Annotated in this window: 46 protein-coding genes, 3 pseudogenes and 2 riboswitches (2 of these 51 cut by a window edge); of the genes and pseudogenes, 21 read left to right on the top strand and 28 right to left on the bottom strand. The window is 40.5% G+C overall.

The window, feature by feature from the left end; translation table 11 throughout:
* Nucleotides 1-240, bottom strand: partial view of an arginine synthesis PII-interacting regulator PirA gene (gene pirA / locus ACYRY3_RS31160; RefSeq protein WP_460205537.1) — the 5' portion only. Its footprint begins 159 nt before the window's first position; 240 of the gene's 399 nt are visible here — the first part of the coding sequence; it begins with the start codon at nucleotides 238-240; its stop codon lies beyond the left edge, outside the window.
* Between the two features lie 51 nt (nucleotides 241-291).
* Nucleotides 292-382: riboswitch (Glutamine riboswitch) on the bottom strand.
* On the opposite strand from pirA, the gene ACYRY3_RS31155 reads away from it, so the two are divergent.
* The gene (locus tag ACYRY3_RS31155; protein WP_460205536.1) at nucleotides 374-547 is read left to right on the top strand and encodes a hypothetical protein; all 174 of its coding nucleotides are present in this window, start codon (nucleotides 374-376) and stop codon (nucleotides 545-547) included. It overlaps the preceding riboswitch by 9 nt.
* A 56-nt stretch (nucleotides 548-603) precedes the next feature.
* On the opposite strand, the gene ACYRY3_RS31150 is transcribed toward ACYRY3_RS31155, so the two are convergent.
* Nucleotides 604-1,878, bottom strand: a complete 1,275-nt coding sequence (locus ACYRY3_RS31150) for a molybdopterin molybdotransferase MoeA (protein WP_460205535.1) — start codon at nucleotides 1,876-1,878, stop codon at nucleotides 604-606.
* 125 nt (nucleotides 1,879-2,003) lie between these two features.
* On the opposite strand from ACYRY3_RS31150, the gene ACYRY3_RS31145 reads away from it, so the two are divergent.
* A complete protein-coding gene (locus ACYRY3_RS31145; RefSeq protein WP_460205534.1) occupies nucleotides 2,004-4,271 on the top strand; it encodes a PAS domain-containing sensor histidine kinase in 2,268 nt (755 codons plus the stop codon).
* Between the two features lie 4 nt (nucleotides 4,272-4,275).
* Here ACYRY3_RS31145 and ACYRY3_RS31140 read toward each other — a convergent pair.
* Nucleotides 4,276-5,202 (bottom strand): annotated as a pseudogene (locus ACYRY3_RS31140) (ABC transporter substrate-binding protein); the annotation flags it as partial.
* An 81-nt stretch (nucleotides 5,203-5,283) separates the two neighbouring features.
* Entirely contained in the window at nucleotides 5,284-6,138 is an 855-nt protein-coding gene (ntrB, locus tag ACYRY3_RS31135; protein ID WP_460205616.1) for a nitrate ABC transporter permease, read from the bottom strand.
* Between the two features lie 93 nt (nucleotides 6,139-6,231).
* Nucleotides 6,232-6,453: riboswitch (cyclic di-AMP (ydaO/yuaA leader) on the bottom strand.
* 268 nt (nucleotides 6,454-6,721) lie between these two features.
* Between ntrB and ACYRY3_RS31130 the strand changes: the two genes are divergently transcribed.
* From ACYRY3_RS31130 to ACYRY3_RS31120, 3 genes are all read left to right on the top strand, one after another.
* A complete protein-coding gene (locus ACYRY3_RS31130; RefSeq protein ID WP_460205533.1) occupies nucleotides 6,722-7,933 on the top strand; it encodes a sensor histidine kinase in 1,212 nt (403 codons plus the stop codon).
* A 78-nt stretch (nucleotides 7,934-8,011) separates the two neighbouring features.
* Nucleotides 8,012-8,353: a BON domain-containing protein gene (locus ACYRY3_RS31125; protein ID WP_460205532.1), complete on the top strand. Its 342-nt coding sequence runs from the start codon at nucleotides 8,012-8,014 to the stop codon at nucleotides 8,351-8,353.
* Nucleotides 8,354-8,507: 154 nt separating this feature from the next.
* Nucleotides 8,508-9,644, top strand: a complete 1,137-nt coding sequence (locus ACYRY3_RS31120) for an HlyD family secretion protein (protein WP_460205531.1) — start codon at nucleotides 8,508-8,510, stop codon at nucleotides 9,642-9,644.
* 58 nt (nucleotides 9,645-9,702) lie between these two features.
* Here the strand turns inward: ACYRY3_RS31120 and rnc are convergent, their stop codons facing one another.
* Nucleotides 9,703-10,374, bottom strand: coding sequence for a ribonuclease III (gene rnc, locus ACYRY3_RS31115; protein ID WP_460205530.1), 672 nt, complete (start codon nucleotides 10,372-10,374; stop codon nucleotides 9,703-9,705).
* A gap of 356 nt (nucleotides 10,375-10,730) precedes the next feature.
* Entirely contained in the window at nucleotides 10,731-11,627 is an 897-nt protein-coding gene (locus ACYRY3_RS31110) for an NYN domain-containing protein (protein ID WP_460205529.1), read from the bottom strand.
* Between the two features lie 787 nt (nucleotides 11,628-12,414).
* On the opposite strand from ACYRY3_RS31110, the gene ACYRY3_RS31105 reads away from it, so the two are divergent.
* From ACYRY3_RS31105 to ACYRY3_RS31095, 3 genes are read left to right on the top strand one after another with little or no spacing between them, the layout of a single operon-like run.
* The gene (locus ACYRY3_RS31105; protein WP_460205528.1) at nucleotides 12,415-13,215 is read left to right on the top strand and encodes a hypothetical protein; all 801 of its coding nucleotides are present in this window, start codon (nucleotides 12,415-12,417) and stop codon (nucleotides 13,213-13,215) included.
* The gene (locus ACYRY3_RS31100; RefSeq protein WP_460205527.1) at nucleotides 13,212-14,138 is read left to right on the top strand and encodes a DUF1822 family protein; all 927 of its coding nucleotides are present in this window, start codon (nucleotides 13,212-13,214) and stop codon (nucleotides 14,136-14,138) included. Before ACYRY3_RS31105 ends, ACYRY3_RS31100 begins: the two co-directional genes overlap by 4 nt.
* Before the next feature lie 24 nt (nucleotides 14,139-14,162).
* Nucleotides 14,163-16,343: a substrate-binding domain-containing protein gene (locus tag ACYRY3_RS31095; protein WP_460205526.1), complete on the top strand. Its 2,181-nt coding sequence runs from the start codon at nucleotides 14,163-14,165 to the stop codon at nucleotides 16,341-16,343.
* 233 nt (nucleotides 16,344-16,576) lie between these two features.
* On the opposite strand, the gene ACYRY3_RS31090 is transcribed toward ACYRY3_RS31095, so the two are convergent.
* The 4 genes from ACYRY3_RS31090 to modA (ACYRY3_RS31075) form a co-directional block, all read right to left on the bottom strand.
* A complete protein-coding gene (locus ACYRY3_RS31090; RefSeq protein WP_460205525.1) occupies nucleotides 16,577-17,353 on the bottom strand; it encodes a hypothetical protein in 777 nt (258 codons plus the stop codon).
* Nucleotides 17,354-18,396: 1,043 nt separating this feature from the next.
* Nucleotides 18,397-20,133 carry a sensor histidine kinase gene (locus tag ACYRY3_RS31085; RefSeq protein ID WP_460205524.1) on the bottom strand — a complete coding sequence of 579 codons (1,737 nt, stop codon included), beginning with the start codon at nucleotides 20,131-20,133 and terminating at the stop codon, nucleotides 18,397-18,399.
* Between the two features lie 75 nt (nucleotides 20,134-20,208).
* On the bottom strand, nucleotides 20,209-21,006 hold the full coding sequence (modA, locus tag ACYRY3_RS31080; RefSeq protein ID WP_460205523.1) for a molybdate ABC transporter substrate-binding protein: 798 nt from the start codon (nucleotides 21,004-21,006) through the stop codon (nucleotides 20,209-20,211).
* Between the two features lie 43 nt (nucleotides 21,007-21,049).
* Nucleotides 21,050-21,856 (bottom strand): molybdate ABC transporter substrate-binding protein, encoded by an 807-nt coding sequence (gene modA, locus ACYRY3_RS31075; RefSeq protein WP_460205522.1) that lies wholly within the window; start codon nucleotides 21,854-21,856, stop codon nucleotides 21,050-21,052.
* Nucleotides 21,857-22,329: 473 nt separating this feature from the next.
* On the opposite strand from modA (ACYRY3_RS31075), the gene ACYRY3_RS31070 reads away from it, so the two are divergent.
* The 5 genes and pseudogenes from ACYRY3_RS31070 to ACYRY3_RS31050 form a co-directional block, all read left to right on the top strand.
* Nucleotides 22,330-24,024 carry an extracellular solute-binding protein gene (locus ACYRY3_RS31070; protein WP_460205521.1) on the top strand — a complete coding sequence of 565 codons (1,695 nt, stop codon included), beginning with the start codon at nucleotides 22,330-22,332 and terminating at the stop codon, nucleotides 24,022-24,024.
* Nucleotides 24,025-24,447: 423 nt separating this feature from the next.
* Nucleotides 24,448-25,176 carry a hypothetical protein gene (locus ACYRY3_RS31065; RefSeq protein ID WP_460205520.1) on the top strand — a complete coding sequence of 243 codons (729 nt, stop codon included), beginning with the start codon at nucleotides 24,448-24,450 and terminating at the stop codon, nucleotides 25,174-25,176.
* A gap of 18 nt (nucleotides 25,177-25,194) precedes the next feature.
* Nucleotides 25,195-26,310, top strand: a complete 1,116-nt coding sequence (locus ACYRY3_RS31060) for a substrate-binding domain-containing protein (RefSeq protein ID WP_460205519.1) — start codon at nucleotides 25,195-25,197, stop codon at nucleotides 26,308-26,310.
* Between the two features lie 93 nt (nucleotides 26,311-26,403).
* Nucleotides 26,404-26,778 (top strand): annotated as a pseudogene (locus ACYRY3_RS31055) (ATP-binding protein); the annotation flags it as partial.
* 1 nt (nucleotide 26,779) lies between these two features.
* Nucleotides 26,780-27,445: pseudogene (locus tag ACYRY3_RS31050) on the top strand (phosphopantetheine-binding protein); the annotation flags it as partial.
* 79 nt (nucleotides 27,446-27,524) lie between these two features.
* On the opposite strand, the gene ACYRY3_RS31045 reads toward ACYRY3_RS31050, so the two are convergent.
* The 12 genes from ACYRY3_RS31045 to ACYRY3_RS30990 form a co-directional block, all read right to left on the bottom strand.
* The gene (locus ACYRY3_RS31045) at nucleotides 27,525-28,799 is read right to left on the bottom strand and encodes a hypothetical protein (protein WP_460205518.1); all 1,275 of its coding nucleotides are present in this window, start codon (nucleotides 28,797-28,799) and stop codon (nucleotides 27,525-27,527) included.
* A gap of 421 nt (nucleotides 28,800-29,220) precedes the next feature.
* Entirely contained in the window at nucleotides 29,221-30,075 is an 855-nt protein-coding gene (locus ACYRY3_RS31040) for an SDR family NAD(P)-dependent oxidoreductase (RefSeq protein WP_460205517.1), read from the bottom strand.
* Between the two features lie 140 nt (nucleotides 30,076-30,215).
* Nucleotides 30,216-31,130: a Cof-type HAD-IIB family hydrolase gene (locus tag ACYRY3_RS31035; protein WP_460205516.1), complete on the bottom strand. Its 915-nt coding sequence runs from the start codon at nucleotides 31,128-31,130 to the stop codon at nucleotides 30,216-30,218.
* 218 nt (nucleotides 31,131-31,348) lie between these two features.
* Nucleotides 31,349-33,085 (bottom strand): 5'-nucleotidase C-terminal domain-containing protein, encoded by a 1,737-nt coding sequence (locus tag ACYRY3_RS31030; RefSeq protein ID WP_460205515.1) that lies wholly within the window; start codon nucleotides 33,083-33,085, stop codon nucleotides 31,349-31,351.
* Between the two features lie 261 nt (nucleotides 33,086-33,346).
* On the bottom strand, nucleotides 33,347-34,312 hold the full coding sequence (gene fabD, locus ACYRY3_RS31025) for an ACP S-malonyltransferase (protein WP_460205514.1): 966 nt from the start codon (nucleotides 34,310-34,312) through the stop codon (nucleotides 33,347-33,349).
* A 179-nt stretch (nucleotides 34,313-34,491) separates the two neighbouring features.
* Nucleotides 34,492-34,743: an acyl carrier protein gene (locus tag ACYRY3_RS31020; protein ID WP_460205513.1), complete on the bottom strand. Its 252-nt coding sequence runs from the start codon at nucleotides 34,741-34,743 to the stop codon at nucleotides 34,492-34,494.
* A gap of 171 nt (nucleotides 34,744-34,914) precedes the next feature.
* A complete protein-coding gene (locus ACYRY3_RS31015) occupies nucleotides 34,915-35,697 on the bottom strand; it encodes an alpha/beta hydrolase (RefSeq protein WP_460205512.1) in 783 nt (260 codons plus the stop codon).
* Nucleotides 35,698-35,727: 30 nt separating this feature from the next.
* Nucleotides 35,728-36,147, bottom strand: a complete 420-nt coding sequence (locus ACYRY3_RS31010; RefSeq protein WP_460205511.1) for a holo-ACP synthase — start codon at nucleotides 36,145-36,147, stop codon at nucleotides 35,728-35,730.
* 32 nt (nucleotides 36,148-36,179) lie between these two features.
* Complete coding sequence (locus tag ACYRY3_RS31005; RefSeq protein WP_460205510.1) at nucleotides 36,180-37,175, bottom strand: beta-ketoacyl-ACP synthase III; 996 nt, start codon at nucleotides 37,173-37,175, stop codon at nucleotides 36,180-36,182.
* A 45-nt stretch (nucleotides 37,176-37,220) separates the two neighbouring features.
* The gene (locus ACYRY3_RS31000) at nucleotides 37,221-37,661 is read right to left on the bottom strand and encodes a hypothetical protein (protein WP_460205509.1); all 441 of its coding nucleotides are present in this window, start codon (nucleotides 37,659-37,661) and stop codon (nucleotides 37,221-37,223) included.
* A gap of 932 nt (nucleotides 37,662-38,593) precedes the next feature.
* Nucleotides 38,594-39,067, bottom strand: a complete 474-nt coding sequence (locus ACYRY3_RS30995; protein ID WP_460205508.1) for a DUF4118 domain-containing protein — start codon at nucleotides 39,065-39,067, stop codon at nucleotides 38,594-38,596.
* The gene (locus ACYRY3_RS30990; protein ID WP_460205507.1) at nucleotides 39,064-39,333 is read right to left on the bottom strand and encodes a helix-turn-helix domain-containing protein; all 270 of its coding nucleotides are present in this window, start codon (nucleotides 39,331-39,333) and stop codon (nucleotides 39,064-39,066) included. The genes ACYRY3_RS30995 and ACYRY3_RS30990 overlap by 4 nt, the downstream gene beginning before the upstream one ends.
* Nucleotides 39,334-39,793: 460 nt before the next feature.
* Between ACYRY3_RS30990 and ACYRY3_RS30985 the strand changes: the two genes are divergently transcribed.
* Nucleotides 39,794-40,135 carry a hypothetical protein gene (locus ACYRY3_RS30985; protein WP_460205506.1) on the top strand — a complete coding sequence of 114 codons (342 nt, stop codon included), beginning with the start codon at nucleotides 39,794-39,796 and terminating at the stop codon, nucleotides 40,133-40,135.
* A gap of 85 nt (nucleotides 40,136-40,220) precedes the next feature.
* On the opposite strand, the gene msrA is transcribed toward ACYRY3_RS30985, so the two are convergent.
* Nucleotides 40,221-40,679 carry a peptide-methionine (S)-S-oxide reductase MsrA gene (gene msrA, locus ACYRY3_RS30980; protein ID WP_460205505.1) on the bottom strand — a complete coding sequence of 153 codons (459 nt, stop codon included), beginning with the start codon at nucleotides 40,677-40,679 and terminating at the stop codon, nucleotides 40,221-40,223.
* 68 nt (nucleotides 40,680-40,747) lie between these two features.
* A complete protein-coding gene (locus ACYRY3_RS30975; protein ID WP_460205504.1) occupies nucleotides 40,748-41,248 on the bottom strand; it encodes a tetratricopeptide repeat protein in 501 nt (166 codons plus the stop codon).
* A gap of 527 nt (nucleotides 41,249-41,775) precedes the next feature.
* Between ACYRY3_RS30975 and ACYRY3_RS30970 the strand changes: the two genes are divergently transcribed.
* The 5 genes from ACYRY3_RS30970 (at nucleotide 41,776) to ACYRY3_RS30950 (ending at nucleotide 50,297) form a co-directional block, all read left to right on the top strand.
* The gene (locus ACYRY3_RS30970; RefSeq protein ID WP_460205503.1) at nucleotides 41,776-42,045 is read left to right on the top strand and encodes a hypothetical protein; all 270 of its coding nucleotides are present in this window, start codon (nucleotides 41,776-41,778) and stop codon (nucleotides 42,043-42,045) included.
* A 571-nt stretch (nucleotides 42,046-42,616) separates the two neighbouring features.
* Entirely contained in the window at nucleotides 42,617-43,630 is a 1,014-nt protein-coding gene (locus ACYRY3_RS30965; protein WP_460205502.1) for a diiron oxygenase, read from the top strand.
* 71 nt (nucleotides 43,631-43,701) lie between these two features.
* Nucleotides 43,702-44,457, top strand: coding sequence for a glutamine amidotransferase (locus ACYRY3_RS30960; protein ID WP_460205501.1), 756 nt, complete (start codon nucleotides 43,702-43,704; stop codon nucleotides 44,455-44,457).
* Between the two features lie 348 nt (nucleotides 44,458-44,805).
* Nucleotides 44,806-49,143, top strand: a complete 4,338-nt coding sequence (locus ACYRY3_RS30955; protein WP_460205500.1) for an amino acid adenylation domain-containing protein — start codon at nucleotides 44,806-44,808, stop codon at nucleotides 49,141-49,143.
* Complete coding sequence (locus ACYRY3_RS30950; protein ID WP_460205615.1) at nucleotides 49,110-50,297, top strand: RNA-guided endonuclease InsQ/TnpB family protein; 1,188 nt, start codon at nucleotides 49,110-49,112, stop codon at nucleotides 50,295-50,297. The genes ACYRY3_RS30955 and ACYRY3_RS30950 overlap by 34 nt, the downstream gene beginning before the upstream one ends.
* A gap of 166 nt (nucleotides 50,298-50,463) precedes the next feature.
* Here ACYRY3_RS30950 and ACYRY3_RS30945 read toward each other — a convergent pair whose 3' ends face one another.
* The 4 genes from ACYRY3_RS30945 to rfbD all read right to left on the bottom strand — a co-directional run bounded on the left by ACYRY3_RS30945 (nucleotide 50,464) and on the right by rfbD (nucleotide 54,504).
* Nucleotides 50,464-51,573, bottom strand: coding sequence for a glycosyltransferase family 4 protein (locus ACYRY3_RS30945; RefSeq protein ID WP_460205499.1), 1,110 nt, complete (start codon nucleotides 51,571-51,573; stop codon nucleotides 50,464-50,466).
* A complete protein-coding gene (locus ACYRY3_RS30940) occupies nucleotides 51,570-52,433 on the bottom strand; it encodes a glycosyltransferase (RefSeq protein ID WP_460205498.1) in 864 nt (287 codons plus the stop codon). The genes ACYRY3_RS30945 and ACYRY3_RS30940 overlap by 4 nt, the downstream gene beginning before the upstream one ends.
* A complete protein-coding gene (locus ACYRY3_RS30935; RefSeq protein ID WP_460205497.1) occupies nucleotides 52,430-53,506 on the bottom strand; it encodes a glucose-1-phosphate thymidylyltransferase in 1,077 nt (358 codons plus the stop codon). The genes ACYRY3_RS30940 and ACYRY3_RS30935 overlap by 4 nt, the downstream gene beginning before the upstream one ends.
* A 110-nt stretch (nucleotides 53,507-53,616) precedes the next feature.
* Nucleotides 53,617-54,504, bottom strand: coding sequence for a dTDP-4-dehydrorhamnose reductase (gene rfbD, locus ACYRY3_RS30930; RefSeq protein WP_460205496.1), 888 nt, complete (start codon nucleotides 54,502-54,504; stop codon nucleotides 53,617-53,619).
* Nucleotides 54,505-54,770: 266 nt separating this feature from the next.
* Here rfbD and ACYRY3_RS30925 point away from each other — a divergent pair, with 266 nt between their 5' ends.
* Together ACYRY3_RS30925 and ACYRY3_RS30920 are read left to right on the top strand one after the other, a co-directional pair.
* On the top strand, nucleotides 54,771-55,955 hold the full coding sequence (locus tag ACYRY3_RS30925; protein ID WP_460205495.1) for a CAP domain-containing protein: 1,185 nt from the start codon (nucleotides 54,771-54,773) through the stop codon (nucleotides 55,953-55,955).
* Between the two features lie 279 nt (nucleotides 55,956-56,234).
* On the top strand, nucleotides 56,235-57,671 hold the 5' portion of the coding sequence (locus tag ACYRY3_RS30920) for a PPC domain-containing protein (RefSeq protein WP_460205494.1). The gene runs 297 nt beyond the window's last position; 1,437 of the gene's 1,734 nt are visible here — the first part of the coding sequence; the start codon lies at nucleotides 56,235-56,237; its stop codon lies off the right edge, out of view.

Here is a 57,671-nt window from a genome sequence, read left to right as displayed (position 1 = left end):
CACACTGGAACCTTTACCTTGCTGCTTGGATAGCATCATCAGTTCTACGTCTAATGGATCGCCGACACAATAAGCCACACCGCGATACTTCAACTCAGCCACTGGTTGGGTCTGAGGAATGTGTCTGGGGTAGCTACGCTTCCAAGTCTGACCCCGATACTTTCCACCAGTTTCACCTACGGTCAGTTCGGGGTTTAGGGGACTGTGTTCATAATGAGCACCACGATATGTGAGTTTCATCTGTCTCGCCTCTGAATGAAAATTAATTGTCTGAGTAGTTGAGTAAAATGAGGCGCGTTCCTTGGGGATTTCTCCCTACTTCCGTCTCTATAAGACCATTCCCTGAAAAATCAATTTCCAGAACCTTATAAAGATGAACGATTATTCTGTATTCATTGTAACAGTTTTACTCAAAAATGGAGAAATTATGACAAAAAAACATATAAATATTTTATATCCTTTAGAAGGCACGCAATCTATCTCTATCCCTCCTTCTAAAGGAATAAGAACACAATCTAAAGATATAAAAATGGGAAAATATTCATAGTATTTAATAATATGTGGAAAATTTTGTGGGGTGGGCAGTCCCCACCCATTTGTGAACTACAACTGTAAAACCCGCACTTGTTCACCTGTCGCAATCAAGGTCTGACCCACTGGCAGAACAGCTAGACCATTGGTTTGAGCTAAATTAATCAGATTTCCAGAATTTTGGACACCACTGGCTGGATGAAAGTGGTAAATTCCATCACTCAAACGCATTTGACCCCAAATGTAAGTTTCACGTTTGCCATCAGAACGTAAATCTTGAGATGCTAGCGCCTTCACGAACATTGGTTCCCAGCCTTCAGTTCTCCCGGAAAGTTTTTTGATTGCTGGTTGCACAAACCGCCAAAACGTGACTAAGACAGCACCGGGGTTTCCTGGCAAACCAAAGTATATGGGGGAGTGGGAAGTTGTGGAGACACGCCATGGCGCATTTGAGGAGTGGGGACTGGAAGGAAATGTGGCAACAGTCAGAGGTTTACCAGGTTTCATCGCCACAGAACGAATGTGAATTTTGCCTCCTAAAGATTCTAGAATTTGCTCCACATAGTCATAGTCTCCTACTGAGACACCTCCGGAAGAGATAATGATATCAGCTTGGACAAGTGCATCGGCGATCGCACCAGTTAGGGCAACTGAATCGTCTCTGACGATGCCTAACAAGATCGGTTCAGCACCACTTTGTTTGACTAAGGCTGCTATGGCATACTGATTGGAATCGACAATTTGACCCGATTGCAATGGTGTCTCAGGTGTAACAAGTTCATCACCAGTAGATAAAATAGCGATGCGAGGACGGCGAAAAACGTTTAATTTTGTACATTGGGCAGCAGCCAACACGGCAATTTCGGCAGCAGTTAAGATAATCCCCTCAGGTAATAACTGCGAGCCGGCTTTATAATAACTTGCTCGCTGTCTGACAAATTCTTTCGGTTTGGGGGCAGCAAGAATAAAAACGCGGTTTCCTTCTCGGCGCGTTTTTTCCTGCATCACAACTGTATCTGCCCCCTCAGGCATCACTGCACCCGTCAAAATCCGTGCTGCTTTTCCCGATTGAATGATAGACTGAGGCTGAACACCTGCAGGGATTTCTGCGATAATCTCTAATATAACTGGCTTTTTCTCGTCACAGTCCCGTACATCTTCGTATCTCACTGCGTAGCCATCCATTGCTGAATTATCCCAATGAGGAAAATCCAGTTGACTGGTGACGGGAGATGCCAAAATACGGCTATTAGCTGCTAACAAATCTACAACTTCCGTATCTCTGCGAGTATCTAGGGATTGTACTAACTGTAAAATAGTAACTTCTGCATCACTAACTGAAAGCACGCCATCACCTCCGACTCTTTACCGTTAGATTTTAATAGGGGACGAAGCATCACTTATTCTTGGGGCACTATTAAGGTTAATCCGACTGGAGGCAGAAAAGTTTTTCGTAGATATGGGGATTCAAGATGGAAGAAGCGTCTGAAAAGATTCTTGCAGGTGGGTTTGCTTTGGTATTGCTGCAATTGAGCACCGGAGGTACACCTTTCTCTATTGTTATCGTTAACTACTCGTTGATTGTGGGTCTTCTGTTTGGAGTTTATTTTTTGTTGAAAAGGCAAATTCGGGAACGCCAAACTACACTACGCGATCGCAAACTAGCAGAAGCAGAACTGCGAAAACACGCGCAAATCCTCGACTTAGCCAATGATACAATTATCATTAGCGATCTCAATCGTCAAATAAACTATTGGAATCAAGGGGCAGAACGGTTGTATGGGTGGACAAAACAAGAAGCCCTAGGACAATACACCCACACATTTTTAAACACAGCCTTCCCCAAACCGCTTGAGGAAATTCGAGAAGAGTTCTGGCAAACAGGGTATTGGGAGGGCGAACTGACCCAGACAAAACGTGATGGCAAGCAAATTACAGTTGCAAGTCGCTGGACATTGCAACGAGACGAAAACCATCAGCCTGTTGCCATTCTTGAAATCAATAACGATATCACCGAGAGCAAGCAGGCAGAGTTAGCATTAAGAGAGAGCGAGCGACGATTCCGTGCCATCTTTGACAACACTTTTCAATTTGTGGGGTTGCTCTCACCAGAGGGTATCCTGTTAGAAGTTAATCAAACAGCGCTGAACTTTGCTGGGCTTAAGCTAGAAGATGTCATTAACCGTCCGTTCTGGGAGACTTATTGGTGGACAATTTCACCCGAATCTCAGAAGGGCTTGCAAGAGGCAATTGCCCAAGCGCGAACAGGTAAATTTATACGTTATGAAGTCGATGTCTGGGGTACGGACAATAAAGTCATGACCGGTGACTTTTCCTTACGACCTATCTTTAATGAGGCAGGAGAGGTGGTGCTAATTATTCCCGAAGGTAGGGATATTAGCGATCGCAAGCGGGCAGAAGAAGCGCTAAAACAAGCAAAAGATGAACTAGAAGTAAGAGTTGAAGAGCGTACTCAAGAATTAAAGCATACTCTAGAGCAGCTGCAACTCGAAATTCTGGAGCGTCAACGTTCAGCAGAAGCATTGTATCAAAGCGAACAGCGGTATCGCTCTTTGCTCACCGCCAGTGCCCAAGTTATCTGGATTGCCAGTTCTGAAGGCGAGGCGATGGGTACAACAGCAGGGTGGCAAGAGATTACGGGTCAAACTTCCGAAGAGCTTAAGGGTCAGGGTTGGTTGAATGCCATTCACGCTGAAGACCGAGGGCATATGGCAAGAGAGTGGATGAACGCTGTCGCCACTAGAGGTCTTTATGAAGCAGAGTTTCGATTGCGAACAAAAGATGGTGGGTATCGTGACTTTGTCACACGGGGAGTTCCGGTTTTCAACCCTGATGGCAGTGTTCGGGAGTGGGTTGGAGCTTGTACCGATATTACCGAACGCAAACAAGCAGAACAAGCCTTAAAAAATCTTAACGAAGAGTTAGAAATTCGGGTTCAAGAACGAACAAAAGAACTGACTGCGGAAATTGCTGAACGTAGAGAAGGCGAGAAAAAATTGGAACGACTCATGGAGGCTCTTAAACGCTCTAACCAAGAGCTAGAGAGATTTGCTTTTGTAGCTGCCCATGATTTACAGGAACCCTTACGCGCTATTAGTGGCTATACTCAATTGCTAGCACAGGAATATCAAGACCATCTGGGTCCATCTGCTCAAGAATATATGAGTTATATTGTGGAGGGGTCAACGCGGATGCAGCAGTTGGTTCGCGATTTACTGATTTACCATCGTGTTAGTTCAGTTGTCAGACCCCTTGAGTCAATCAGCTGCAATGCTATACTTCAGCAGGTACTTAGTACTTTACAACCGTACATCACTGAAACTCAAGCTAGGGTAACCTATGACCATCTACCAACAGTGACTGCTAACAAAACTCAACTTATACAATTATTTCAAAATCTTATTGAAAATGCAATTAAGTTTCGCCGTCCAGAACCACCGCAAGTTCACGTAACAGCGGAATTGATTGCAAACAACGAATGGTTATTCTGTGTCAGTGATAATGGCATTGGTATTAAACAAATGTATTTGGAGCGAATTTTTGAAATTTTCAAACGGCTCCACACCCAAAAAAGGTTTCCCGGTACGGGAATTGGTCTGGCTATTTGTCAAAAAATAGTAGAACATCACGGAGGACGTATTTGGGCTGAGTCTGAGGTAGGAGTTGGAACTAAGTTTTACTTTACGATTCCCTCATCCGATCGACCTATAACTGCTTGAGACATTGGCAAGCTTCAATCATCGCCTTCACTAAAGAACGATAGGTTTTGGGATAATTGACGATAAATGATTCCATAACACCCAAAAGTCTGTCTGGATGTCCCAGCCAAACTTCCTTGCCTTGAGCAAAGGTAAAGCCCACACCCTCATTGCCAGTAATAGCACGGGTATTCCAAGGTTCTGCCACCATATAGGCTTGCATTGCCCCAATCCGCACGTTAGTCACCATCTGTGGTGGGGGAACAACGATCACCCGAAACTCTTTGAAGGGATCGACTCCCGCGGCTGCCGATATATAGCGAATAAAATATTCGTAGATGGCTGAACTTAGAACCACTGCCCAGACTTTGCCTTCCGTTGGCTGTTTTTCAAAAAAGGCTCTAAATTGCCGACCAAATTCTTCCAAGGCTCTATCGCCATATTGTGCTTTGTACTCGTGCCAGGGACGTATCCCAAAATCCCACATGGCTTTGTTCATTGTCATGGCATTGCCATGACGGTGAATTGTCATAGCCGCACATAATGGTGCGTGACGTGCGCCTTCAGCACCAATTCTGGCGTTGGTTACAGCACCAGATACTACAGGTGAGGCATCAAGGCGACCAAAGATAATGCCATCACGGGAGGTTGCCCAGCTTGCTTCTCGATTGAGTTTGACGTTGAGACCGTATTTGTGGAAGAAACCTTTTTTCCAAGCAATAGCAAATGGCGCACAGTCATTTACGGGGACGTAACCAACTGTCAAATTTGGTTTTTCTAATGTTTTAGAATCAACAACAGGTTTAACAGCAGCTGCTTCTTCTGTCAGCCCTTTGGCACTGCGATCGCCAGAAATGGCACAGGACGACAACGCCATGCCCGCTGCTGTTGCTCCCATTCCTACCAAAAATTCTCGTCGATTCAAAATCTTATCGTTATCGGCGTTGTTCATGGAAAATTGTTAACAGTTAGGAGTGAGGAGTGAATGGTCGGTGGTTATCTGTTCTACTTATGACTAACCACCAACCCTTCGTTAAGTTGTAGTCTTGGTTGGACGACGGGTGACTAACTCTTGAAGTTTGCCCACTGCAAAATCAAGCAGCAGCCCGGTCAAACCGATGACAAATACGGCTAAAAATACTGAACTCAGGTTGAGACGGCTCCACTCATCCCATACAAAAAAGCCGATGCCAATACCACCGGTGAGCATTTCTACAGCAACGATCACCAGCCAAGCAATTCCCAAACTAATTCGCAAGCCAGTGAATACATATGGTAGGCTCGCGGGCCAGATAATCTTTGTAATTCGCCGCCAACGGGGCATTTCCAGCACTCGCGACACTTCTATATAATCTTTGGGAACACTCGATACACCTAAGGCAGTGTTAATGATGGTGGGCCACAATGAGGTGATAAAAATCACAAATATCGCTGAGGGGTCTGCCAGATTGAAGATAGCCAAGGCGATTGGCAACCATGCTAGGGGCGATACAGGTTTAAAAATCTGAATGACTGGATTGAGAGCTAGCATTGCTGTTTTAGACATCCCAATCAAAAAGCCTAAGGGAATTGCTACGACAGCACCCAACAGAAAGCCCAGCATTACCCGTCGTAAACTGGCTATCAACAACCATCCAATTCCTAAGTTACCCGGTCCTCTCTGATAAAACGGGTTTAAAATGTAGTCTAAATTTGCAACTAGCGCCTCAGGTGGGGTGGGCATCAATTCATGATTGGCAAGAGCGATCGCCCACCATAGCACGATAATTCCTAAGAACCCAATAACTGGTAGTATGAAACTATCCTTAGTAATAACAGGCTTTGCCCGCTTCCAGGCTGCTTGACTAGCAACCGCAACAATTGCAGCTATGTTCAGTTGAAACACTATACGTCACCTCACCAGACTTAAGCACAGGTACAAAAAGTCGGAGCAGTACCAGCCAAGGATACTGATGAGATTCAATAAAATATTATTGTCTCTTCAGTCTCCTCTCAGTGCCTACGAAGTTAGCTGACGGGCTAGGGTTGAGAGATCCCCTTCTTTTAAACCATAAAGTGTTAACTGTTCGGGATGAAGCTTTTGCCCCCTTCTTCACCTTCTACAAGCTAACCCTATATCTTTCAAAAGATACGCCCCACGATTTGGTTCCTCCGTTCCAACTAGCGTTGACTCGCAATTAGCCGGATTAGGCTGACTTACTCTTATTTAAATGATTTCTCACAAATGTAACATTGGTTTCCAGTAGCGTCAAGGTACCAAAAGATAGACAATATTTTATCTATCTTATTTACGTTAAGATCTTGCCTTGAGTAATAACTACTATTCTACTTTCTATCCAAAGACATAAATTTGTAATAAAAGTTATTTACAAAGATATATTTGTCAAGGTATTGTCATATGAAAAAATGACTGTAAATAATATTAAATCATAAAATGGAAGTCAGCGTGTAATTCTCCATCCCCCAAGAAAATGAAAGATTTTAGTCAACTATTACAGGAAAAAACTCAGGAAATTCTAGAACGGTGGGTGGAAGAAGTTCGTGCAGATAAAAAAATTTCCATCACTAAGAATCTTTCACGATCGGCTATTGAGGATCATCTAGAGTATGTCCTATCGGCACTAGCAAATGTGCTGTCTCAAAACACACAAGATGAGGAAATGAAACCGATAGTTCAAGAAAGTTTGCATCATGGGATTCTTAGGGCTGAGCAAGGTTTTGATGCAGCAGAAATTGCAAGAGAATATCGGATTCTGCGAGATGTTATATTTAAAACAATTGAACAAGAATTATTGCAAGCATCAGTACAAGAAGTGATGCGGGCTGTAAGGTTGATTGATATGGTATTGGATGAAGCGATCGCTTACTGTTTTCAAAGCTATACAAAACAGCGCTTAACAGAATTACAGCAGTTACAAAATCAGTTAAGCTTCAACAATCAAGAACTGACGCGCCTAGTCCGGTCAAATCAAGATAATTTGTCGTATTTGGCACACGAACTGAAAAGCCCTTTAACTTCAATTATTGGATACTCAGATTTGTTTTTGCGCCTGCAACGAAAACATTCTGATGAAAAAGATGAAAAAGATACTTTTACTCATCTAGAACACATTGAGCGAGTCCTACGCAGTGGCAGACAATTACTCCACATTATCAATGATGCCTTGGAAATTTCTCGCTATGATGCGGGACAAATGAAACTACACCCTGAATCAATCAATGTCTGTGAATTAATCGATCGCGTAGCTGAAATGTTAGAGCCTTTGGCTGCTAACAAAAATTTACAAATGATGATTGATTGCGATGGCGCACCGGAGGAAGTTGTCATAGACCCCTTACGGTTACAACAAATCTTAATAAATCTTGTTAGCAATGCAATTCGCTACACGGAGTTGGGAACAATCAAGATTAAGTGTGAAACATTGAACGATAATCAGTGGGCGATCGCGGTGTCGGATACTGGAATAGGTATTGAGCCAGAAGACCAAGCTCGAATTTTTCAGCCTTACTTTCGCATTGGTCTTGGTGGTGAGCCATCTTACTTACCCGATAGCACGGGTTTGGGTTTAGCAATAGTTGTACGGTTGGTCAAACTCCTACAAGGAGAAGTGAATGTTGTCTCTCAGATGGGAATTGGTTCTACATTTACGGTGACTCTACCATTGGAAGTTGAAATTCAATAAATACTTAACACCAACAACCGATAACTGTAAAAAACCCGCTATGGTATAACCAAGTGTGACAGTTGTTGGGTTATTCATATGGGTTGGTTACAAAGATTGTTCGGACTGGAAAAGCCAACGGATGCACATACAAACCCTGTACCAGTAGAATCTGCACCCGATGGCGGAGAAATCCCTCCTGAGAGAGTGGGACTCAATGGCGAGTATGACGACAGTGGACTGGCAAAACGAGTCGCACTTGCTTTTGACCAAAACCCTGAATTAAGCGATGTAGAAAGTCTTTGGGTTGCTCAAACAGGTAGCACCGTTGTATTAAAAGGAACCGTTTCCAATCAAGACATCCTTGACACAATGGTTTCTGTTGCAAGTGGAGTTTCGGGTGCAACCGATGTCGCCACCGAGCAAGTCAGTGTTGGGTAAATTCACGTCAACCTTTGGAACAAGTACAGTGCTGGGCGCGTCCTGAAGGCGGGTAGCAATCGCTCAAAATCAAATTTTTGGGCGATTGATACTTATTGCTATTTATACAAATGTTCTAAAAACAACGTAATCGTTGCCCAGACGAAGGTCGCTAATGGAAAGCCTAAATTCTTCACAACAGACCCAGCAAGTTGCAGAACTAAACGAACAAACAGCTTTAGTTTCACAGCAAGATGCGATCGCCACCACTTCCACAGATACAAAAATTCATAACAAAAAAGCTGTTTCCCGTTCTCCGGGTCACTTGCTCCCTAAAGTAGCAGTCGGAGTGTTGTTAGGGACAGGAGCGATCGCGGCTGGAGTTTATGGTTATCGTTCGTGGCAATACGCTCAAGCATATCAGGAAACTGACAATGCTTTTGTGACTGCAAATATTCAACCTGTGACTTCCCGCATATCGGGTACAGTCACAGAAGTTATGGTAAATGATAACCAAATGGTATCTCCAGGAAGCGTACTGGTAAAGCTCGATCCCCGTGACTACGAAGTCTCTCTATCTCAAGCAAAAGCATCCCTAGAATTAGCCAAGCAACAAGCAGAATTGGCAAGGGAAAATACGAAAGTTGCCAATATCAGTCTTTCCATACCTGACGCAGTTACCGCAAAACCTACGGCAAAGAATGCTAAGGCAACACAAGGTGCTAATTCGACCAAAAAGGGCGGTCGAGCAAAACAACCCGAGCTTAAACAGAAAGTACCGCCGATAGCAATTGCCAACCCACAAAACGAGATAAATCAGCAAGAGTACAAAACAGCACTAGCTGCGATCGCGCAAAAAGAAGCAGAGGTGAAAAAAGCACAGCTTGAGCTATCCTACACCAACATTACTGCCATGATTCGTGGAAAATTAGGTAACAAAAATGTCCAAGTAGGACAGCGAGTGCAACCCGGTCAAACCCTCATCACAGTCGTCCAGCCCAATCCTTGGATTGTAGCTAACTTTAGAGAAACACAGTTAGAAAAAATACAGCCCGGTCAAAAGGTGGACATTAAAATCGCTGCCTTCCCCAGTCGAAAATTCCGAGGCACAGTAGATAGTATGTCCCCCACTTCTTTTGGTAAATTTACTCCCCTGCAACAAGAGAATACGACGGGAAATTCCAATAAAAATTCAGATGAGCAACGCATTCCCGTGAAGATTATCTTCGAGCCTGAAAGTATTCGGGGTTATGAATCCCGATTGTCTCCAGGAATGTCAGCAAATGTAACGGTCAATGTCAAGAAGCCTTAACAACTGGAAATCGCACCTACCCAAATAAAGCCTGCCAGCGCAGGCTATAAATTAAGGTTCATTTTTTTACTCGAGCCAGGGCATCCTCAGCAGCAGCCTTTTCCGCTTCCTTTTTGCTGCGCCCCCTACCTTCTCCGTACACGCGATCGTTCACCAGTACTTGAGCAATGAATTCAGGGGCGTGAGAAGAACCACCTACTTGAGTTGTGACATACTTGGGCGGTGTTTGAGTAACGTTACGCTGTACCCATTCTTGAAACTTGTTTTTTGAATCCACACTAGAGCGAGATTCAACAATTTTTCCAGGCACGGAATCAAAGAGTGGTTCTATAATGGCACGAACCGCTTCTACGTCCGAATCATTATCTAGATAGTAAGCGGCGATAACAGCTTCAAAGGTGCTGCTTAGCAAATTGGGATTTTGGAAACCTCCCTCTAGAATTGCACCTTTGCCCAACCGCATCCTTAAGTCTATGCCAACCTCTTCAGCAAACTTTGCCAATTGCTTTTCATCGACAAGTGCAGAACGACGCCGAGTTAATTCATCTTCCTCTTTATCTGGATAACGGCGAAAGAGATATTCACCACTTAAAAAAGTCAACAAAGCATCACCGAGAAATTCCAGGCGTTCATTGTGTTCCCCTGCATCTGGGTTTTCATGAACATAGGAACGGTGAGTGAGGGCACGTCGCAAGAGTTTTTCATTTCGGAATGTCAAAAGTTTGTGCATTGGTTCTGTGTTTGATTGTTGGAAACGATTTGCTTATTATTACTCCTTCCTCGCTATAAGATTACCGATTTAAATGAACCGCAAAGACGCTAAGGGCACGAAGAAAAAGAAAAAAGAGCGGTAATTTTACACTGAGAAGGGAGTAGGGTGGGCAGTGCCCACCGTCCCGCTGTTATGCAGCATAGCCCCACCCACAAAAATTGGTAATTTTAGAGGGGAAAGCGAGTAGAAAATTGAGTCTTTGCATCAAAAATTATAGTTAATAATATCAAAGGTAAAACCCAGTTCTTTCATCAACTGGGCTTCCATAATTTACTAATTTCTTAGAAAAATAGATAATTTTCAACAAATTTATTCTACTCTAGAAAAAGTAGATATTGCTCGTCCATCCTAATTGTTCCATCCTGCTCAACTGCTTGAATAAAATTACTAAATCTAGAAAACTTTCCTCCATCTGCTTTGCGAATACACGAGACTCCTTGATAACTTGGAAATAGCTGGCGCATTACCTGGTCTACTCTACTTAACTTTGTTTGCTTACCTTGACCTGCTACAGTTGTGATAGCTTGAATTAAATAGCTTATAGCTTCATCGTAAGTAATTACCTGACTTTTCACGGTATCTGGAAAACCCCTCTCCAACCTCTCCCCTACAAGGAGAGAGGCTTTGATTTCTCTCCCTTCCCTACAAAGGAAGGGGGCTGGGGGGTTAGGTGCGCTTTTTAGCTTTTCCACATGACGTGAAAAGTCAGAAGTAATTCCAGATTCAAGAGAATTCTTTTGAGGCTGATTGTTCTCCTCAGATAACTGAAGTAACTTATCTGTATAGCGAAATTCGTGAGCAACCTCTTTGAGTCTCTGTTTTACATTACCTCGTTGAGCTAGGACTATGCACTCTACACCTAATTTTTTCAACGAGGAAATTGGAGCAGCAAAGTCTCCATCACCAGATATAAGGATAACTATATCTGGTGACGGGTTCCTACTCATATCTGCCACTACGTCAGCTATGAGTTGATTATCTGCACTATTTTTTAAAGGGCAAGGTACATCAACAAATTGAATGCCAGAAATTTGTGGCTTATTGCGATCGGCGACTTGCTCTTTACCTAACGAATTGTAGTAGACTTTTGTGGCAATTATATGCCCTTTGGATTTAGCATAGACTCTGACATCTTTCTCTAGCTCTTGAGTGAAAGATACGTTCTGAGAATCCCAATATATCGAAATGCGTTTCTTATTGCTTTTCAGCATAATTGTTTTTCGTTTTAAAAAGTTGACAAATATGCAGCAAAAAGCATCAAGTCAGAGAACTTTCACTTATGAGTGTTCTCCATAAAAAACACCTATAAACTCATTTGATTCGGGTCTCAGATACATCTCCCCTACTATCCTGCCTAGTGCCAGATTATCCTGCTGGCTGAACATTCAGCCCAATACCTAACGTTGTTTTATCCTGTGGATATTTCAGCCGTCGATTTGTTACAAGTTAGACTAAATGCACAGCCAACGGGATAACCAGACATTAGGCAGGATAGTGGGGGGGATACAGCTGAGACCAAACAAAACCAACATCTTGCGTTTTAGTGGTGATGCTTATTTAGCTGTATTTTTTACCCTATGGCAAGTTATATTTTTTGTCAATAGGGTCATTAAACTTATTTTTCATATCAACGGATTTCGTTTCATAAAAAGTTTGATGAGGGTAGATAAAACTATAGAAACCCTGTAAAGGAGGAATATCGCTGCTAAACCATGTTTAGTGCATTTGTACCAAGAATACATATAGCTGCAATACATAATGTAAAGACGTTACGTGTAAGGTCTTGACCAGAGTTGAATCCTGTGTTCAATTTCAACGTTCGCCACCACATCTCTTGAAAATAAGGCTGTTGGTAGGCAGTGCCCACCCTACGTCTACGTTGTTAAGTAATATTCCGGGAGTCAAGGAGTATCAAAATATATATATGACCGCAATACAGAACGCAAAGACGTTACACGTAACGTCTCCAACAGAGTTGAATTAATACGTTTGATTTGAATGATAACCACCAGATCTCTTGAAAATCAGTTAAACTCAAGCTGTTCAAGTGCTTGTATTGCGGAATTATACGCACAACAAGCACGGCAGTTGAGGGGAAAAATTGCTGTGGATGAACAACTGCAAAATCTCATTAATGAGGTTCGCCGTCATGCAGACTTAACTGTGGAACGGCAAAAAGCTCTGAATCGGCTACTGGTACAACTACAGCAACTACCTGGTATCTATAAGTCTACCCACCAAGACTATCCTCAAGCATTAAATGATACTTGGCAATGGGTCTGCCGCAGTATTTGTGATTTTCAACCGCGTCACCCTTCGCTGCAACAAAGCCTGGTAATTTGGGTCAATGGTTATCTGAAGTGGCGAATTGTAGATTTGTATGGGAAGGACAATCAAAATGTTACAAGTTTAGATAGACCAATACGGAATAGCGATGGAGACGAAATCACGCTGCTCGATCTCCTACCAGATTCCAAGTTGACAAACCTTTCTTTAGATTTATTAGATATTAAAATTCTTCAACTACAAGAAGGAGAACGCCAACGTCTGGGTCAACGAGTAAAGCAAGCAATTATACAAGATACTCAGGGAAATCTAAGTGCGTGTCATCCGCGAAAACATCCAAATTGCCATTGTCAGCTATTGGCACAGCGCTTACTTTTGCAAGAACCTCCCGAAAAGATTGCTGACATTGCCAGAGAGCTTGACATCAATAACCAAACCCTTTATTCACATTGGAAGCACAAGTGCCTTCCTCTACTAGAAGATCTTGGACGAAATTGCGGATACGAACCATGACTAGCACACAACCCCAACCTATTAGTGTTCCTCTCGGTAAAGATGCTCATCGTTGGGCAGAAATATTTGCAGCCGAACAAGCTACACCCCAAAAAGGTAAACAAGTATACCTCAATACCTTAGCTGTATGCGCTGTTCACAGTTATCTCAAATGGCTGATGGTTGAAACAAACTTAACCTGCGGTGACAGTTGGCAACCAGGGTTACGAGCACTTTTTGATGTGGCTGATTTGGTTGTACCAAATATTGGTAAATTGGAGTGCCGTCCGGTGCTGCCTGGTGAAGTTTCCTTTGAACTCCCTTTAGAGGCAAATCAAGACAGAATTGGTTATGTGGCAGTTCAGTTTAATAGACAGTTAGACTCGGTACATATATTGGGATTTGCTCGCGCTGTCACATCATATGTACCCCTCCAAAAATTCCCACTGACACAACTGCAACCGCTAGATCATCTCATCGAAACTATTCACTACAAACAAGTTAACAAACGAGACCCTAAGTCGGAACAGCTTTTGGTCAACCTCCGTCAATGGCTTGAGGGAATCTTTAGCCAAGACTGGCAACCAACAGGATTGGTGCTAGCAGGTAATTTTAGAAATATTGCTAACGTAACAGACTCTGTTAGTCGGGCAAAGGAGATTCATTTAGCTGGTCAGCCATTAATACTTGTTATCCAAGTCATGCCGGCATTAACAGAATCAGTTAACATTCGCTTGCGGCTTTATGCAGGTAACAATGGAATTTCCTTACCAGAAAATTTGCTTCTTATTCTATTTGATGAAGCAGGCACTGCTTGCATGGAAGCACAAGCTGGAAAAACTGACAGTTGGATGGAACTAGAATTTAGTTGCCAACCAAATGAAGTATTTAGTGTCAAAGTGGTATTAGAAGGGACGAGTTTAACTGAAAAGTTTGTTGTCTGAGGATAAAACCACAGGATACACTGTATGGGGATTGTTAAGCTAAAAATTAGGCGAACATCGGAAGAAGGATTTCTCGTTATTCTTACGGCGACAAATCGGGAGTATGAAACTGAGGGTTTTCTTTTGCCACTCCCACCAGAATTAGAAACATCTTTCATGCAATGGCAATTAGCGTACCGTCAAATTGAAGATGTACGTTCTTACATCGCTCCCGCACCAGGTTTGCGTTTAACACCAAAAAGTGTCACGGTTCATTCTAACTTGGAACACGCCAAAGCACTGAAAACCAACCTGAATGAGTGGTTGAATTCTGGAGATAGCAAATGGCAGCCGATTCGGGATGGCTTGATTGCGATCGCCCAACAATTGCATTCTTCCGGTGAAGAAATCCGGGTTATTCTTGATGCTAAAGATATTAACTTGCGCCGTTTGCCTTGGCAAGAGTGGGATTTATTTGAACAGCACTATCCCCAAGCAGAAATTGCCCTAAGTACACCCAAAACAACAGATCGCAAACACATCATTAGCCATCCTAACAGTCCTAAAGTCAGAATCTTGGTGGCTGTAGGAAGAAGTGACGGTATTAATACCAAGGATGATATAGAAGTGGTTCGTCGCTTGGAGGAACTTGGTGCAGAAGTGGTGTGTTTGATGCAGCCAAATCTGAGAAATTTGTGTGAAGCCCTTTGGGACGAACAGGGCTATCACATCTTCATTTTTACCGGGCATAGTGGAAGTCAAAAAGATGGGCAAATTGGTTGGATAGAAGTTAATGACAGTGAAAGTTTAAGTATTGATGAATTTAAGGAAGCATTAAAAGAAGCGATCGCAAAAGGATTGCAACTGGCAATTTTCAACTCCTGCGATGGTTTGGGTTTAGCCAACCAACTTGCTGAGTTACACTTGCCACAAAGCGTTGTGATGCGGGAACCCGTACCCGATCCCGTAGCTGTAGAGTTTTTAAAAAACTTTTTCCAAGAGTTTACTCGCAACAAATCTTTATTTGCTTCGGTATTAAAAGCTCGCAAACGTTTGGAACACTTCAAATCGCGTTACCCTGGCGCAGTTTGGTTACCCACAATTTGCATTGCTTCTAATGTGGAACCGCTGACTTGGCAAGGGCTAAGCGGGAATTTGCCTACACCCAAAATTTCACAGCAACAGCTAACTTCTGGCAAATCTTATCAGGCAAATCCAAAATTCAAAAGTCACAAGGCAACTTTATTCGCCGGTACCTTGGGATTGTGTCTTGGTTGTACCTTCGCCATACCTGCTACCATCTTCATCAACCAGCGATCCGAATCAGCACAGCAGCGCGAACAAACCACCATCAAATCCATCACCCCTGCAACTGGAACTTGGCTATATGGCGGAAGTACAACTTGGGCACCGATTCGTGGTTTGGTAGATAAGAAAATTGAACAGGAATTGCCAGAATTCAACTTGACTTATACTCAACATCCTACTTCACCACCCGGCTCGGGAACTGGTATCAAGATGTTATTAGATGGTCAAATTTCCTTTTCTCAGTCTTCCAGACCGATTCTGGATAAAGAATATGAACTGGCAGCCGCTAGGGGTGTAAAACTCAAACAGGTTCCTGTGGCAATTGACGCCATTGCGATCGCAGTTCACCCCAGTTTAAAAATAGAAGGTTTAACTGTAGAACAGCTAAAAGGGATTTATACAAGTAAGATAACTAACTGGAGCCAGATAGGCGGACCAAATTTAAAAATAACACCCTACTCTCGCCCCATAAATAGTGGTACAACTGAATTTTTTAAAGAAAACTTGCTAGAAAACCAAGTCTTTGGAAACAATATTGTCTTTATTCCAACTACCACTCAAGCCCTAAAGAAAATTGGTGATTTTCCAGAAGAAGGAGGTATTTATTATGCTTCAGCTTCTGAAATTATCAAACAATGTACTGTAAAAACTTTACCAATAAGCCGTCATAGAGGAAGCGCTTTTATTTCTCCAGAACAAGCCAGTTCTCAATTAGGAGATAAGTGCCAGAGAAAACAAAATAAACTTAACATCGAAGTCTTACAAAACAGCGAATATCCTCTTACCCGACGTCTATTTGTCATTATTAAACAAAACGGTCAAGTAGATGAACAAGCAGGAGAAACATACGCAAATTTATTATTAACTCATGAAGGTCAAAAGCTAATCGAGCAAGCTGAATTTATTCCCATGCGCTGATTCCGAAATACAATCCCTATAACAAAATAATCGTAGGTTGGGTTGAGGAACGAAACCCAACTTAAAATAACAATTGTATATTGAAATATTTGCCAAATGACAGTTGCCCGAAACCCAAAAAATAACTGATTGAACGATGTCTAATGACTTATAGCGGTTCTCGGTTGGGTGCAATGCACGTTGGAGGGCGAACAACCGTATCCCTGTCGGCAAGCTACGCTAACGTTCCTTGGTCAACTTTCACCCCTCATGTTTCGGAAAATGTCCATCAAGCTAGGTATCTCGCTGGAGTCCGGCAATACCTTCAGTTCTGAAACTTTGATGTTGACCTTCGATCCATGTGTTCGTTGCCGAATGATACCAAAAACGTATACTCTTTTGCCCAAAGCGTTTCTTGCTGTTTCAAAAAGACTGTCTGGGAAGTAGCATTTAACAATCTTATTATCTAGGAAATCGCGAATCCCTAAAGATTGCTTGTTGGCTAGACTGATGGAAACTAACTGTCCCTCAATGGAACCATAGGCAGCGTGAAAGTCCTGAATAATCTCATCGACATGAGAGGAGATGCTAGTTGTGATTTGAATTCGCTTGCGAGCAGTCCTAAATTCGATTTCAGCAAAATTATCGGGATCTAGCATTTCACTAAACGCCCTAGCGCTCAATAAAGCTTTGTTAGTAAATAACACGGGACGTTCGGGTCTTTCTTGAAGAATTTCTAAACCCCTCACAAACGTAGAAATAACCTGAGAAGGTCGATTGCGCTCAACGTCATCATTTATCAAGTTAGCTTCTGCCGTCAAATGAATGCTTCCGCTCGTGATGGATGAAATAGACCATTCAATACCCGGATTGCCCGTCCTAGAGATCTTCCTGTCTAGCTCGGATAATATTGTTTGAAAATTTTCTATAGCTTTTTGAAATTTTTCTAATGGAAAATATGGACCATCAATGTCAATGGTCAACTTGTTACTAAATTCGTCGCTAAAGTACGTCAAGTCCTGATGCCGCATTAATTCCTGATTTTACCACTCTGGCTTGGTCTAACAGATCCGGATTAATAACCCGAATTATATGGTACTATTGTACCATATAATAAAAAACGCTCTTTATAGCGGTATTAAGTTTTGATGGGTGGGTTCCGCCGCGATAAGCCCAATTGCTCTGCCTTTACTTAAGGATGGAGATAACCTGTAAAATAGACTTTATCTGCAGATTTTCTGCAGATAGCTCCGCTCTACCCCTTGAGTGATTTAATCTAACGTGCTCCACAAATTTATCTACACAAACGTTTTACCTTGTGATTGTGTCGGCGCTTCACATTTTTAGTAAAACTCGGATTTGGTTAGCCATTTGCAATTGTCTTTGGAGTAAGGTTGGCTTTTATTTAATAAAACTAATGTCATCCCACGTTTCTAGCCACTCCCAATATCTTCACGAAAATTCCTAAAATCCTTCCAACGAGCGCAAGTAAGAAACGAGCGCCGATTCTTTTGTCGATGGAAGAGTTAGAAAAACAAAATTAATCTTTAAATGCGCCTGGGTTCATCCTCTTCATAATCTCAGATAATTCAAGAAACTAATTCTACAACTTATTCTTAACTTTTTAGTTTTTATGATAGTCACAGCTGACATCTTGCACCTTCTTTGTGGGAGGGCTGGTGGGTAGTGCCAACCATACGAAACAATAAGCTTTTTGGGCTTTGATTTTTGCAATAAGACGATGGTACAAAATATGAGGCAGGAGAACTACTGAAAAAATAATAAAGTTTGAGCGATCGCACTATTCTTTAAGCTGTTGAAGTGAGTCACCAACTATCACCATCTGCTTATGGCAAAATATATTTATTAACTTTGTTTAAAAAAGAAAATTTGACATTGAAACCTGCTATATTTACTATTTTAAGGTTATTAAACATTCAGATATAACTTAATTTGTGTGCATTGAAATATCGCCTTTCTATTGTTAACATTCAAAGTTTGGGGAAGACAAGCGTTGAAAATTTCAATACTATTAAAAAAATAATTAATGAAGCTATTGATACTCAAAATCTTATCAAGAAGATTCCATCTGTTTTGCTGGAAGTAAGACTACAAATTCTGTTCCTTGATTGGGCTGAGAACTAACAGAAATCTTGCCATGATGCTTTTCAATAATCTGATAACAAATAGAAAGTCCCAAACCAGTGCCAGAACCTACTGGTTTTGTGGTAAAAAAAGGATCGAATATTTTGTTTTGAATCATCAATGGAATCCCTATACCATTATCTCGAATTCCTACTTCAATCAAATTGGGAGAAACTGTTTTTGTTTGAATTACAATTTGTTTATTCAATTGTTCGCAAGTACTAAGTAGAGCATCAATTGCATTACTAAGGAGATTCATAAATACTTGATTTAGCTGTGCGGGGTAGCATTCTACTAAGGGCAAATTATCATATTTCTTGATAACTAAAATTTTGTCTTTGAGGCGATTATTGAGAATTAATAGTGTATTGTCAATTCCTTCATGTAAATCGACATATTTTACCTCTGCTTCGTCAAGACGGGAAAAGTTTCTCAAAGATAATACCAGTTGGCGGATGCGGTCAGCACCCATTTTCATAGAACCTAGTGTTTTGGGCAAATCAGAATTGATAAATTCCAGTTCTATTTCCTCAATTCGTTCTTCAATTTCCGTCTCAGCTTGAGGATACTTTTGTTGATAAAGGCGTATTAATTCTAACAAATCTTGAACATAGTTCTTAGTATGCTCAATGTTGCCATAGATAAAGTTGATTGGGTTATTGATTTCATGAGCAATACCAGCTACCATCTGCCCAAGACTAGACATTTTTTCTGTTTGAATTAACTGGCTTTGAGCAAGGTTTAATTCTGTAGTATATTCAGCAACTCTTTGAATTAGTTGATTCAGAGAGGAGGTGAGTTGTCCAACTTCATCCTCCGTTGTTACAGGTGCAAAGAGAGTAAAATTTGACTCTTTTGTAACTTGCTGAGCAATTTTGGTGGTTGCTTCAATAGGAGAGGCAATGAGCCAACTTGTGTATATTGCTAATATGGCTGAGAAACCCACGGCTAACATTAAGCTAACAACCAGGATAAGAGTTCCCATTTCTTTGGCTTTATCTAAGGCTTGAAGTGCTTTTTTTGCTTCTTTGTTTTGGATTTCGGCAATAAGCAAAGACATTTCTTGTGAAATTTTATTTATTTCTAAATCAATTTTGTTGCCTTGATTATTTATCCTTAATAAAGATTTTGAATCAACTGTTATTGGTTTCAAAGCAAATGATTCAGAATTTGTTTTTAATGTCTCTAGTCTTTGGGAGTATTCTTTAATATAATTAATATAAGTTTGAATTGAAATTTTTATATTTTGAAATTTTTGCTGATTATTCAAAGAATTTTGATTTGATATATCAGAAGTGTCTAAGTAATTTTTTGTTTGATAGAGTAAGCGATTAATTACTCCAATATACTCCAAAAATCGAGAATATTCAAGTTCCAACCGAATTGGTTCTGTAATAAAATAAATTAGTTTTGGTGTTTGTGTGTGAGCTTGTAATGTAGAGGCTTGTAAATTATTCAGGAGTAATGTAATTTCCTGAGACTCAGTTAGTTGTTTTTTAGCTTTTTCTTGATAATGATTCTCTAAGATTTTTCCAGTAGTGGCACCTAGGACAGCAATTCCAATAGCAAGGGCATATCCATAGGCAATCTTTTGCCGAATACCCAATCGACTAAACAGACGTTTTAAACCTAATTCAGGTAAAGTTAGGGTTTGATTATTAAACACGGATATCAAAGCAAACTCTTGCCTAATAGACATAAAATATGATGAATAAATAAAACAATAGTAATAAGATGTAAGTTACTTTCTACCCCGGTCATTGTCTGCGATCGCAAATCCATATTTAACGAACACAGCACTGGCTTGCTCGCTTTGAAGAAATTGGATAAACTCTTGAGCTTCAGGAATATGTGGGCTAGTTTTAAGCACCGCTACATTGTAGTTAATTGGAGAGTGAGAGTTTTCAGGCGCGATCGCCACAATCTTAATCTGATTTTCTCCGATAGCATCTGTTGCATACACAATCCCTGCATCTACCTTTCCCTCTTCTAATAAACTTGGCACTTCAGTACTAGTTTTAGTAAAAACTAATTTGGGTTTTACTTTGTCTAAAATCTTCAAAGAGGTTAAAACTTCTCTAGCATACCTGCCAGATGCGCCAGTCTTAAAATCACTTAAAGCGACTGTCTTGACTTGTTTTCCAGACAAGTTATTAAAGTTAGATATGCCTCTGGTTTTCTTTTGTGTAATTAACACGATTTTGTTAGTTAATAACTTTTTATAAGTATTTGTAAGTAGAAAATTTTGGGATTGCAAGTCATTCAAAAAATCTGCTCCTCCGGTCAAGAAAATATCAACGTTTTTTCCCTGTTCTATTGCCTTCTTCAAAGAACCACCACTGCCAAAGTTATAGGTAATGGTGACAAATGGCTTTTGCTGACTGTAAAGTTCTTGGATTTCCATCATCGCTGGTTTTAAACTTTGACCTGCTGATACAGTTAAGCCAATTTTTACGATCTCTTGTTTCCCACAACCAAACAAAGCCAGAGACAGGATAGCGATCGCACTTAGTAAGGAGACGGCAAGATTGGGTTTCATAATTATGTCATATAATTTTTGAATACATTATTACCTGTAAATTTCAATTCATTGTTACTTTGGAAGTATTAGAATTAATAGTAAATCGGTACTTCAGGAACACAGCTTCAGCGCGAGCGCCTCGAAGAAATTGGATAAATTCTTTAGCTTCAGGAATATTTGAGCTAGATTTAAGTACAGCAACGGGATAGACAATTGGCTTATGAGACTCTTCTGGAGCAAGTTCCACAATCTTTATTCGATTCGATAAAATAGCATCGGTTGCATAGCTAATACCTGCATCTGTCTTTCCATTTTCTACAAAACTTACTACTTCATAACTATTTGATGTAAAAATAAGCTTTGATTTTATCCGTTCTAAAACTCCCAAATCTGTTAAAATTTCCCAAGCGTATTTACCAGATGCCGTATTCTTAACGTTACCTAAAGCAACTTTTTTAACTTGCTCCCTCGTCAAGTCTTTAAAGTTAGATATACCTTTGGTATTCTTTGGTGCAATCAATACCATTCTATTTTTAAGCAGATTCTGACGAGTTTCTGTCAGCAAAAATTCTTTGGATTGTAAATCTTCCATATCTTGAAGGTTAACAGGCATGAAAATATCAACCCTATCTCCCCGTTCAATTGCCTTTTTAAGGATTCCAGAAGGTGCAAATTTATAAGTAATAGTAACATTCGGCTTTTCTAAATTATAAATTTTATGAATATCTATAAGGGCATATCTCAAAGTCATGCCAGCATATATCGTTAACTTTACAGGTTTTGACTCTTTTGCTATTGGAGTACAGCTTACAGAAACTAAAGACAAAATAGCCGAGCTAATTAAGATAAGGAGTGAAAAATTTTTCATTACGATCTGCTTGAGTTAGTTGCAGCAAACTTCCAGATAATTAATGGGCGGTTAGTTTTTTTATTGCCAGCGGTGACTAAGATGTTCATCTATATACAAGGTACTAACTGTTTGTTTGCCATAACAATAGAAAGATTACTGAAATTGGGTAAAACTCCCTAGGTGAAATTGAGGAAGCCACTCCACTCACTTTAGGGGTATCTATGTAGTTGATGTAGAGACTCGATATATCGCTTTTTCACAAAAACAAATCAGCGAATTTTCATAAATTCTGACAACAAGCCTGATTAAGTAGTAGATAAACCACTAGCTAAGCCCTGTATGCAATTTTTAGACTCACACAACTCAAAAGCTAGATTTATCAGGGGTTATCAATAAATCAACAAATTTACGCTGAAAACGGCTATTTAAAACCTTTTTCAGGGAACTATATAACCATCCCTTCCACAACAACCAAGTTATAAAGTTAGGTTATGAAGAGGAAATTTTATACCAGTGCGATTACAGGTATCTTACTTCTTGGAGGTTGCACATCTGGAGTAACTTCTCCCCCGAGAGAAGGTTTTGAAGTCAAGTTTTTAGTCGGTAGCGCTTTACAACAATTTTGCAATCAAGCAGCCGAACAATTCAATCAAACAAAACCCAAACTGAATGATGGTAAAGCTTTCTACTTAAGTTGTCAGGCAATGGGAAGTGGTGATGTCGTCACAACCCTAGTTAATCAAGCCAAGCAACTTCAATCTGGAAGCTTGCAAGCTGACTCACCAAAGTTTCCTACTTTAGTTTCTTTAGATGGAGAAATTTACCACTCTCAATTAATCTACCAGTACAATCAAATATTCCCCGGACAAAACTACATTCCTCAAATTACTGATGCGCCGTTACTGGCAAATAGCCCAATGGTGTTTATGGTTCCTGCGGATGTGGCTACTGGGTTGCAAAAGCAAGAGGATGTATACAAAGTATTAGTCAAGGCAAAAACTCACAAAGAACTTGATGCAAGTAGCCCCATACTACCCATTTACTTTGTTCAATCTGCGCCCACTCGCTCAAATTCAGGCTTGCAAACACTTGTCTCGCAGTTTGTGTCTGTCTCTGGGAAGCGCCCCGAACAACTGACACCGACAGATGTCCGGAAATTCCAAACCCAAATCCAAAATATTCAAGCCAAAGTGACTCGCTACGGTGTTTCTACAGATGCTTTAGCGTCTGATATGGTCAAAAATGGTTCTTTTTGGGCTTCCGTCGCTTCTGTTTACGAATCATCGGTTATTAAAGCAAACTCAAGTCTACAACCAGGTCAAACCCGTTATAAAGCTATTTATCCAAAAGCAACCTTTACCTCTAATATGCGGGCTATCATACCCAATGCACCTTGGGTGAGTGCAGATGAAAAAGCAGCTGCGGAAAAAGTTATTGCTTATTTGCAATCTCTCCCAGCACAGAAAATTGCAACAGAACTGGGTTTAAGACCGGGGGTTCCAGGAGTGGAGTTGGGAGCAAAATTTACTCCTGAGTATGGCGTTGACCCAAATGTTATATATGATTCCTTGCGTCCCCCACAACCAGAAGTGGTTGCTAGTATGCTCAAATCTTGGCAAGAATTTGCCAAAAAACCCTCACAGGTTGTCGTAGTGGTGGACTCTTCCGGTTCTATGCAAGGTAATAAGTTACCAGCTGTGCAAAATACCCTGCGACAATACATTGAAAGTCTCGGTCCAAAAGAAAAAATTGCCCTCATTGATTTTGATTCTGCAATTCGGACTCCCATCGTTGTAGACGGGACTCCTCAAGGCAAAGAACGAGGAATGCAATTCATTAGTAGCTTGCAGGTAGACGGTGGGACTAAACTTTATGATTCTGCCCTCTATGCACGCAATTGGTTAAGAAACAATCTTCGTAAAGATGCGATTAATGCAGTTGTCATCTTGACAGATGGCGAAGATTCTGAGTCTTCAATTAACCTAGATAAACTACAGCAAGAACTGGGAAAAAGTAACTTTAACAGCGACCAAAGAATTGCCTTTTTTACTGTTGGTTATGGCAAAGAAGGAGAATTTAATTCAGAAGCATTGGAAAAAATCGCTCAGGTTAATGGGGGTTACTATCGTAAGGGAGATCCAGCAACAATTTCTACGTTGATGTCAGATTTACAGGTGGAGTTTTAATGAAATTTTTGGAACTGTCATTTGTCATTTGTCCTTATTCATTTGTTATTTTAGCAGTTCTCAATGAAGCTGGACATTATTTTTACCCCTCCGAACCTCCCCTTAATAAGGGGAGGTGCCGCAGGCGGTGGGGTTCTTTCTATGTATCTTCATGTAGAAACGGTATTGTTATTTACTTGTATCAAAGAATTAATTCCATTTCTTTGGATTTATATGGCAATTCTAAATCATTTGTAAAATTTTCCTTTCTCTCTTTTCTTAGCACTCTCGACAACGCCAGGTGCTTCTCCTTGGGGAGACGCTACGCGAATAAGCCGGGGAACCCTATTCGAGCAATGGCTCGTCTTGGCGGTTCTATTTTTTAAAACTCCAATAAAACTGCTATATGTACTCAAAGATTATTAATACCATGAGGGAAATGTAATGATCAAATTAGCAAATCCTTTTTTCTACCCATTAAGTGTATTAGTTGGTGGAGTCGTTCTTGTTGTTGGTGTCCGTTTTGCTAAATTACCTAATGTTGTTATATTACCTACTGCTGCTTTAGTAGCAACAGCAGGAGCAGCTTTCTTAAAATCGCGAGAGCCAGACGAAGAAAAAATCGCACAACAAGAGTTACAAAAGGAATTAAAAACCCTGCATTCTACTGCTAAAAATTTGGCAGAAAAATCGGGAGATTTACGTCAAGAAGCACGGCATCTTTTGACGGATGATAGTTTGAAATTAGAATTATTAGTCGTTGTTGAAGAAGCTTGCGATCGCGCAATTCATTTACCTACACAAATTAACCAATTAGCAGAACGTATCCAAGGCAACCATTCTTTACTATCTCCGGTAGAACTACAAAAGCAATTACAAGAAGTGCAAACTAAAATGCACTCTAGTTCCGGAATTGCACGCCAAAACTTAAAGAAATTAGCTGAGAGTTTAGAACGGAATATCCAGCTAGCAAAAGCAGGGCAAGACACTCGACAAGCGCAAATTGTCAATCTATACACGTTAATTCAAGAGACGGCTGGGGTGTTGCAACAATTACAAAATAAGTTGCGTGCTTCTAATCTCAGTAACTTTGAAGAAGTCAATGAATTGCGTTTTTTAAGTGCGGAATTCAATAGTTGTTTAGAAAATAGCGAAATTTTAGTAAAAAACTAATTGAAAAAATTTATATCTATGGCTCAATTTACATTTCGTTCCAAACAAGTAATGACTTCTCTGGCAATAACTCTCGCATCACTCGGTTTAGCTTATGCACCAATACCGGGATTACAACAAACAGTTGTGATTATTAGTGGTACGGAATTGCAAGCCCCATTACAAAAGTTAGCCACCCGGTTTCAGCAAAAAAATCCTAATATTAAAATAGAACTCAAATTTCAAGGCTCTCAAGATATTGTCAACAACTATATCGATGGAAAAAATGAGCAAAAGCCAACAGTCTTGATTCCAGCTTCCTCTGAATTTCTAGATGAATTACGCCAACGCTATACAGCACAAAATAACAGCGATCCCTTTTTAGAATCACCACAGCCAGTTGCTAAAACTCTCCTCGTCGGTATTGCTTGGTCAGAACGAGGAAAGATTCTTTTCCCTAACGGTCGCTTTTCTTGGCAACGGGTAGAACAAGCTATGCAAGCTTCTAACTGGCAAGCAATCGGCGGTCAGAAGGATTGGGGTAGCTTTGATTTTGTCATGACCGACCCAGCCCGTTCCAATAGCGGTCAAGCCACTCTTGGTTTGTGGTCGCTTTCAAAACTTGGTGGTGATAACCCTAATAGTGCTAATTTCAGCAATCCTACGGTGACTTCTCTATTTGGGACAATCAAGCGTTCAGTCTATCAACCGCCCCGTTCTACAGATATTCTCTTACAAGAGTTTATTACTCGCGGACCCAATGATGCCGATGTGGCAACGGTATATGAAAGTATTGCTTTATCCCGATGGCAAGAATCTGGTAAAAGTGCAGGCAAACCCTATCAAATATACTACCTTGACCCCACCATTGAAACCGTTGCAACTGCAGCAGTTCTTCGTCAAGAAGTAGATTCAGCAACTGCCAATGCTGCTAAAAGTTTCATTTCTTTCATCAAAGAAACCGAACAACAAAAGGTATTTATAGAGTACGGTTTCCGTCCTGCAACTCGCGGAATTAATCTCCAACAAGTTGCGGGCAGCCCTTGGAATCAGAATATACCCGGAGTGGAAGTGAATCCATCGGTAAAAGCAGTCCCAGTTCCTAAAGCCCAGGTTCAAGCGGAAATTCAACGTGTTTGGCAGCGGGCAAACTGAGCTAGCCTTACCAGGCATCTTTTTGCTGTCTACCATAGTTAAGAAACAGTCATTTTGGTATGCTAAAAACCTAGACTAACTTTTATTTAAATTATGCCTGCGCCTACCATTACCTCCTTTAGCACAGCCTTTCCCCTGGCAGCCGTCGTCGGTCAAGAAGCAATCAAGATAGCTCTACTGTTAGCAGCAGTCGATCCGGGTTTGGGAGGTGTTGCGATCGCAGGTCGTCGCGGTACGGCAAAATCTGTTATGGCGCGTGCCATCCACGCCTTACTCCCGCCCATTGAAGTTGTTAAGGGTTCTATCAGCAATTGCGATCCCAACCACCCAGAAGAATGGGATGACAAACTTTTGGCAAATTTAGGGCAGGTACCTTGTCAATTGGTAGAGGAGAATGGGCAGGATGTCCAATCCACAGCTATTGAAACCGAAGTAATTCCCGCACCTTTTGTACAAATTCCCCTAGGAGAATATTGAATTTTTAGGTCGCATTGACAATCAAGTTAAGATTCGCGGCTTCCGTATTGAGTTGGCAGAGATTGAAGCAGTGCTGAACCAACATCCAGCAATCCGAGAAACAGTAGTTGTTGTGAGTGAGGATATACCTGGTGATAAGCAATTGGTAGCTTACATTATTCTCAACCAGGAACAGATACCAACGCAAGAAATGCAAAGGCTTGTGTCCCTACTTCGCCAATTTTTATCAGAAAAGTTACCAGAATACATGGTGCCGAAAGTTTATATGGTATTGGAATCGATACCGCTAACACCTAATGGAAAAGTGGATCGCCATGCTTTACCTACACCAGATACACTTAGTTGCGATCGCGAAGAGTATATAGCACCAAGGACGCAGGTTGAAGAGTTGCTTGTGGAAATTTGGGCTAAAGTTTTGGGAAGAGAGCAAGTAGGCGTCCGCGATAATTTCTTTGAATTGGGCGGGCATTCTTTATTAGCAACTCAGTTGGTTTCGCGAATACGAGACGCTTTTAAAATAGATATGCCTGTACGTAATTTGTTTGAAGCACCGACTGTGGAACAATTTGCTAGGTATATTGAAACCATGTGTTGGGTGGCAAAAGGTTTGGATAACGCTGGAACTACGGGACAAGAGCGAGAAGAGGTGGAATTTTGAGGAAACTGTGTTTTGTGAGGTGGAGATCTGCGCTTTGTGGTAAGTACAGCCACTGCGGAGTATCCTTATTTTTGCCTCGCTAACTGGGATTCTTTATGAGAGCCAATATGGAATCAGCAAATGTTTGGGCATTTTTCTGCTTCCATGCGGGACTCATATAATTAAAAATCAAATTTAGCTTATCATTTGTTGTTGATGCACATATCCCAAAGCCTAGATCGTTGATCCAATTTCGGTGCATTGGAGTCATAAGATTGATTTTCTTAATTGCAAATCTATCTGTATAATTTCGACCAATGTTTAATTTTCCAATGTTTGTTAGCAGCACATAAGGTATTTTCTTGTTGTAATCGGAAGAAATTTCTTGCACGCTCTTGTCAAGATAGTTATCCACCACTGTCTTTAGATAGTAAAATGATGAATTATTAGCCAAATAAGATTTTAAATCTGCTTGATATCTTCTTGAGAAATCAATAATATCGATGCCATGCTCTATATTATAGAAAAGATAACCAAACCCAGACCAAAATCCAAGAACTCGATCCTCTACATCATAATTATAGGATTTTCTAAGGTTGAGCCCGGAACTCGTTTTAAGTATTGCTGAATTATATCCTTCAGCCTCGATCTTTTCTGCCATTGGTTTGACTAAGCAAGCCATGAGAAAAGAATTTACTGAAATTTTATTTTGCTTACAAAATGAGAATACTTGATATGATTCTTCGACACTCAAATCTCTTTCTATAATATGAGTAAATCGATTGTTTATGTCACAGACATAGTTGTCCATATTTTCTAATTCTTTAATCCGCTCTAGTTCTGTAATTTTATGACAATCCCAGTCAGGAAAGAGCTTTAAATCAGGATAAATTTCGTTAACTTCATATGAAATACTGGGAAGACCATTTTCGATATCTTTAACGTAAGATAGCAATTTCATTGCAGCATTGTATACAGAAATCCCATCGGAAATGATATGAGATATTTTCAGTATGAGATTGATGTTGCTTCCATTCCTCAAAACAATTAACTTTGCTAACGGGTGAGTATTGTATACTGAACGGGTATTTACTTCTTTTTGTATTAATTCAATTCTCTCTTGGTTGTTATTGTACTCTATTTCCTCAAGGAGGATTGGCTTATCAATATATATAAATTCCGGGTTCTCTCCCTCTAAAATAAAACATCTTAAATAAGAACTAGTTCTTTGTAGTCGAGATAGTGCTTCCTCGATAAATTCTCTTTTTATATCACCAATTAATTGAATATTTATTAATACATTGAAAGGAGAAGAAAGATCGATTTTAAAGAATACCTTTTCGAGAGCGTTGAGTTGTCTTTTAGTAAAATTCATAATTCTCCTTATTATTGAATTGTTTTGGGTTTAAGGAATCGAGCGGAAATAACTGTACCTTTACTGAATTAATTGCTAAATTTGTGAATCATATATTTGCTAAAGATAACTTAATCATAAGCTTTATACGTGAGGAGTAGTATGGCACTTGGCATCAAATCATAATCACAAGTTCTAATGCCGAGGTTTCTTTGGTATATCTGCATTATAAAGATATGCTTCAACAAAGGTATGAGTTCAAATTTAACGCGCTTAAAAAAAATTCATCTTGCTAGCGCTAAGTATGAGAGTAAACTTTGTGGCAATGTGAAAAAACAGCGAATTTTTGCCATAGCTTGGAATGAGATTACGAGGGTAAATCCCCCTACCTTGGGCATGGGGGTTCCCTGTGAAGAGTTTCCTCTTAAAGTCTACAACCCGTTTAACTAGCTACTGTAGCCGAAAAACCACCGTCAACCATCAGCGTATGTCCCACAACAAAGGACGATTTTTCTGAAAGGAGCCATAGCACAGCCTCAGCTACTTCAGACGGTTCACAAATGCGACTGATAGGATAGAGAGATTCATACTTTCTGACTTTCGATGGTTCCAACCCATCCGTCATATTTGAAAAAATATCGGTTCTGGTTGCACCTGGTCCAACAGCATTTATTCTTATTCCTTTCCGAATATACTCGATTGCAGCAGTCTTCGTTAGGTTCATGATAGCTGCTCGACTGGAATTGTAGGCTGCTCGTCCTAGACGTCCTATTCTACCTGAAATAGATCCCATATTGACGATGGTTCCTCCACCATTTTTCAGCATCGCCTCAATTTCATACTTTAAAAGGAGGAAAGTTCCCCTCAAATTGATTTCAAGAATTCTATCCCATTCAGATAAGGTCATGTCGGAAACAGCTTTGCGCTCACCATCATACCCGGCGCAATTGAAAGCACAATCAAGTCTTCCATATTGATTTAAAATTGTTTGAAGCAGTTTTTTAACTTGTAGATCGTCGCTAATGTCGGTTTGGATAAAAACAGCATTACCGCCATTTTTTTGAATTTCAGAAACGGTTTTCTCTCCTTTTTCCGGTCTACGGTTGGCTATTATAACATTAGCTCCATGTTGAACAAAAAGGAGTGCTGAAGCACGACCTATTCCAGAACTACCACCAGTAACAAGAGCTATTTTACCATCCAATAATTTTGTATTTTCCATTTTATTTAATCCCTTTTTTATCGAATCTAGGCTTGATTTTTTAGGTTGATAAACGCTCGCTTCTTGATTCTGCAAGTATATAAAAATCAACTTTCTCTAGTTACAAAGCTTGAATTTAAAGTTCAACACATCTGCTGTTTTAGCTTCCAATACTAGTAAAGAGAATGTTATGTTGATTTTAGACTACTAATGATTACTTGAAAAAACATGGTTTTTCAAGCCAATTCTTCTGAGTTGAACAACGCTTCTAAAACATAAGCAACTCCATCCTCTTGGTTGGAGAGAGTAACAAAATCAGCTACTTTTTTTAGTTCAGACACTGCATTGCCCATAGCAATCCCTAAGCCTGTTTCTTGAAGCATATCCATATCGTTATAGTTGTCACCAAAACTGATTATCTCTTCTGGTTTTATTCCAAAATGTTTTGCAACATGCAATACAGCTTTTCCTTTTGAATTATTTTTTGCTACAAATTGTAATCCCCAAATATTATCTTTCCAGGCAGCAATGGCAAATTCAAATTGTCCTTCAAATTGGGATGAAACTGCTAGTAATAACTCTTGAAGTGCATCTTTGACATCAATCAGCAAAATGCTAGTAGGAGAAAATTCAAAAGATTTGAGAGAAGAAATATTCTTAAAAGAAATTCCTAATTCTTGTGAAAGTTGTTCGCTACAAAAATTATAAGCAGTCAGATAAATATCTTCATCAAAGTTAAAATGTACTACGGTCTTCTTTTTCTCTAGTAATTCCAAAATGTGCAAAACTAAATTTTTAGGAATTGTCTCGTGGTGATAAACTTGACCAGATATGATATCTTTCACTAATGCACCATCGTGGGCAACAACAATTCCTGAAGTTCCTAATTTTTCAATATGATTTTTTATGGCGCTTGTCACGCGTGCCGTCGCCAAGAGGACAAAAATTCCCTGGTCGGCGATCATTTTAACAGACCCAATTGTACGAGGTGATAATTGATGATCGTTATTTAAAAGAGTACCATCCATGTCAATCGCTACCATTTTCAACTTATTAAGCTTCTTACTATCAACCAGCCGATATAGCTCATCTTTTAAGTAGTACATAATTCTCTTATTCTTAATTCTTAGTTCACTCAGATTTTGAACCATTTTCAAAAAAGGTAGTTCAGGTATCTGCCTTACAATGAAAAAATAGCCATTTGAAAATACAAAAATTGTATTATTCTAACTGGTGCAAGACCTGAGTTGGAAAACACCAACTTATATCAAGCCGATAGGAATACTCATCATTAAGGTTAACGCCCAAACGTACCTGACGCATCTGATGCGGAGAGATCTTTATGATGACGAATTAAACGGGCTTGATATTAAAAAATGTTCAGCGCCTTGAAGCCAACGCCCAATGCGGCGATGGCGATGGCATCTTCGCTTGAGGTGAAGTCGGTAACCGTGTTTAAGGTGTCGTTCACAGTGGTGCCAAAGACCAACACGCCGGAGTCTCTGGTGAGAGCGGGCATATCTTTCACCTTTGCCAAGTTGACGATTCGAGTGTCTTTCTCAGGCGGAGTCTCAAGATTGCTGAAGGTTGGTGTCGTTGAGCCATTGTCGGTACGGAAAAACTCCACCAGGTACTCCGCCAGTGCGTCTTGCTCAGTTCCTGCGGGGGCAAAGGTCGCTGAGCTAAGATACTCTAAAGTAGCAGTGCCAATATGCTTGATTGCTCCTCTGATAGGAGTAAATCCATCTTCTAAGCTAAAGATTAAGTTATCTCCCTTGTTGGAAACGATACGATAGCCCACCTCGAAACCTTCAGCAGGTGTAGCCCCATTGTCCACATCGAACAACATCAAGCCGAGACGCTCGAAAACTGACGATTCAAAAGTTATGCTGGTCGTTCCTGAAACGATCTCGAAGTTATCACCGGAGGGAACGATCTTAGCGTTGATCCGAGCGTCACCACCGTCGGTTCCTGGTAGCCCTTCGTCTTTAAATGCAACACCTTCTTCGGGCGAGAACAGGAGATCGGTTTCTATTACCAAGGTGCCCGCATTGACATCAACCTGGATCATCTTAGGGTTGCTAAAATCGAAGACAGGAACCATCGTATCGTCTATAAAGATAAGACCAGTCACTGTATCTGTGACACGCGACTCATCAAATTTAATGAAGGGGTCTAAAAAAAGTAGCTGCCCGAGTGCATTCTGAACGTTGACGACATCCTTGCCGAATGCCGGGAAAGGATAGCCATCGCCGCCGTCCGCGAGGTAATTGGTCGTCACCAGTCGTACCTCACGGTCGGGATCGCCCTGGAACTCGCCGTCCTTAACGATAACATCGACAATTTCTCCCTTCCGATCAACGATATTTAGATTCTGCACTCGCTCGCCATTGTTAATGACCTTGCCGCTTTCGGCACTATCGAACTTGATTCGTGTCTGGTTTGGGTCAAAACTAAAGCTCAAACCAGCAACTTGCGGAAATTGACTGGAAGCCGCATCTTTGTTGGTACCTGCAAGGCCGTGCTCGACGACGTACTTGAGTTCTTGGCGGGTTACTGTCAGCAGGGTCAATGCGTTGTTGAAGGGCAAGGCGTTGACGATATCAAGTTTTGAGATCTCACCCGTTTTCTTGCCCGCTTCGGGTTTTGCTTCGGGTGGTAAAAGCTCGCCTAAATCACCCACTTCGCCGATGCTAGCACGAATACCACCACCGTTTACGATCGAGACCAACACGGTGTTGTTCGACCTTGGCACGACTCCAAGGAAGTCAAGGGTATCAATGTTTCGTGCGAAGGCAAGATTGGCGTCTGCAATTAAGTTACCGAAGTTGGTTTCTTCTGTTAGCACAACCTTGGGACGACCCTCAAGAAATACTTCCGTTCGACCGAAAACGTTATTGTTTTGGAATTGCACGACCTCATCCGCCTGATTCACGAGGATTTGGACTTCGGTACCCTTTATACCTTTAGCAAACGGGTCATTGTCCCAGTAGAGATTGCTGACAACTTCGTTGGTCATGGTGGCATTTTGCACGTTGTTGATGGTATCTACGCCACTTTTAAAGCTCTTGGTGTGGATCGTTTGAGGCGTTAAGGTTTTCTCCATGGGGTTTTCCTTAAAATTAAGACTAACTATCGATCTCTAATTTGTTAGTTTGTTAGCGCTCGCCATGACTTTTCAGTAACGCCAAGTTTACGATTTAGCGTCAGACAAGCGGTATTTGCCGATAAATAAAGATGCACATTTTTGGAGATGTCTGCGTCGTTGTCCTAGCAGAGAATCATACCAACTTGCACAGGTGCGCTCGCCAGGAAAATCGGATTCTTGCAACTAGAGCAAGATGTAAGAACTCCACAATTTTAGCAATCAAACAGTTTGAGCTTCGACAACTTTATTCATTTCAGAAATTGTTCTTTGCAAGGATTTGATATCTTCTACATTCAAAATTAAAGCAGAGGGTAGAATTTGACGAATCAACCTAGACAATACTTGTCCTGGTCCTATCTCAACAAAAATTTCAATTCCTTGTTCTTGAATATAACGTATTGAGGGTTCCCAATGTACAGTAGAAGTCATTTGTAACTCCAATAATCTCATCCATTCAGAACCATCGATCGCTGGTCTTGCTGTAACATTTGAGATAACAGGGATTGTAGCATTATGGAAATGAGCATTATGAATATTATGAGAAAATTGTTGAGCAGCTTCTTGCATTAAAGGAGAGTGAAATGCTCCGGAAACAGGTAAAGGAACAGCTTTCACATTATTTTCAATAGCAAAGTCAATAGCTGCTTCTACAGAATTATCATCTCCAGAAATAACAACTTGCTCTTGCGAGTTTAAGCTAGCTGGAACTAACACGCCGCCTTGCTGAACATTCTTTCTACATATTTCTTTTGCTTCTTTTAATGTAACTCCTTTCAAGGCTACCATACTACCTTTCTGCATCTTTGACATTAAAGTTCCTCTAACCTGAATTAAGGTTATAGCATCAGAAAACGAGACTACACCAGATGCAACTAAGGCAGCATATTCTCCAGCGCTATGTCCACAAATGAACTCTGGTATTAAAGGAAAAGCCTTTTGGAAAATAGTGTATATCGCTATACTTGTCGCTAATAAACAAGGTTGTGTAACATAAGTTTCCATCAAATCTTCTTGAGAAGCAAAGAAGGTAAGACCTCGAATATCTAAACCAGTTAACTGTTCTGCAAATTCAAAAATTTCTTTAGATGATGGAAACTCTTTTGCTATCTCTAACCCCATTCCAACATACTGAGATCCCTGTCCTGGAAAAACTATTGCGTAGCGAGATTGATTGATAGGTTTCATAGCTCAAATAATAACTTTAATTACAAAATAATCATCTTCTCGGTTAGATAAATTCACCAAATTAGCAGCTTCTTTAATTCAGGTATTGCATTAGTTATTGCAATACCTAAAATCGCAATTTATTTGTCTGCAGACTTACTTATTGATTCTCAGATGAAATTTGATGCCAACATTATTCCTCATAATAATAATTGGTAGGTATCTTGTATTGTTTTGATTTTTCCTGCTTGGGTCGTAGATATCTTAATGCTAAATTTTTGACGTATTAGCATCACAATTTTGACAATGTCTACAGAAGAAATTCCTACATCATCTACCCAAGAAGCTTCAGGTCTAAGTTTATCTCGGTCTATGTTAAGTCTTTGTGCAACAACATTGCAGAATTCATCAAATGAAGTTGTATGAGAACGTTTGTCATTTAGAATAACCATAAGTTTCCTCTTTGTTCCATGTTGATACTTATTCAAATTCAGACATTTTAGTGACATCAAAATCTTGTTTGCTAATATAGTAGCATCATAACTTCATGACTCATAGTATTATTAATCATTGAGTATCGTAGTCGCGGTGTTATTTCTATGCATCTTTATTTAAAAACGGTATTAGCTATTAAACCACTGAATTGTTAGATCAAAAAGTTCTTTTTGATGAAAGGGAAATGAATGATGTGCTCCTTCTATTATCTGTAACTTTGGTGGTTTCTCTGATGTCATCTGTGCTTGTTCCACTAATTGTTTTACCTCTTGCAATGGAACTGTTACATCTTCAGTTCCATGAATGATTAATAAAGGCTGCTTAACTTGAGAAACGTCCTGGAATATATTAAGTTCAGAAGATTGCTTTAGAATTTCAGATCCACATCTCATAAGTTCTCCCTGGTAGAGAAATTCTGCTTCATCATCTTCTTGCAAAATAGAAAATGAATCTTCCCCAATTAATCGCAGTAAAGCACCTGATAAATCAGTAAATGGTGCCCATGCAACAGTTTTATATATCCGTGGATTTCTAGCACTTTCTCGGATAACAGTTACTCCACCTAAGCAATGTCCAACTAGTCCAATCCTCTCAATATCAACATCATGTATTGTGGTAACTAAATTAATTGCAGCTTCTAAATCCTCTAGTTCTCTATCTAAAGTTAGGTCTACTAAATCACCATCACTATCACCTGAACCAGCAAAATCAAATCGAAACACAGATATATTGTATTTTACTACATAGCGAGCAAATTCTACAAAACGCCGACTTCCACCAATTTTTGTACCAGCAAAACCGTGACATACAATCAAGCAGGCCATAAGTCCATTTCCTTGCCCATGATGCATAACTCCCACAAGATTTTGACACCGCTTATTTTGGAATACAAATGCTTCCATTTTAGCCATTTTGTCGTCCTCTTCTTATTTTCTAAAATTTTAATTTACCGAACAAATTGCAATTGCAATTGCAATTGCACAGTCTTTATCATGGCTAATGCTTACATCTAAATGATGTGCTGCAATTCGCTGCCAAAATGGAAGAGCAGTTCCTTGTAAAAAAATAATTGGTTTTCCAGAACTCTTGTGTAGAATTTCTATATCAACCAGTTCAATCTCACTAATGCCACTTCCCAAAACCTTGATTATTGCTTCTTTGCAAGCAAACTTGCCTGCTAATCTTTGAAGTCTGTGAGCATCATTAGCAAGAGCTAAAGTATCATTCCACTCTCTCTCTGTAAGCCAGACTCCCGTGGGTGTATCTACCAGGTTTTGTATATCTTTGATAGAGACTATATCTACTCCAGTCTTTATTTGAATAGAAGACTGCGTAGAAGATGCACAAAACCTATTTTCCATAAACATCTGATTCTTGATATATAAACAACTTGTTAGCAAACAAAGGACTTGTCCCAACGCACTAAACTCGCTGCACAAGTCAGTCCAGCCCCAAATCCAACCATCATCACATAATCGCCTGGTACGATTCTCCCTCCTTGAACTGCATCAAATAAAGCAAGTGGAATTGAAGCAGCAGATGTATTTCCGTATTTATAAAGATTGCACATAAAACGTTCAAATGGAATTCCCAAGTACACAGCGACTTCTTCAATAATGTGAAAATTTGCCTGATGGGGAACAATTAACTGAATGTCTTCAATGCTAATATTTGCTTGTTTGCAAGTATCAATTATAGCATCGCAGACCATTGGCACCACAGCTTGAAATAATTCCGCTCCTTTCATTCTCAAAAAATGTTGTCTATTTTCGACAGTTTGAGTTGAAGCTGGAAGTGCAGTTCCACCCGCAGGCATATACAAGAGATCCTGACCTGAACCATCAGCACGAAGTACAGAACTTAAGAAACAATTTTCTGGTCCTGACTCAAGCAAAACAGCGCCTGCACCATCTCCAAACAAGATACATGTAGAACGGTCTTGCCAATCTATACATCTCGAAAGAACTTCTACCCCAATAACCAAAGCATTATGGACTTTACCAGCCTTAATAAACTGTGCTGCTGTTTCAAGACCATAAACAAATCCCGAACAGGCTGCAGATATATCAAAAGCAAAGGCATTGGAAGCTTCTATACCATTTTGTACTTTACAAGCAACGGATGGAAATGGAGCATCTGGCATCATTGTTGCCACTAAAACCATTTCTACTTCCAGTGGATGGATACCGCGCTTGCTTAACACCTGCTTTGAAGCAGCTATTGCCATAGTAGATGTGCTTTCTTCAGGAGCAGCAATTCGGCGCTCAATTATCCCAGTTCTTGTTCTAATCCACGCATCAGACGTATCCACGATTTTAGCTATATCGTGGTTTGTCATTACCTTAGCTGGTAAGTAAATTCCTAAAGCAGACAATCTTACAGATATCAAACTTACCTCCTACGAAAATTTGAATTCAGTTGTCTGTATCACTGTCTAAACATTCTTATGTGTTTCAAGCAAAACTTTGTCAGACGGCTGTAACACTGAAGGTACAGTTATCATGTGACTGGGTTGCTGACTGGAGTGGGAAACCCTAATTACAGGCTTACCATTTACTAAAGCCAGTAGAAGACAGCACTTATTACCAGTTTTAGAATTCCAACAATAGATTGGAATTCCAGAATGTTGTGAAAATTCTTCCATTGCCTTTTGGAGATCGCAAAATGTAATATTTTTAACTCGGACTAAATTAGCCCTTAAAAGAGCTTCCGCAAGGATAAATACCGAACCAATTTCACTTAAACCTCTGCTTCCAAGCGAAATAGTATTGCCAGATTTTAGCTCATTCAATTCTGCATCAGAGATTGTTATTCCGATAAGATTCACTGCTTTTTGAATATTGCTAGTTTCTAAATCAACTAATTGCTTAACCATAAAACGATTCCAATTACTAATTCATGATTTTAATCTGCGTAAAATTATGCGGTTTCTTGAAAACAATAAGGTTTTGTAAAACTGAGCTTGAACCTGGTGAGTTGAGAAGTAAGAAGTACTGCGTAAGTTCTCATTGTTAATAGATAGCGTAACAAACCATAGTCTTTAACGCAGAACATTTACCAAATAAATTTCATCAAGTTACATCTTGAATCTTTGCCATAAAGAGCATAGAAATCTGACCTCTAAACGAAAAAATATATTTTCAAAATAAATAATTCTTAAAAAAATAGTTTTTAAGAATCTTGAAATACACCAAGTTATCTTAGCTAAGATAACTTTTACTTTCTAAAGTATACGAAATGTAAAATATGATGACAAGAGACAGTTTTTTTGCTAAGGTACATATTATTTAGCCACTAACATATTGAGTTAACCGCGTAAATTCTGAAAATTTAAAAGTTCATAGGTGGTAATGAGGAGGTGTAACACGCCCGTAACATTTGTCATCGGCTTAATCCAGCCTAAGAAGTCCATATTATGTTTGGTCAAAGACCAATCTTAAAGATTGCAGGGTGCTTTGCAAAAATCCTCTTTTGTATCACTAATCAAGCGGACTTACTATAATCTAAGTTTGACGCAGGCTCCTCAGGCAACAACTAGCCCTAAAGACTAAGAATCTGAGGACTTCACCTCTAGCAATATTGCTAAATCTTATGTTATAAAATTTAATAAAGTTTTTTGCCTGGTAAGTATAAGCAATGAAATCGGCAATAATATTGATCGGAAAATTAGATACACCATTTGGGTTTGCAGTTGCTACAACTTGTGCTATCCAGAGCAATGCACTACTTAGCGCTAGTCTATTTTTTAGTTGATCGTTGACTGTTTCTATGAGAAAACATTTTCTCAACAAGGCTCAAAAGTTGGGTCTATATATCGGTATGTTGCCTACTTGGGGAGATAAATGGAAAACAACCAAACCGTGCTTCACTTTCGCGAAGAGACTGGAGGTTTGCTTCCGCTCTTCGTTGTGCGACTCGTTGTGCTTCGTTAAGCGAATTTATGAGGATGGCTGCCATCACGAAAACGCTCAGTCGCGCTAGGGTTCCTATATTAGGAATAGTAAGCGAGTAGAGTGGCTCAACCAAGTAATAGTTAATTGCCAGCGTAGACAAAGCAGTTGCCAGCAACCCTGAACCTAAACCCCCATACCAGGCACTTACCATAACTGCGGCGAAAAATAGTGGAGTCGGTGTTGAGCCCAGATAGGGGCTGTACAGGAGATTTGCTACCAATGCCAAGGCAACTGATAACAACGCAACACCATAGCGTAACAGTTTGGTCTGCGAAACGTTCCACCTGCCTTGACCGCCCTTGCTAAATTCTGAATCTGCCTTAGTCATCGAACAGTGAACTCCGTTTCTGGAAAATACTGTTCTAGCACTGTCTGGCTCCACTCCCGAAGGGTGACTTCAGGTGAATCTTTCAACTCTTTAAGCATGGTTCTAATTTGCTTAAGTGCCAATGCAGAAGGCTGAATGTGACCGTTTTCCCAACGATTCACCGTGCAGTAAGCGACCCCCAATGTTGCAGCAAATTGCTCCTGGCTAAGTGCCGTTAGCTCCCGGAGTTGACGAATGAGATAGCTAGCTTCTGGTTGCTTAAGCACGATCGCCTCTTTCAGTACAAGAGTGTAAGAACTGAATAAATGAATATCAAATATAGCATCTGTTATGTTTGATTAGCTGTCAATAAGAGGACGTGCCTATCTATCCTGCGATATAGCTTAACAACTGGTTCATTTTCAACATACTTCTGTCTTCTGTTGTTAAAGGGGGGTTAGATGGAGAAGATGCCGCGATGTTTAACAATATACGTTTCAAATATCCTCTGAGTGACCCTTCAGTCGTATAACTAGTACTCTAATAGAATTCATCGTTTAGAATGTTTGGAACGATATTGCGTTTCTCTTTCAGATAATTATTTTGACTGTTGGGGCAAAGTACAAATTAACAACTAGAAAACTTTATATAAAAATCCGGATTTTCTCGGTAGTACTTATCTAAAAAAGTTAAATAGAATTGAAAAAATCTTTCTACATTACAGCGATTTGCAGGTGCGAGGAAATAATGAATATTCCGGATGTATATAAGCTTAGTAGAGAAATTACTCAAGATGTCTATCAGTTGTTAAATGATAGTCGGCACAACGTAAAACAGTATTTAGGTGAGGTGATTGTATACGACTCTTGTCATGTTGCTTGGAAAGTAAAAATTTGTTGTACCGGAACACGCGGACGCTACTTAAAAATTTCACAGCCTAATGGTCAGGAATTGAGAGCATTTGCTAATGGTTATGAATCTTACTTACAAATTACTACAGATGAATGGGAGGTGTTTTATCGGCTGGCTAATGGTGTAGAATATGTTCGCGATCGCGCTCAAAATATTTTAAACAGATTGGTTGGATAACTCAGTAAAATCTTGGGAAAACCGAGTCTGCTTATCATATTAAAATCTCTTTAAGCTCAGTACTTTTTGGGTGTTTCCTACACACTTAACGTCGTCCCTTCTTCTCAAAATACTGCTGATGCTCTTCGCTTGCTAAATAGTACTCACCCGCAGGCGCAATCTGGGTCACGATATCTTTATCGAATCTGCGAGACTTCTGTTGCTTTGCCTTTGACTGTTTCGCCGCTTCTTCCTGTTGGGCATCATGAAAAAAGATAACAGACCTGTACTGTTCTCCTCGATCCGGTCCTTGGCGATTCAACGTTGTTGGGTCATGGATATTCCAAAAGACCTCTAACAGGTCATCGTAACTCAGAAGTTGTGGGTCATATTCGACTTGAACCACCTCAGCATGACCCGTGATTCTAGATAGTACGTCCAGATAGGAGGGGTTGGGAAAATGTCCTCCCATATAACCAACTGAGGTGGAAACCACTCCCTTTACTTTCCGAAACGCCGCCTCCACCCCCCAAAAACAACCAGCGCCAAATGTTGCCTTTGCCATTGCCTCAAGTCGAGATTAAGTTCTCTCAAAATACTAGTACATATCGGCGATCGCTTTGCGGATTCACTCTATTGCTGCAACTGTCTAATGAGATTCTGGGCTTGTTGATAGCCCTTCGTGTCTCCTTGCAATTGAAACAGCTTAGCCGCTAGCTGTAAGTCTTGAATTGTTCCGCTTTCATCTCCTATACCATAGCGAGCACCGGCTCTGTGAAAGTAAGCGTTAGCATGGCGGGGATTGAGTTGTAATGCGCGATCGAAGTCTAACACTGCACTAAGAGCGTCTCCAAGCTCACGTAGAAGAAGACCTCTGTTATAGTAGGCATTAGCATTGTTAGGATTGAGTATTATTGCCTGGTTAAAGTCCTCAATCGCTCCTTTGTAGTCTTTGCGCTGAAATCTGTAACGTCCGCGATTGAGAAAGTAAACTGAGTCTTGAGCGATAGTTGTTACGGTATGAGTACGAGTCGTTTGTGCATGAACAGGTAAGGTTAATCCACCAGTCAGTGCAGACCAACTCAGGATTATAAGCGCTATGCAAAAACTCCTGTCAAATTTATGGTAACTCATAGCATTTCCTCTTGCATTTGCTGTTAACACATAGTCATAGATTTGTATAATCACTGTCACACAAACTCTATCTCCAGTGTAAGCTGTGCAATCCATTCAGTGGGGGCATGGCAGGGGTAGGTTTTGAAATACGGTTGAGGATGCGATCCACTTCTGTTTAGTACATTCTACAACTGACTATTTGTATAAATATTTGTAACGAGCTATATCAATCTCTTTCATAAAGTAGGTTATTACAAATAAACATAAATACGTAAAGAAATCTCAATATGGGTCTTTCCTACTAATTACTAACACCCCTTTCATAATGTTGGATTTTTCACGACCATCTACTTAACTTAGATGTGTATATTGAGGAAATTATAAGTAGTTTTACTTCCTTGTATTAAGGAAAGCAATTTGACATAAATTTACTTAGTAAATGATTTAATTTATCATGGGAAAACTAAAAACCATCCTCAGCAATCATTTATCAACATCTTATCTTTAAACTGTCATCCTTTGGATCTGCTTTCCTTCCATCTGAAGTGGCTACAGCTAACCACACAAACTGTGGGAACTTACCCAAAATTTCAGATCAACTTGCAAATGATACCATTCTTGACGGTGGAACTAAGACAGATGGTAGAACCTCAGATCCGACTATTGCTGGAAAGGTTTCTAAATCCGGTACAATAGTAAAATTACTAGCAAGCTTTGAAGAAGTGCGATCGCGCTGTTCTTGTCTTGACAATTTTTACCCAAGTCTGTTAATGATACAGACACCGCGATCGCCCAAAATTTGCGTCCATAATTGAATTTGTCATCACAAGCAAAAAGGAAGTGGTAGCTGTTGGCTACTGCTTCCTTTTTAAGGATTATGATTCTTATTTAATAGGAGTTGTATTTCACGTATAGCGATTATCAAGTGCGTGCAATAGACATAGGAAGGATAACAAGTGTTAGACCCTATATTGTCTTCATATGACTGTATTGGATTTAAATGAGAAGCACTATAATAATTATCAAGAGCAGTTTACTGAGTTGACTAAATTGCTTGCCTGAGTTAGGGATAAGACGGATATTCTAGATTTTCAGAGACCTTGGCAAAAACACTAACTCACGCATAAGATAGAATATTTGGTATTCTAAGCCTCTGAGAGAAGCGGCGCTAAAAGTTGAATGATTAAAGATAGTTAAAAATATTTTTCTTCCTCAAAATCCGTAAAACAAGAATGACCAACTGTAGAGTTAAGTATACCAAAAAACAAAACTTTTCCTCTACAAAACTCCTGTTTGGGAAATTGACATTCCATCATTTATGAGAAATAAAAGTGAGAATCAACAGGATTTAGTAGAGATTAATCACAACACAATCAGAGGGTCATTATGAAACAACAATTTGCCGTCAAGAATCCAGCAAGCATGACAAAAAAGTCTCAAAAAACTCACCAACAAGAAATGTCATATTCTCGTGCCCTATTGGAAAAGATGGGTGGCAATTGGCATAAACGCGCACAAGTCAAACAAAGAATAGAGCAGAAGTCTCAACCAGAGTTGGCATTCGATGAAACCAAAGACGATTTTCGCAGAGATTTACTGCCGTTTAAAGACCACCCCGATTTCCTAGCAGCACCATTGGAAATGCAAAAGAAAATACTCTCATTAGGGTGGATAGCATACAACGAGAAGACTATAGATATCGAGTCTAAAGTGATTACCCCTGCATGCAACCACATCATCTATAGAAGTGTGCCGGGAGTCGAGGATGGAATTAGCCAAGAAATTGCTTCTGAAACACTTGTGGACGAGGCATATCACGTCTTGCTGGCAATCAATGCTTGTCGCATGACTCGAGAACGCAGGGGGTTGGAGCAGTTGCGCTTACCAGAGTTCAACCTCGTGACCAAGATGCAGCGAGAACAAGACAACTTTCATGAACCTTGGAAAAAAATACTTATCCAAGTGGCAACAGCGATTGTGTCCGAGGTGTTTATCAGTGACTACTTGGATTTACTTTCTCACGATACCACCATCCAACCATTCAACCGCCTGAGTGTCGCAACACACCGTCGGGATGAAATGGCTCATAGTGGCATATTCAAACATCTGGCGAAATGCATTTACAATGAACTCACCCCTCAGCAGAAAGAATTTTTTATTGAAGTGCTACCCAAACCGGTGTTGTGGTTTGCTAACGTAGAACTTAATGTCTGGAAAGCGATGCTCGAACAGATTGGTTTTGCCAAGGCAGAATCAGTGATTGCAGATTGTGCTAGCGCTAACGATGTCAACTTGATGCGGATTGACTACACAGAATTAATCACCCTGGCTCAAGAGATGGGTATCTTCAACTCCCAACTTGGTATTGATAGCTTTGCTAGAGCCGGTTTGTTTCACTAACTTCTCTGGGTATCTGGAACCCAAGCGACGGACTCATTGACTAATTAACTAACTTTCAGGAGACAAAGAGTATGAAAACAGCAGCCGTGATACAACATGTAGCATTTGAAGACTTGGGAAGCTTGGGTGAAGTGCTTTCTCAACGGGGATATGACATCTGTTATTACCAAGCAGGTGTGGATGATTTGTCCTTGTTGCAACCAACACAACCAGACTTATTAGTTATCCTGGGTGGGCCGATTGGTGTGTATGAAGACAAAGACTATCCATTCATCCTGGATGAACTCAAGTTGTTAGAGGCACGATTGGCAAAGAGTTTACCCACTTTAGGCATCTGCTTGGGCAGCCAGTTAATTGCCCGTGCCTTAGGTGCTGGGGTGTATCCTGGTGGCAATCGCAAAGAAATTGGTTGGGGTAATTTACAAATCTCACCAGCCGGACAGTCTTCATGTATGCGTCATCTTCACCCCGCGCAAACGCCTGTACTTCACTGGCATGGTGATACATTTGATTTACCCTCAGGAGCCGTACTTTTAGCATCCTCACTGCAATACCAGAACCAAGCTTTTTCTTGGGGTAGTCATTGCTTGGGGCTTCAGTTTCACCCAGAAGTGACTGCAAAAGGCTTGGAACGTTGGTTTATCGGTCATGCTTGCGAAATTGCTGCCACTTCTGGTCTTTCTGTGAGCCAATTACGTGCAGACACCACACTTTACGCCCCAGCATTAGAGTCTATCGCCAGTCTTTTCTGGAATGAGTGGCTTGAAACTCAAGAATCTAGTGTTGGCAAGACAACACACCCCAGAGAAACTACACCCGCTTTCTAACGATGGACATTGCACAATAAGAAGTTTCCGATTATATTGCTAATGAACGGAAAAGAGATTGTCAAGAGTCTGGTAAAACACACCCACTCATTCATCCCCTACAATTTTTACTAGACAAATTTTATACCCTACGTACAATCTCAATTTGGTAATTATCCTAAATCTTCTTTAGGGGAAATTGCACAAACTTAGCGTTGCCTGTGAGTTTCCAGTCATACAAGCTGGGTACCACAGTTTTAGCAATCTTATTTTCACTCCAGAGAATGATTTGTATAGTATTCTAAGTATGCTAAAAAGCTGGATTGAAGAATAACCAGTAAGTAACGACTGTTGCGAAGGAGTGCCATTTTGCAGACTGTTGAGTTTTTATCTTATCTTCGCAGCTTAGATATTCAGGTTTTTGTTGATGGGGAAAGGTTGCGCTGTAACGCCCCTGAAGGAACTCTTACTGCAGAACTGCGTGCAGAAATTCAAGAGCGCAAAGCAGAAATTATTGACTTTTTAAAAGTAGCTAATAATACAAATAGTTATGCCTCTACGCCCATCATAAGTATTTCGCGAGATGGAAATCTCCCCCTTTCCTTTGCTCAACAACGACTGTGGTTTCTTGACCAATTAATACCCAACAACCCTTTTTACAACGTCCCAGCAGCATTCCATTTATTGGGTTCCCTTAACTTAGCGGCACTAGAACAAACTTTTAACGAAATTGTGCGCCGTCACGAAGCTTTACGCACCAGTTTTGTGATGGTGGAAGGGAAACCAGTTCAGGTCGTTCATCCTACATTAAAAATATCTTTACCAGTTATAGATTTGCGATCGCTACCACAAGCCGAACGCAAAACACAAGCGCTGTTGCTAACTACCCAAGAAGCTCAACTACCTTTCAAGTTATTAACCGATGCGTTGCTGCGAGTCAAGCTGTTGCAATTGGATGAGCTAGAACACATCCTAGTGCTCAATATGCACCACATTATCTCTGATGGTTGGTCTATTGGGGTAATGATTCGGGAAATCGCAGCACTCTACACGACATTTTGTGGAGACCTTGCAAACAACTCTCCCCTGCCGGAACTTGCAATCCAATATGCAGACTTTGCCGACTGGCAGCGTCAATGGCTGCAAAAAGTAGGAACGAATGGTCGTTCGCCCTTACAAACGCAGTTAGCTTACTGGCAAAAGCAGTTAGAGGGCATTTCCATGCTCAACCTGCCTACCGACAGACCTCGACCCGTCGTTCAAACTTACCAAGGTGCAAGGCAACTGGTGCAATTCCCAAGAAACTTGAGTGAAGCACTCTCCGCTTTGTCCCAACAGGAAGGGGTGACTTTGTTCATGACCTTGATGGCGGCATTTCAAATTTTACTCTACCGCTATACCCAGCAAGAAGATATTGCTGTGGGGTCACCTATTGCCAACCGCAACCGCAGTGAAATTGAAGGATTAATTGGCTTTTTTGTCAATAGTTTAGTGCTGCGTACCGACTTATCAGGAAACCCAACTTTTCGGGAATTATTGAGTCGAGTCAAAGAGGTGGCTTTGGAAGCCTATGCCCATCAAGATTTACCTTTTGAAAAGCTGGTAGAAGAACTCCATCCAGAACGTCACTTGAATCAAAACCCATTGTTTCAAGTGGTATTTGCGCTACAAAATGCACCTATGTCAGCGCTAGAATTACCGGGGCTCACACTCAGCCCACTGCAATTTGATAGTGGAACAACGCGATTTGATTTGGAATTTCATCTCTGGCAGCAGGAGCCAAATAATGAGTTATGGGTGGATAGTTCAGAGGGAATCAGCGGTTTTGTCATTTACAGCACTGATTTATTTGATGAAGCTACAATTACCCGAATGTTGGGTCACTTCCAAACATTACTGGAGGGTATAATTGCCAATCCAGAAGAACGAATTGCCAATTTACCAATTTTAAGAGAATCTGAGCTATATCAGTTGTTGGTTGAATGGAACAATACTCAAGCAGATTATCCTCAAGATAAGTGTATCCATCAGTTATTTGAGCGTATAGTAGAGCAGACTCCTGATGCGATCGCCCTAGTCAGTGAAGATGTAGAAACCTTAGCTGCAACCTCTCGAAAAATCACCTATAGAGAATTAAATACACGCAGCAACCAACTTGCACATTACCTGCAAAAACTTGGTGTTGGTGCGGAAGTTTTAGTAGGAATTTGTGTAGAGCGTTCTTTTGAGATGATAATCGGTATGTTGGGCATCTTGAAAGCGGGAGGAGCTTATTTGCCTTTAGAACCAAGCTATCCGCCCGAACGTTTAAACTTTCTGCTTGAAGATGCTCGGGTTTCTGTTTTATTAACTCAGGAACGGTGGGTCGAACGTCTTGGAAGGAACAATTCACAGATAATTTGTTTGGATAAAGATTGGCAGGATCTTGGTCAAGAAATTACAGAAAATCCCACTAGCAATGTTACAGCAGATAACCTCGCTTATGTCATTTACACCTCTGGCTCAATGGGGAAACCTAAGGGAGTTCAAATAGAACATAGAGGTTTGTTAAATCTTGTGTTTTGGCATCAAAAAGCATTTGCAGTGTCACCCGGTGACAGAGTAGCGCAAAATGCCAACTTTGCCTTTGACGCTTGCGGTTGGGAAATTTGGCCTTATTTAAGTGTAGGAGCAAGCATCTATTTAACCGATGATGAGATTAGGCGAGCGCCCGAAAAGCTGCGTGATTGGCTGGTGTCAAAAGCGATCGCAATTAGCTTTGTCCCAACACCCTTGGCAGAGAACCTTTTATCATTAGAATGGTCAAAGAAAACAGCTTTAAGACTATTACTCACAGGTGGCGACAAACTCCATCAATATCCTTTAGCTTCTCATCCCTTCCAAGTCGTTAATAATTATGGTCCTACTGAAAATACAGTTGTAACAACTTCCGGCTATATTCCTGTTAGAAATCAAGAAGAACCCTCTTTGAAAGGAAAGCAAGAGCCAATCCTACCTGCAATTGGTTGTCCCATTGCCAACACGCAGGTTTACGTACTAGATCCGCATTTACAACCTGTCCCCATTGGCGTTGCTGGTGAGTTATACATTAGTGGTGATGGATTAGCACGGGGCTATTTAAACCATTCTGATTTAACTGCTGAAAGATTCAGTGCTCATTCTTTTAGCAATAAATCAACACGACTTTACAAAACAGGTGATTTAGTTCGTTATCGTATAGATGGCAACATCGAATTTTTAGGACGCATTGATGAACAGGTAAAAATTCGCGGCTACCGCATTGAGTTGGAAGAAATTGAAGCGGTACTCGGTCAACATCCAGCAGTGCTGCAAACCGCAGTGATGATTTATGAGGATAAAGGAGAAAAGAGTTTAGTAGCTTATATCGCATCGAAAGCTAAGTATAGCAGCGAGCAGGAAAATTTGCCATTAACGCAATTACAAGATGAGCAAGTTTCGCAATGGCAGATGCTCTACAACGAAACTTACAATCAACCAGGCGCAGGTTCAGATGCAACATTCAATATTATAGGCTGGAATAGCAGTTACACAAATCAGTCGATTCCAGCAGAACAAATGCGCGAGTGGGTGAATAACCAAGTGGCGCAAATTCTGGCTTTAAAACCCAAACGAGTGCTGGAAATTGGCTGTGGAACAGGTCTGCTTTTGTTTAGAATTGCCCCTCACTGTACTCAATATTGTGGGACGGACTTTTCCCCTGCTTCACTGAGCTATATCCGACAGCAATTGGCAAAGCAAGAATTGCCACAGGTAACGCTTTACCAGAAGATGGCGACTGATTTTGAAGGAATAGAAGGAATAGAAGCAGGTAGTTTTCATGCAGTCATTCTCAACTCAGTTGTGCAATATTTCCCCAGTATTGATTATCTGATTGGTGTATTAGAAGGTGCTGTACGGGCAACTGCTCCTGGTGGCTTTATCTTCATAGGAGATGTGCGAAATCTGCAACTCCTGGAAGCTTTCCATGCTTCGGTGCAACTCTATCAAGCTGAAGCTTCCCTTACCAGAACTGAGTTGCAGCAGCACGTACAAATGCAAGTTTTTCAAGAAACAGAGTTAGCGATTGACCCAGGGTTTTTCAGTGCCTTAAAGCAGCGGTTTCCCGAGATTAGCAACGTACAAATTCAACTGATGCGGGGTCGCGCTCGCAATGAATTAACTCAATTTCGTTATAATGCAATTCTTCATATTGGGGGTGAAACTGTTAATAAGACTGAAAATTATCCCGTCCTGAATTGGTGTGAAAACAATCTCACCGTGTCAGCAGTGCGCGAGCTATTGACTGAGAATCAACCAGAAATATTGTGCATTACCAATGTGCCTAATGCACGGGTCATGGCAGCAGTTAAAACAGCAGAATGGCTATCAAGTGTAGAAGGTTTGAAAACAGTAGGTCAGATGCGTAAAGCTTTGCAAGAACTTCCGAATTTAGGAGTAGAACCAGAGGATTTCTATGAACTGGCTAATCAACTACCTTACAAAGTTGATATTAGCTGGTCAGATTCAAGCAGTGAAGGACACTACGATGTGGTTTTTGTACAGCAAGAAGCAATAGGCAAGAGAATCATTCCACACAGTACCCCCTTGCGTCAGTGGCACTCTTACGCCAATAATCCCCTACAAGCGAAAGCAGCACGTCAGTTAGTTGTCCGATCCGGATTTACCCAGAAGCTAATCTCAGGTTAATTTACAGAAAATGGTTTGCAGCTTGTCGTTGGTGTTACAATGCAGCAATTGCTTACCAAAGAGATTGTTTTGTAAAAGGAGAAAAACAACCTAGTAAATTTCAGCTAAGAGAAACTATTTTAAAATCTTGTCCTGATTGGGTATCAGAATGCCCATATTCACCAAGAGAAGAATCTGTTTTTGACGCTAAAATAGCTTTCTCTAAAACCAAAAACCAGGAAAATCCTAGATTTAAATCGTGCAGAGAACCTGTAAAAAGTTTACGCATTGGTGCTAAATATTGGGGTGCTTTTTATGATGGCAAAGGCAAAGATAAGCAAACAGCAGGCTTTACTCACTACGCAAGCAGGAAAGTGGTTGTAAACGGTGAAAGTGTTGCCATGAAAAACTTGCTTCTTAATCCTTGTGAGCCGTTGTGCGAAGAAATGCCCTCAGAATTCATTATTCTACTTGATAAAGGTAGATGGTTTATCTGTTTTGCAATTCCACTCTTAGTTGAAGCTAACAAACTAAACAACTGTATTGGTTTAGATCCGGGTGTTAGAACTTTCTTAACTGGTTTTGACGGTGGACAATTACTAGAAATAGGTGGCGGCTCTATTTCTAAAATAGCTGTCTTATGCCAAAGGCTAGACAGATTACAATCTCAAATTGCCAAAGCCAAGGGCAGGGCTAATAAAAGATGGCGGTGGAAATTAAGAAGACAATCAGAGGCGTTAAGAACTAGGATTAGAAATCTGACTAACGAGATTCACAATAAAGCCTCAGTCTTTTTAACTAAAAACTACAAGCAGATTTTCTTGCCTACATTTGAAACATCTCAAATGGTTGTTAAGAAAAAAAGAAAGCTGAATTCCAAGACCGCCAGAAATCTGCTTACGTGGTCACACTACAGATTTAAGCAGACTCTCAAATTCCACGCATTAAAGCGGGACTGCGTTGTGCATGATGTTACAGAAGAATTCACAAGCAAAACCTGTAGTCGGTGTGGACATATTCATGAGAAGTTAGGTGGAAATAAAAAATTCAAATGCCCTAACTGTCATCATGAAATTTCGCGAGACTGGAATGGTGCGATTAACATTTTCATCAAATCTCTTAATGATTTATTAAATGCCTCAACCACGGTTGAGGCTGGGGAGGATACACCCTAATACACAGTAGAATTTAGTACTAGTTACAAGATTTTACCGGGTTAAATGGTATCCGCAATTCCTTTCAACACCTCACTTCGTGTAGATGTGAACCTCCTTGCGGCAATAGATTTATTGAGTTGGGTTTCGTTCCTCAACCCAACCTACGTTCTTCATCCTTCATCCTTCATCCTTCATCCTTCAAAAGGTAGCGTGATAAAACTTCAATGGTGGCAAGCCCTGTTTTTTGCCAACTGAATTGTTTAGCCCGGTGAATTCCTTGGATGGAAAGATGTTGGTGCAATTGTGAATCCGTGGTGATGGTTTGCATGGCTTGAGTGATTTCTTCAATATTGTAGGGATCGATCAATATGGCAGCGTCACCAGTGACTTCTGGAAGAGAGGAGAGGTTGGAGGTAATGACGGGAGTCCCGCAAGCCATTGCTTCTAAAACTGGAAAACCAAATCCTTCCCAAAGGCTGGGAAAAACAAGTGCGATCGCATTACCGATAATTTTAGGCAATTCTTTGTAAGGAACGTAGTTAAGAAATTTAACTTGATTGGTAATGCCTAGTTCCTCTGCTAGGGTTTGCAAAACCGGGGTATAACGTTTATCGTGCGGTCCTGCAAACCACAGTTCATAGTCTTTGTTGTGTGGTAGTGCGGCAAAGGCTGAAATGAGTCTGTGCAAGTTCTTGTAGGGGTCTTGTCGCCCAATATAAAGAAAGTAGGGACGTGTAGTTTCTAAAGAATGCCCGTGACTATCCAAATAAGTAGGACGAAAATGACTGGCATCGTGGGCCAAAAGAATGGGAGTAATTTTGCTGGCTGGTATGTGATAAAAGTGAGAGATGTCCTTTGCTGTAGCCTGAGAGTTACAAATAATGTGTTGTGCTTGACTGAGGACTTGAGGTATGTAGTGGCGAAAATAGTGGGTTAGTGGTGACAGAAGTTTCGGGAAGCGTAACGGAATGAGGTCATGAACCATGACGACAGAACGACAGTTTGCATACAAAGGCGCTTCTGGTATTGGGGAAAAGATGAGATGAGATTTTAATTTTTTATAAATTTTTGGAAGTTGAAATTGTGTCCATAAAAGGCGTTCTAAATGTCCTTTTGTACCTTGAGCGGGTGTTAAATTACCTGGAATTGAGTAACAGTTAAATTCTGGATAGTTGTAGGCTGTGAGTAAGGTAGGGTTGATATTTTTTATATAAGGAACAAGATTTTTGGCATAGTTACTTATGCCTGTCGGTTTGGAAAAAATCATTGATAAGTTAATTAATAAATCGCTCATTCTATTTCTAAAAAAGATTTAAAAATTTTTCTCCAATACATGAAAACTCCAGAAAATTTACCAAATGCTACTTGAGGTTTAACAAAGAGCAAAATCACCGCGTAGGCAATTAAACGGTTTAATCTGAGAAAAAGAACTAAATTATTGGTATATTTCTCTAAAGTCAATAAATAACTATAGGTACTGTGCTTTATCTTCCTAAAAACATATTTATTCGTAATAGAAGATGGTTGATGCACTACACCAAACTGCTTTGTCACTGCAATAGAATGTCCTTGTTCGCTATAGCGCCTGCATAAGTCAAAGTCTTCATAATAAAGAAAATAAGCAGGATCGAATTCAGGACAATCATCAAACTTAGCAAGATGAATTATTAAACTGCAACCTGATACCCAATCACAGGTAACATAGTCTGTCTCTGTGTTTGTTAACAAATCCTGCACGATCGCAGACCCAGTTTTAGGAAAAAATCGCCCTCCTGCAAACCAGATATCTCCTGCGGGAGTATGAATAATCGTGCCAAGAATTGATATTTCTGGGTGGAATTTAAAGAATGAGTGAACTTTATCTAGAGGATTTTCTAATAAATAAGCATCTGGATTGATAATCCAGACAATTCCTTGAGGGTCTTGAGTAAAAATCCACTTGAGCCCCAAATTGCAGGCATTACCAAACCCTAAATTCTTGGTAGCATCTAAAATGATTACAGATTCATTTTTGAGTAGAGCGATAGAATTATCATCAGGAGAATTATTGATGATAATAAATTTGTACTCAAAATTTTTATTATCTGGTAAAGAACGAATTAACTTGGTAACTAGTTCGGTGGAATAATAGTTAATTGTTAAAAAATAAATCACGTCAGTTCTATTTGACAGTCATCACCAATAAGAAATCGCAAGGCTTTGGGACGACGGGGCGCAGCACTGATAAGTGCTCGCTGTCCGATAACACTATCAATGATACGTTGATGAATTCCAACTATTTTAGCGCCTTCTAATAAAACACTGTGTTCCAAATCGGTGTCGATTAGCTTAGCATTATCGGCAATGCTACTGTAAGGACCAATAAAACAGTTTTCTATATAACAGTTGTTCCCAATAACAACTGGACCCCGAATGGTACAGTTGATAATTTTAGACCCCTCACCAATTTTCACCCGACCAATCACTTGACTTTGAGCATCAACCTCCCCTGAAATCAAAGTCGTTAAGTAAGTGTCGAGAATAAGTCGATTGGCTTCTAGTAAATCATCCTTTTTTCCAGTGTCCAACCACCAGCCTTCTAATTGGCAAGCGACAACGTTCTTTTGGCTGTCAATCAACTGTTGAATGGCATCTGTAATTTCTAATTCGCCTCTTGTAGAGGGCTGGATGTTAGCGATCGCATCATGGATAGTATGAGAAAAGAAATAAACACCAACCAGCGCCAGATTAGAAGGGGGAACTTTTGGTTTTTCAACAAGCTGTATCACCCGCCCTGTTTCATCTACCTTAGCCACTCCAAAAGCGCTAGGATTAGGCACTTGACGTAAAAGAATCAGGGCATCTTGCTGATTTTTGCTAAAAAGTTTCAAAAAATGGCTTAAGTCACCCTGTTGAATCAGGTTATCACCCAAATACATCACAAATGGCGCGTCCCCTAAAAAAGGGTGAGCAACTTGAACGGCGTGGGCAAGCCCTGCTGGTTTATCTTGCAAGATATAGGTAATGTTTGCGCCAAATAGTTCCCCATTGCCTGTTTTGGCTTGAACTTCTCCTCCCGTTTCTGGGCTGATGATAATGCCAATATCAGTTATACCGGCATTAACCATTTCTTCAATGCCATACCATAAAATGGGTTTATTAGCAACTGGTACGAGTTGTTTTGCGCCAGTGTAAGTGAGAGGTCGTAAACGTGTGCCTTTACCGCCTGAGAGAATCAGCGCTTTCATAGTTACGGATCGTTTGTCATTGGTCGTTTGTCATTGGTCATTTGTCATTGGTCATTTGTCATTTGTCATTTGTCATTTGTTATTAACGACTAAGGACTAAGGACCAAGGACTAAGGACTAAGGACTAAGAGCTCTTTAATCGTTTGCCTAAGACTTAGTCTCCAATGAGGTGGATAAGTTCCCAAGACTGCGGATATTTTGGCACAAGACAAGACAGAATAGCTAGGGCGACGGGCAGGTGTTGGATATTCTGGTGTTGTAATGGGAACAATTCGCTGGATTTTCAGGGGAAAACCAAGGTGCTGCGCTTCTTCAAAAATCGTAACAGCAAAGTCGTACCAGCTTGCAACGCCACTGTTGGTGTAGTGATAAATTCCGGCAATTTCTCGACTGACTTGGGGAACAATTTGCGCGATCGCATCAGCTATGTCTCTAGCACAAGTGGGGCTGCCAATTTGGTCGGCGACGACGCGAATTTCTTCCCTTTCTGCTCCCAGTCTTAACATAGTTTTGACAAAGTTGCTTTTGCCAAAAGTGCCGTAAACCCAGGCTGTGCGAAGAATCAGGTAATTAGTACAAAATTTTTGAATCGCTTCTTCTCCTGCTAGCTTAGTTTTGCCATAAACACTCAAAGGGTTTGTTGGATCGGTTTCTAAGTAGGGTCGGCTATTGTTGCCATCAAAAACATAATCAGTCGAGATATGGATAAGGAAAGCTCCCAGTTTTTCTGCTTCTTCAGCTATGATTCCCGGTGCTCTACCATTGGCTGCATCAGCTAGTTCTACATCACTTTCAGCTTTATCAACCGCAGTGTATGCAGCCGCGTTGATGATGATTTGTGGTTGGCGATCTCGAATGACGCTGCACAGAGTATCCGGTTGAGCAAGATCTATAGTGGGGCGTGCAACTGCAACGGTATTTCCATAGGGTTTCAGGGTTTTTTGCAGTTCTTTGCCGACTTGACCGTTACTGCCAATCAGCAGAATTGTTTTAGCCATTTTTTATCCGAGCTTAAACAAAGTGCGACTATAGGTTATCACCGATCGCTTGCACAGAGGTGGAAATTCTCCTCGTAAATTTATGTATTCCAGTTAACAAATTATTTTGTATTTTTTTTGATACGATATTTGGTCGTGTTCCCATTTAACATTTTTTAATTAAACTCCAGACCTAGAAAGTTCAGTATTTTCCAGGTTTGAAGTTTTATGGCATAGGGAATACCAAGGTAATACAGACAAATTGTGTATCTCTTTAAACTTTACCTATGCCCGTAAACGCATTTGATGTGAATTTTTATCGAAGTGCTAATTCAGACTTAAAGAGTTTGACAGATGCACAGGCGTTGTCACATTTTCAAAATTATGGTCTGAATGAAAATCGTTTCTTCTCTCCGTTGATTGACCTGTCCTTCTACCGTGCTAGCAATAGCGATTTAGCTAATTTCACCACCCAACAAGCCTACGAGCATCTATCCAATTACGGTATTCGTGAAGGACGGAAATTTTCACCTTTTGTTGACCTCGATTTTTACCGTCAAAACAACGGCGATCTAGCTGCCTTCAGCAATGAGCAACTTTTTGACCACTTACAAACCTATGGTCTAACCGAAGGTCGTCAAGCTTCTCCATTCACTGACATCAGCATGAGTCGCGACTATGCAGGTAACGCCTTGAATATAGCTCGTAACATTGTTTTAGATTCCAAGACCGTTGTCTACAGGGAATCTATTGGTGATGTAGACAGAAATGATGACTACCGCCTGGACCTGAGTCAAAACACGAATTTTCAGCTGGTCTTAAACGGCTTAAGTGCTAATGCAGACGTACAACTCCTGAATAGCAGCGGACAATTTATCGCTGGTTCCACAAATGGTGGTTCTGCAAATGAGTCATTAAGTTTTAGCAACTTACAGGCAGGTACATATTACATTCGGGTGTATCAAGGAGTGAATGGCGCAAACACCAACTACAATTTGAGCTTGTCTGCTACACCTGATTCGTCACCCGTGCCAAGTTCACCTCCACCTGCTCCAATTTCAGTTGATGATTCTTTCATACAGCGCGTTTTAGACTTAACCAATGCTCAACGCTTGCAAGCAGGTTTACAACCACTCAAGTTGAGTACTAAGTTAAATAGTTCAGCCCAGGGTCATAGTGAAGATATGGCACTACGTGACTTTTTCGGTCATATCGGATCTAATGGTTCTTTTTTAAGCGATCGTGTCAGAAGTGTCAGCTACTCATATTCCTATGTTGGGGAAAACGTCGCTGCTGGTTACTCCACACCCGAACAAGTTGTTCAAGGGTGGATGAACAGCCCCGAACATCGTGCCAACATTCTCAATTCAAAATTCCAAGAAATGGGAGTTGGATACTACTATCTAGCAAATGACACGGGCAATGTTAATTACCAACACTACTGGACACAGGATTTAGGCGCTGTTGCTTAAACAAAAGCACTTTTCTTTTGCCTTTCTTAGTTGGAAGGTTTGGGTCTTCTACCATTTTTTACTTTTTTTTAAATACACTTAATACTTTGATAGGTGAGATAATCAAATTTTCTTGGTGCAAAATGTGAGAATTACCTATTTAGAATGTTCGGACTGAAGATATAAATTTTTTGTAAAACTTTATCGCTGCGTTGTTTGTAGGTTTTGAAGTTATAGGGCATAGGGGAACACTAAATATAGCTAACTGCTGGTTAGTTATACAGCCCTGAAACTACAAATATGTCCTTAAGCTTATTCAACGCGAATTTCTATCGTACTGCTAATTCCGATCTTGCAGGCTTCAACGATACCCAATTACAGTCGCACTTTCAAAATTATGGTCTGAATGAAGGTCGTCGCTTCTCTCCACTTGTAGATTTAAACCTCTATCGTTCCAGTAATAGCGATTTAGCTAATTTAAGCTACCGTCAAGCTTACGACCACCTGCAAAGTTATGGGATGCGCGAAGGACGAAAATTTTCAGCGTTTTTTGATTTCAACTTCTATCGTGCTACTAATAGTGACCTCGCAGGCTTCAACAACGAGCAACTGTTTGAGCACCTGCAAAGTTATGGGATGCGCGAAGGACGAAGATTTTCAGCATTTTTTGATTTCAACTTCTATCGTGCTACTAATAGTGACCTCGCAGGCTTCAATAACGAGCAACTGTTTGAGCATCTGCAAAATTATGGTTTGACTGAGGGTCGCCAGTTCTCTTCTTTTGTCAACCTCAACTTTTACCGCAGTGCCAACAGTGACTTATCTGCTTTGAGCAACAATCAAGCCCTACAGCACCTCATTATATTTGGTCTTGAGGAAGGACGACGCTTTTCACCGTTTGTCGATATCAATCTCTATCGGGCTGCCAATCCCGATTTGTTTGCTACAGGTGTCAATAATAACCAACTCTTAGAGCATCTGGAAAACTATGGGATAGCTGAAGGACGGAGGTTTTCCATATCTTTTGATAGCAATTATTACCGTAACAGTCACTCTGACTTAAGAACATTAGGTTGGTCTCATACACAATTGTTTGAACACTTTCAAGGATATGGTTTGCAAGAAGGACGTGTTTCCTCAGAATCCTTTAGTGTTAGCTACTACCTAGCTAATAATTCCGACTTAAGAGTATTAAACTTCAATAATTACCAAGCACACCAACATTTTGAGATTTTTGGCTATCAGGAAAATCGATCTGCAACCCCGTCAAACTTTATCTCTGTTCCAGATAATCGGGATGACAATACCCTAGGCAGTGCTTTGAACATTGGCTTTCTCAAGGGTAGTCGCAATTTCACAAACCAGTCGGTTGGTTCCGCTGACCGAAATGACTATTATCGCTTTACTTTAACTCAAACCAGTTACTTCAACTTATCCTTAGGGGTTTTAAGTGATTATGCTGACATCGAAGTTGTATTTGATAACAATGGTAATGGGGTGTATGATGCTGGCGAACTGTTGTACGATGGCTATGGTAGCAGCGATGAAAGCGGTTCAATCAATGCAACACTAGGCGCTGGTACTTACTTCATTCGCATTTTTTCTGAGGATTCGGCAAATAATACTAACTATACATTGGAAGTTGATGCCGTCACCGCCCCACGCACAACACCAAAAGAGCCAGGTAATACTTTTGGTACCGCTGTTAATGTTGGCACTTTCAGTACAAAGCAGAGT

The sequence above is a fragment of the Scytonema sp. NUACC21 genome (assembly GCF_054684315.1).
The sequence above is the reverse complement of the archived record's forward strand: the minus strand, read 5'-3'. Positions and strand labels throughout refer to the sequence as shown.

What these genes read in the sequence shown, in the direction of transcription:
- ACYRY3_RS31155 (WP_460205536.1), top strand. Translation starts at nt 374, where the DNA reads ATGAACGATTATTCTGTATTCATTGTAACAGTTTTACTCAAAAATGGA.
- ACYRY3_RS31145 (WP_460205534.1), top strand. Translation starts at nt 2,004, where the DNA reads ATGGAAGAAGCGTCTGAAAAGATTCTTGCAGGTGGGTTTGCTTTGGTA.
- ACYRY3_RS31130 (WP_460205533.1), top strand. Translation starts at nt 6,722, where the DNA reads ATGAAAGATTTTAGTCAACTATTACAGGAAAAAACTCAGGAAATTCTA.
- ACYRY3_RS31125 (WP_460205532.1), top strand. Translation starts at nt 8,012, where the DNA reads ATGGGTTGGTTACAAAGATTGTTCGGACTGGAAAAGCCAACGGATGCA.
- ACYRY3_RS31120 (WP_460205531.1), top strand. Translation starts at nt 8,508, where the DNA reads ATGGAAAGCCTAAATTCTTCACAACAGACCCAGCAAGTTGCAGAACTA.
- rnc (WP_460205530.1), bottom strand. Translation starts at nt 10,374, where the DNA reads ATGCACAAACTTTTGACATTCCGAAATGAAAAACTCTTGCGACGTGCC.
- ACYRY3_RS31110 (WP_460205529.1), bottom strand. Translation starts at nt 11,627, where the DNA reads ATGCTGAAAAGCAATAAGAAACGCATTTCGATATATTGGGATTCTCAG.
- ACYRY3_RS31105 (WP_460205528.1), top strand. Translation starts at nt 12,415, where the DNA reads ATGATAACCACCAGATCTCTTGAAAATCAGTTAAACTCAAGCTGTTCA.
- ACYRY3_RS31100 (WP_460205527.1), top strand. Translation starts at nt 13,212, where the DNA reads ATGACTAGCACACAACCCCAACCTATTAGTGTTCCTCTCGGTAAAGAT.
- ACYRY3_RS31095 (WP_460205526.1), top strand. Translation starts at nt 14,163, where the DNA reads ATGGGGATTGTTAAGCTAAAAATTAGGCGAACATCGGAAGAAGGATTT.
- ACYRY3_RS31090 (WP_460205525.1), bottom strand. Translation starts at nt 17,353, where the DNA reads ATGCGGCATCAGGACTTGACGTACTTTAGCGACGAATTTAGTAACAAG.
- modA (WP_460205523.1), bottom strand. Translation starts at nt 21,006, where the DNA reads ATGAAACCCAATCTTGCCGTCTCCTTACTAAGTGCGATCGCTATCCTG.
- modA (WP_460205522.1), bottom strand. Translation starts at nt 21,856, where the DNA reads ATGAAAAATTTTTCACTCCTTATCTTAATTAGCTCGGCTATTTTGTCT.
- ACYRY3_RS31070 (WP_460205521.1), top strand. Translation starts at nt 22,330, where the DNA reads ATGAAGAGGAAATTTTATACCAGTGCGATTACAGGTATCTTACTTCTT.
- ACYRY3_RS31065 (WP_460205520.1), top strand. Translation starts at nt 24,448, where the DNA reads ATGATCAAATTAGCAAATCCTTTTTTCTACCCATTAAGTGTATTAGTT.
- ACYRY3_RS31060 (WP_460205519.1), top strand. Translation starts at nt 25,195, where the DNA reads ATGGCTCAATTTACATTTCGTTCCAAACAAGTAATGACTTCTCTGGCA.
- ACYRY3_RS31045 (WP_460205518.1), bottom strand. Translation starts at nt 28,799, where the DNA reads ATGAATTTTACTAAAAGACAACTCAACGCTCTCGAAAAGGTATTCTTT.
- ACYRY3_RS31035 (WP_460205516.1), bottom strand. Translation starts at nt 31,130, where the DNA reads ATGGTTCAAAATCTGAGTGAACTAAGAATTAAGAATAAGAGAATTATG.
- ACYRY3_RS31030 (WP_460205515.1), bottom strand. Translation starts at nt 33,085, where the DNA reads ATGGAGAAAACCTTAACGCCTCAAACGATCCACACCAAGAGCTTTAAA.
- fabD (WP_460205514.1), bottom strand. Translation starts at nt 34,312, where the DNA reads ATGAAACCTATCAATCAATCTCGCTACGCAATAGTTTTTCCAGGACAG.
- ACYRY3_RS31020 (WP_460205513.1), bottom strand. Translation starts at nt 34,743, where the DNA reads ATGGTTATTCTAAATGACAAACGTTCTCATACAACTTCATTTGATGAA.
- ACYRY3_RS31015 (WP_460205512.1), bottom strand. Translation starts at nt 35,697, where the DNA reads ATGGCTAAAATGGAAGCATTTGTATTCCAAAATAAGCGGTGTCAAAAT.
- ACYRY3_RS31010 (WP_460205511.1), bottom strand. Translation starts at nt 36,147, where the DNA reads ATGGAAAATAGGTTTTGTGCATCTTCTACGCAGTCTTCTATTCAAATA.
- ACYRY3_RS31000 (WP_460205509.1), bottom strand. Translation starts at nt 37,661, where the DNA reads ATGGTTAAGCAATTAGTTGATTTAGAAACTAGCAATATTCAAAAAGCA.
- ACYRY3_RS30995 (WP_460205508.1), bottom strand. Translation starts at nt 39,067, where the DNA reads ATGACTAAGGCAGATTCAGAATTTAGCAAGGGCGGTCAAGGCAGGTGG.
- ACYRY3_RS30985 (WP_460205506.1), top strand. Translation starts at nt 39,794, where the DNA reads ATGAATATTCCGGATGTATATAAGCTTAGTAGAGAAATTACTCAAGAT.
- msrA (WP_460205505.1), bottom strand. Translation starts at nt 40,679, where the DNA reads ATGGCAAAGGCAACATTTGGCGCTGGTTGTTTTTGGGGGGTGGAGGCG.
- ACYRY3_RS30975 (WP_460205504.1), bottom strand. Translation starts at nt 41,248, where the DNA reads ATGAGTTACCATAAATTTGACAGGAGTTTTTGCATAGCGCTTATAATC.
- ACYRY3_RS30965 (WP_460205502.1), top strand. Translation starts at nt 42,617, where the DNA reads ATGAAACAACAATTTGCCGTCAAGAATCCAGCAAGCATGACAAAAAAG.
- ACYRY3_RS30960 (WP_460205501.1), top strand. Translation starts at nt 43,702, where the DNA reads ATGAAAACAGCAGCCGTGATACAACATGTAGCATTTGAAGACTTGGGA.
- ACYRY3_RS30945 (WP_460205499.1), bottom strand. Translation starts at nt 51,573, where the DNA reads ATGAGCGATTTATTAATTAACTTATCAATGATTTTTTCCAAACCGACA.
- ACYRY3_RS30935 (WP_460205497.1), bottom strand. Translation starts at nt 53,506, where the DNA reads ATGAAAGCGCTGATTCTCTCAGGCGGTAAAGGCACACGTTTACGACCT.
- rfbD (WP_460205496.1), bottom strand. Translation starts at nt 54,504, where the DNA reads ATGGCTAAAACAATTCTGCTGATTGGCAGTAACGGTCAAGTCGGCAAA.
- ACYRY3_RS30925 (WP_460205495.1), top strand. Translation starts at nt 54,771, where the DNA reads ATGCCCGTAAACGCATTTGATGTGAATTTTTATCGAAGTGCTAATTCA.